This window comes from Halomonas sp. ND22Bw (genome assembly GCF_003011945.1).
Classification (GTDB): domain Bacteria; phylum Pseudomonadota; class Gammaproteobacteria; order Pseudomonadales; family Halomonadaceae; genus Halomonas; species Halomonas halophila.
On the sequence record NZ_PXWD01000019.1, the window covers coordinates 1 to 46,649 of the forward strand.

Genomic DNA, 46,649 nt, shown 5'->3' on the forward strand with positions numbered 1-46,649 from the left:
GACAGCTCGCCGCCCACCGCCACGGTGGTGTGGATGGCGCTGCCGTCGACGCGGTCGACGTCGAGCACCACCCGGCCATCGTCGAGCAGCAGGCGGTCGCCGGCGGTGACGTCGTCGGCCAGCTCGCGATAGTCGCAGCCGACGCGGGTGGCGTCGCCGGCCTGGCCGTCGAGGGCCACGTCGATGACGAAGGGCGCGCCTTCTTCCAGCACGACCCTGCCCTCGGTGAAGCGGGCGATGCGGATCTTGGGCCCCTGCAGGTCGCCCAGGGCGGCGACGCTTCTGCCCTGGCGGGCGGCGATCTCGCGCACCGCGCTCAACCGGCGGCGATGGTCGTCGGCGGCGCCGTGGGAGAAGTTGAGGCGCACCACGTCGACGCCGGCGGCGATCATCTGCTCCAGCACGCCCTCCCGGTCGCTGGCGGGGCCGAGGGTGGCGACGATCTTGGTGCGGCGGATCGGCTCGTGGATCGGGGCATGGGGCGGCAGTGTCGTCATGAGGTCCTCGGCAGTACCAGGATGGCACGAAAGTCGTTGACGTTGGTGCGCGTGGGCCCGGTCACGATCAGGTCGCCCAGCGCCTCGAAGAACGAGTAGGCATCGTTGCGTGACAGATAGGCGTCGGCGTCGAGGCCGCGCTCGCGCATGCGCGTCCAGCAGCCGGGTCCGACGATCGCCCCGGCGTTGTCCTCGGAGCCGTCGATGCCGTCGGTGTCGATGGCCAGGGCGTGAATGCCGGCGGCGCCCTCGAGGGCCGTGAACAGCCCCAGCAGGTACTCGACGTTGCGCCCGCCGCGGCCGTCGCCGGCCACCGTCACACTGGTCTCGCCGCCGGACAGGATCAGCAGCGGCCGCTCGAGCCCGGCCTGGGCCTCGAGGGCCATGCGGGCGTGCTCGCGGCCGAGCTCGCGGGCCTCGCCCTCGAGGTCGTCGCCGAGCAGGCGCACCTCGACCGCGTCGGCCTCGGCGGCGGCCCGGCCGGCCGCCAGGGCGTCCCGGGCGCGGGCCAGGATCTCGCTCTCATCGCGGGCGAAGCCCGGATCGTCCGGCCGCGGCGACTCGTGGTTGGCCTCCAGCTGTTGGCGCACCGCGGCGGAGACCTCGATGCCGCGCCGTTCCAGGATCGCCAGCGCCTCGTCGGGGGTGGAGGCGTCGGGCAGCGTCGGCCCGGAGGCGATCAGCGAGGCCTCGTCGCCGGGCACGTCGGAGATCAGCCAGGTCAGCACCCGGGCCGGATGGGCGGCGGCGGCCAGGCGCCCGCCCTTGATCGCCGACAGGTGGCGGCGCACGGTGTTGATCTCGCCGATGGGAGCGCCGCTTCTCAGCAGCGCCTTGTTGATGGCCTGCTTCTCGGCCAGGCTCACGCCGGGCGCCGGCAGGGTCATCAGCGCCGAGCCGCCGCCGGAGATCAGCGCGATGACCAGATCGTCCTCGCCGAGGCCGTCCACGGCCTCGAGCATGCGCTGGGCGGCCTTCTCGCTCAAGTCGTCGGGCATCGGGTGCGAGGCCTCGAGGATCTCGATGCGGCGCTCGGCGTCGCCCTCCCCCGACGGGTCTGAATCCGGCGCCTGGGGGCCATGACCGTAGCGGGTCACCACCAGGCCGGACAGCGGCGCCTCGGGCTGATGGGCGTCCCAGGCGCGCTCCAGGGCGACGGCCATGGCCGCCGCCGCCTTGCCGGCGCCGACCACCAGGGTGCGGCCGGCCGGCGGCTCGGGCAGCCGGTCGGGCAGCAGGGTGTCGGGATGCACGGCCGAGACGGCGATCTCGCCGAGACGCTCTAGCCAGGCGCGCGCCGCCTCGGGGCGCTCGCCGAAGGCTTGCGGGGAAACAGTCCGCGGGGAAGGGGCATTCATTCAGGGGTCTCCTTGGCAAAAGGGCCCGGTGACGAGCCAGGGGTCCATAGGGGAAGACTCGCCACCGGGCAAGAGGCCGTCAAGCGACGACCCCGGCAGACGACGACCCGACGCCTGCCTTCAGGGAGCAGTCACCTCCCCATCCTCCATCGCGGCTCGGCGCCGTGTGACGCCGGGTCGCGGTGGCATGGCATCACTGGCTGCCGATCTCGTGGTCGGCCAGTGCCTCCAGGGCACGGGCGATGCCGGCGTGGTCCCAGTCGGCGCCGCCGTGGGCGACGCAGGCCTGGAACAGCTGCTGGGCGTTGGCGGTGCCGGGCAGCGCGAGGTCGAGGCTGCGGGCGCCTTCCAGCGCCAGGTTGAGGTCCTTCTGGTGCAGCTTGATCTTGAAGCCCGGATCGAAGGTGCGATCGATCATGCGCTGGCCGTGCACGTCGAGGATCTTCGACTGGGCCAGGCCGCCGAGCAGCGATTCGCGGACCTTCGACACATCGGCGCCGGCCCTGGAGGCGAACAGCAAGCCCTCGGAGACCGCCTCGATGGTCAGCGCGACGACGATCTGGTTGGCCACCTTGCAGGTCTGGCCGGCGCCGTGGCCGCCGATATGGGTGATGGTCTTGCCCATCACCTCGAGCAGCGGCTCGGCGCGGGTGAAGCCTTCCTCGGTGGCGCCGACCATGATGGTCAGGGCGGCATTGATGGCGCCGCCCTCGCCGCCGGACACCGGGGCGTCGACGTATTCGCCGCCGGCCTCATGGATGCGCTTGGCGAATTCCTGGGTGGCCAGCGGGGCGATCGAGCTCATGTCGATCACCAGGGTGCCGGGCTTCAGCCCCTCGATGACGCCGCCCTCGCCGAACAGCACCTCCTCGACGTCCGGGGTGTCGGGGACGATGGTGATGATCACCTCGGAGGCCTCGGCGACCGCTTTGGGATTCTCGAGCTCCTGCATGCCCTTGCCGGCCAGAGTCTCGTCCAGGGGGCCGCGCTTGACGGTGGTCAGCTCATGGCCGGCGTCCAGCAGGTGGCCCGCCATGGGACGGCCCATGATGCCCAGTCCGATAAAACCGATCTTGCTCATGATGATTCTCCTGTCACATGACTTGCTGACGATGAGTCGTGCTTGTTGGTGCTGTGCGTAAACGTTGCAGAAGGCTCTCGAGATGAGCGCCGAGGGCAAGACAGAGCGAGGGTCCTACGCCATGGATGACGTCGGTAGCGCCCAGGGAGGGGTTCACAGCGCCCTCGAACGTCTTGCCGTCGGTTTAGCTCGTCCCGGCTGGGGCGTGACTCCCTCAGCCTCGCGCTGCATCCAGCCAGCCCAGCCCCTCCTGGGTGTTCCCGGCCGGCTTGTACTCGGCGCCGATCCAGCCCGCATAGCCCAGTCGATCGAGGTGGTCGAACAGGAAGGGGTAGTGGATCTCGCCGCTGCCCGGCTCGTGGCGGCCCGGGTTGTCGGCCAGCTGCACGTGGGCGATGCGACCGATGTGTTTCTCGAGGGTCGGCGCCAGGTCCCCTTCCATGATCTGCATGTGATAGATGTCGTACTGCAGTTTCAGATTGCCTGAGCCGACCTCGTCGAAGATCGCCAGGGCCTGCTCGGTGCGGTTGAGGAAGAAGCCCGGAATGTCGCGGGTGTTGATCGGCTCGGCGACCAGCAGGATGCCGGCGGCCTCGAGCTTGTCGGCGGCGAAGCGCAGGTTGTCGATCAGCGTCCGGCGAGCCTGCTCCATGCTGACGCCGGCGGGCTGAATGCCGGCCAGGCAGTTGACCTGGGTATTGCCGAGCACGCGGGCGTACTCGATGGCGCGATCGACGCCGGCGCGGAACTCCTCGACCCGATCCGGGTGGCAAGCGATGCCGCGCTCGCCGGCGCCCCAGTCGCCGGCCGGCAGGTTGAACAGCACCTGGGTCAGGCCGTTGTCGTCGAGGCGCTTCTTGATCTCGGCGGCCTCGAAGTCGTAGGGGAAGAGGTACTCGACGCCCTTGAAGCCCGCGTCCGCGGCGGCCTGGAAGCGGTCGAGGAAGTCCACCTCGGTGAACAGCATGCTGAGATTGGCGGCAAACTTGGCCATGTGAATCTCCCAGTGTCTTGTGGTGTGTGTCAGCGAACTTGTCCCGCCATCCGGCCACCGGTCCCCACCGATGGCCGGGCGACGACCGTGCTCAGCGAAGCGCGGCGATCGAGCTCGGGGCGTCGGCGACGTTCTCGGCCAGCGCCTCGAACTCGTTGATGCCGGTCAGGTCGGTGCCCATGGCGATGTTGGTCACCCGCTCGAGGATCACCTCGACCACCACCGGCACCCGGTACTGTTTCATCAGATCGCGGGCCTCGGCGAAGGCCTCGCCGATCCGGCCGGGCTCGGTGACGCGGATCGCCTTGCAGCCCAGCCCCTCGACCACGGAGACGTGGTCCACGCCATAGCCGTTGATCTCGGGGCAGTTGATGTTCTCGAACGACAGCTGCACCTGGTAATCCATCTCGAAGCCGCGCTGGGCCTGGCGGATCAGCCCCAGGTAAGAGTTGTTCACCAGCACGTGGATGTAGGGCAGGTTGAACTGCGCGCCCACGGCCAGCTCCTCGACCATGAACTGGAAATCATAGTCGCCCGACAGCGCGACGATCTCGGCCTCGGGGTCGGCCCGGCGCACGCCGAGGGCGGCCGGGATGGTCCAGCCCAGCGGACCCGCCTGGCCACAGTTGATCCAGTGGCGCGGCTTGTACACGTGCAGGAACTGGGCGCCGGCGATCTGCGACAGACCGATGGTGCTGACGTAGCGGGTGTTCTTGCCGAACGCCTTGTTCATCTCCTCGTAGACCCGCTGCGGCTTGACCGGCGCCTCGTCGAAGTGGGTCTTGCGCAGCAGGGTGCGCTTGCGCTCCTGGCAGGCCTCGGCCCAGGCGCTACGGTCCTTCAGCCGGCCCTCGGCCTGCCACTCGCGGGCCACCTCGACGAACTGCTCGAGCGCCGATCTGGCATCGGAGACGATGCCGTAGTCGGGGCCGAAGATACGCCCGATCTGGGTCGGCTCGATGTCCACGTGGACGAAGGTGCGGCCCTCGGTGTAGGTCTCGAGATTGCCGGTGTGGCGGTTGGCCCAGCGGTTGCCGATGCCCATCACGAAGTCGGACTCGAGCAGGGTCGCGTTGCCGTAGCGATGCGAGGTCTGCAGGCCGGCCATGCCCGCCATCAGCGGATGGTCGTCGGGAATGGTGCCCCAGCCCATCAGGGTCGGAATGACCGGCACCCCGGTCAGCTCGGCGAATTCGGTCAGCAGATCGCTGGCGTCGGCGTTGATGATCCCGCCCCCGGCCACCAGCAGCGGCCGCTCGGCCTCGTCGAGCATGGCCAGCGCCTTCTCGATCTGGGCGCGGCTGGCGGATGGTTTGTAGGCCGGCAGCGGCTCGTAGGTGTCCGGATCGAACTCGATCTCGGTCATCTGCACGTCGATCGGCAGGTCGAGCAGCACCGGGCCGGGACGCCCGCTGCGCATCAGCTGGAAGGCCTGCTGGAAGGCGCGCGGCACCTGGGCCGCCTCGCGCACGGTGGTGGCCCACTTGGTCACCGGACCGGCGATGGCCTGGATGTCGACGGCCTGGAAGTCTTCCTTGTGCAGCTTGGCCACCGGTGCCTGGCCGGTGATGCACAGGATCGGGATGGAATCGGCGGAGGCCGAGTAGAGGCCGGTGATCATGTCGGTGCCGGCCGGGCCGGAGGTGCCGATGCACACGCCGATGTTGCCGGGCTGGGCACGGGTGTAGCCCTCGGCCATGTGCGAGGCGCCCTCGACGTGGCGGGCCAGCACGTGGTCCACGCCGCCGACGGTGCGCATGGCGGCATAGAAGGGGTTGATGGCGGCGCCAGGCAGACCGAAGGCAACATCGATGCCTTCCTTCCTGAGCACGTGAACGGCGGCTTCCGCGGCGGTCATGCGAGCCATGACGTGATCCTCCAGTGGCGTTGTTATGTTTTCTGGAAAATATTTCTGTATACAGAGACTAGGCCCGCCGCCGGCGCCCCGTCAACGACTTATGGAAAAAATTTCCAATAATTTATTTTGGCAAAAAAATTTTTTTAATTTCAGTCAGATAACAACAAACAAGACAGAGGAGTTGTTGACAACAATCGCGCCGGGGCACCGATTCGGCGATAACGGCCGCAGGCCCGATGCCGACGATGGCATCGACTACCGCACCGCAAGCTGCACGGGGCCTAAGACGACGACACCCGCCAGAAGGCGGGTGTCGTCATACCGTGGCGTGCCGGGCCGATCGTGAGGCTCAGCGACGCTTGCTGTAGGGCAGCGCCATGTGCCGGTTGACGTCCTTGTACAGCAGGTAGCGGAAGGGCCCCGGGCCGCCCGCATAGCAGGCCTGCGGGCAGAAGGCGCGCAGCCACATGTAGTCGCCGGCCTCGACCTCGACCCACTGCTGGTTGAGGTGATAGACCGCCTTGCCCTCGAGCACGTAGAGGCCGTGCTCCATGACGTGGGTCTCGTCGAACGGGATCACGCCGCCGGGCTGGAAGCTGACGATGTTGACGTGCATGTCGTGGCGCAGGTCGTCCTGGTCGACGAAACGGGTGGTGGCCCACACCTCGTTGCAGTCCGGCATCACCGACGGCTCGATGTCGTTCTCGTTGGTGACGAAGGGCTCCGGCACCTCGATGCCGTCGACGAATTCATAGGCCTTGCGGATCCAGTGGAAGCGCACCGGGGCATCGGACTCGTTGCGCAGCTGCCAGTCGGCGCCCGGCGGGATGAAGGCATAGCCGCCCGGCTCCATGCGGTGCTGCTCGCCGGCCAGGGTCAGGGTCATCTCGCCCTCGACCACGAACAGCACGCCCTCGGCGCCCGGATCGGTCTCGGGACGCTCGCTGCCGCCGCCGGGCGAGACTTCCATGATGTACTGGGAGAAGGTCTCGGCGAAGCCGGACAGCGGACGCGACAGCACCCACAGGCGAGTGTTTTCCCAGTGCGGCAGCTTGCTGGCGACGATGTCGCGATAGACGCCCTTGGGAATCACCGCGAAGGCCTCGGTGAACATGGCGCGGTCGGTGGTCATCACCTTCTGGCCCGGATGGCCGCCCTGGGGCGCATAGTACTGGTGAGCGTGCTGGCGCTGACTCATGAGATGTCCTCTTCTGATCTAGTGTCTTGTTGTGGGATCGACGCGCCGGCCTTACGGCAGGGTCACGCGGATGTCGATGGGGTGCTCGTCGCAGTTGTTGCCCTCGCCGCCCCGGTCGACGACCAGGAACTCGCCCTCGCGCTCCAGCACCGACTGGATGGCGTGCCAGGTGCCCGCCGCGTAGTTGACGCCCTGGCGGCCGTCGGTGACGAAGGCGCGCACCTCGGCGGGATCGATGGCATCGCCGGGCGGGGCGACGACCACGATAAAGCGCTCCTCGTGCAGCGGCATGAAGGCCTGGCTGCCCTGGGGATGGCGCTCCAGGAAGGCGAGCTCCAGCGGCACCGTGACGGGCTGGCTGACGAAGATGCTGATCAGCGTGCGCGCCTGCTCGCCCAGCGTCTCGACCTTCGCGAGGTCGTGATAGCGGCGGGTGCGGCCGGCGTTGATGTGGAAGTAGTCGGACGTCCGGGTGTCGATCACCTCGCCAAACGGGGCGAAGGCCTCGGGCGTCAGGGGACGGGCTTCGAGTTCGAGCATGCTGCCTCCTGTCAGAGGAAAATGTGGCTTACCGGTCATGGCAAGACAATCGAGACGACCGACCCACCTCATCGAGGCACTGGCATGTCGCGGCACCGAACGGCGGGGAAGCGTTGACCTTCCCGGCTGGCAGCACCATCATCTTACCCCTTGAAACTATAATTTCAATAATGCATCAATACTGAAACAATAATTGTAAAAATGTTTTCCAGGCTGCCGAACGAGCCATCTAAACGACTGATATGAAAGGCTCTCAACGACACCTGAAACCCTGGGCAAACGCACGACAGCACCGTGCAGCCCTGTCATCCCAAGACCCCGTCGAGATAGCCAACCTCGATGCGGCTCGCCACAGACCAACAACAACACGAGGTCTCCATGTCCCGACACACCCCTTCCAGCAGCGCCGCGACGGCCCGAGCCAAAGGGCACAAGCGCGGTTTCCGGATCCCCCATATCTACGTGATCCTGTTCGTCTTCATCGCCCTGGCCGCGATCGCGACCTACTTCGTGCCGGCCGGCGTCTATGAGCGCATCCCCGGCCCCAGCGGACGCACCACCATCGATGCCGAATCCTTCCGGTTCGTCGAGTCGACGCCCGTCGGCCTCACCGACTTCATGCTGGCCATCCCGAACGGCCTGATGAGCGCCGGCCAGGTGGTCTTCTTCACCTTCATGATCGGCGGCATGTTCATGGTGCTGCACCGCACGGGGATCATCGAGATCGGCGTCGACAAGCTGAGCCGCCGGTTCGCCAACCGGAGTCTGCTGCTGATCCCGGTGCTGATGACCGTCTTCGCTGTCATCGCCACCATCATCGGCACCCAGGAGCTGGCCCTGGTCTATGTACCGGTCATCCTGCCGCTGATGATCGCCCTGCGCTTCGACTCGGTGACCGCCGCCGCCGTGGCGCTGTGCGCGACCACCGCGGGCTTCACCACCGGCATCCTCAACCCCATCAACACCGGGCTCGGCCAGCAGCTGTCCAACCTGCCGCTGTACTCGGGCTTCGGCCTTCGGGCGCTGGCCTTCGTCGCGGTACTGGGCGCCGGCATCTTCTTCGTCATGCGCTATGCACGAAAGGTGCGCCGCAATCCCGAGCTCAGCCTGATGGCCGACGATGCCACCGAAGCCGAGAAGCGCGTCCAGTTCCAGCACGCCACCGACGAGGGCGCGCTGACCGCCACGGCTCGCCAGAAGTGGGCGACGCTCGCTACCTTCGCCTTCCTCGCCCTGCTGGTGTACGGGGTGCTGGCGCAGGGCTGGTTCATGATGGAAATGGCGGGCCTGTTCATCATCATGGGCATCGTCGTCGGACTGATCGCCGGCCTGACCACCGAGGACATCTGCGAAGGCTTCAACAAGGGCTTCCGCGACGTGCTGGTCGGGGCCATGATCGCCGGCGTGGCGCGCGGCGTCGCCGTGGTGCTCGAGGACGGCCAGATCATGGATACCCTGGTCTACGGGCTGGGCAACCTGGTCGGCGAGCTGCCCACCCTGCTGTCCGCCATCGGCATGTACTTCGCCCAGCTCGGCTTCAACTTCGTGGTGCCCTCCGGCAGCGGCCAGGCCCTGGTCACCATGCCGATCATGAGCCCGCTGTCCGATCTGATCGGCGTCACCCGGCAGACCGCGGTGCTGGCCTATCAGCTCGGCGACGGCATCGGCAACATCCTCTATCCGACCTCCGGCTACTTCATGGCCACCCTGGCCATCGCCGGCGTGCCCTGGCAGAAATGGGTCAAGTTCTTCCTGCCGCTGTTCGGCACCTGGGTGCTGATCTCGCTGGGCTTCCTCGCCTTCGCCCAGGCCACCCAGTGGGTCGGCTGATCGCCTCCTAGCCCGCCCGGCCCTCTCCATGCGCCGTGCCGCTCGCCCGCTTGTCCGGGCGAGCGGCACGGCGCCTTCGTTGACGCGGACCTCAGCCCCTGGGCGCCGGATGATGCTCGGCCCAGTGGCGGGCGATATCCACCCGACGGGTGACCCAGACGCGATCGTGGGCCTCGATGTGGTCGAGGAAGCGCTGCAGGGCGCGGAAGCGACCGGGGCGGCCGAGCAGCCGGCAGTGCATGCCCACCGACAGCATCTTCGGCGTGTCCTCGCCTTCCGCATAGAGCACGTCGAAGGCGTCGCGCAGGTAGGTGAAGAAGTGGTCCGCGGTATTGAAGCCCTGCGGCGCGGCGAAGCGCATGTCGTTGCTGTCCAGGGTGTAGGGCACCACCAGATGGCTGTGCTCGCGGCCCTGGCTGTCGGCCTCGCGGGTCCAGAACGGCAGGTCGTCGCCGTAGTAGTCGCTGTCGTAGAGGAAGCTGCCCTCGTCGAGCACCAGGCGCCGGGTGTTGGGGCTGTCGCGGCCGGTGTACCAGCCCAGCGGCTTCTCGCCGTAGAGCGACTGGAAGATCTCGATGGCGCGGCGCATGTGCTCGCGCTCGACGCTCTCCGGCACGTTCTGGTAGTGGATCCAGCGATAGCCGTGGCAGGCGATCTCGTGCCCCAGTTCCTTGAACGCCTGCGCCACCTCGGGGTTGCGCTCCAGCGCCATAGCCACGCCGAAAACGGTCAGCGGCAGGCCGCGGCGCTCGAACTCGCGCAGGATGCGCCACACACCCGCCCGTGAGCCGTACTCGTAGATCGACTCCATGCTCAGGTGGCGGTCCGGGTAGGCATCGGCGCCGATGATCTCGGAGAGGAACTGCTCGGAGCCTTCGTCGCCGTGAAGCACGCAGTTCTCGCCGCCCTCCTCGTAGTTGAGGACGAACTGCACGGCGATGCGCGCCTTGCCGGGCCATTTGGCCTCGGGCGGAGTGCGGCCGTAGCCAATCAGGTCACGGGGATAGTCGCGTGTCGCGGTCATGGCGACGCCTCCTTGTTGTTGTCGGTGGTTGTTGTAAATCGCCTTTGTCGCCGTCGTTGCCGACGGCCCTCGCGCCTCGGAGGGCCATAATGAACAACAAGTGTATACAATTAAATTCTAGGGTGTGCTCACCTTGCTTGCAAGCAGCCTGCGCCGTCCTCGGTGCGCCCCGGCGTTCCCGGGATCCGAGGCAATACTTCCGGCCGCCATGGCGACGGCACGCGACCAGCCCTCACGGCGCGCCCTCCACTTTGTATACAAAAATATCCGGATTGCCAATCCCCTCCCGACGCCGCCCTTCCCACCCGATGACCGGGCCAGCTATCGCGCCCTGGTGGCACATGAAGCGATATCCGACGGTGATGACCTCGATGAACATCCGATCACCTCAAATTCTGAAGACCAACAGATGTATACAACAAATGACGACAAAAGGGTGTTCCTGGAATATTCCCAAGCTACTGTTTATCAAGGGGTAATAAAGCATTCCACCGGTTCCGGAGGCACCTTGATTTCCGACGGGGATTGGGCCTATTTTGTGTACAAAGAAAATCTCCCTTGTTCACAAAGATAATCAAAGCCGGAGATCCCATGCAGATTCGCGTCATCAACCCCAACACCACCCGCGGCATGACCGACACCATCGGCAATGCCGCCCAGGCCATCGCCTCCCCTGGCACCCTCATCAGCGCCACCCAGCCGGCCCATGGCCCGGTCTCCATCGAGAGCCACTTCGACGAGGCGATCAGCGCCACGGGCGTGCTCGAGGAAGTCGCGGCGGGCGAACGCGATGGCGTGGACGCCTACATCATCGCCTGCTTCGGCGACCCCGGCCTGCTGGCCGCCCGCGAGCTGACCCGGGCGCCGGTCATCGGCATCGCCGAGGCGGCCTTCCACATGGCCACCCTGATCAGCACCCGCTTCTCGGTGGTCACCACCCTGGGCCGCACCGGCATCATCGCCGAGCACCTGCTCGAGCAGTATGGCTTCCGCCACCACTGCCGTCGGGTCCGCGCCGCCGAGATCCCGGTGCTCGACCTGGAAGACGACGGCGATGCGGCACTGACACGGATCATCGAGGAAGGCCGCCGCGCCCGCGACGAGGACGGCATCGGCGCCCTGGTGCTGGGCTGCGGCGGCATGGCCGATCTCACCGACGAGATCGCCGAGGCCGTGGGCCTGCCGGTGGTCGAGGGCGTGACCGCGGCGGTCAAGCTGACCGAGGCGCTGGTCGGCCTCGGGCTTGGCACCAGCAAGGTCGGCGACCTGGCCTTCCCGCGGCCCAAGCCCTTCATCGGCCGCTACGCCCACTTCTCGGACCATGAAGCATCGGGCAACGACGAGACACGCTGAGCCCCGGCGCCGACTGCCGGCGCCCACCACCGCCCCGTGCGGACAATAACCACAATCACGGCACCCTTAGCGAGGATCCCACCATGAGCCTCTCGACTTCACGCTCCAACGCGGACGATTCCGCCCATCACACCAAGGCGGCCGGCCACGAGTCACTGGCCCCGCAGCAGACCCGCATCATGGGCCGCACCTCCTACCTGCTGGCCTGGTTCGGCGGCTGCGTCTCGATCGGCACCTTCACCATGGGCTCCAGCGTGGTCGGCACGCTGAACCTGCTCCAGGCCACCCTGGCGATCGCCATCGGCTGTTTCGTGATCGGCATCGCCCTGGCGCTGAACGGCGCCGCCGGCTACAAGTACGGCATTCCCTTCATGGTCCAGGCGCGCAGCGCCTTCGGCTTCTCCGGCACCCGACTGCCGGGGCTGGTGCGGGCCGTGCCGGCCATCGTCTGGTATGGCTTCCAGAGCTGGATCGGTGCCGGCGCCCTGAACATGGTCTCGGCGACCCTGTTCGGCTTCGACAACCTGATCTTCTTCTTCATCGCCTTCCAGTTCCTGCAGATCGGCCTCTCGGTGCTGGGCTTCCAGGGCATCAAGTGGCTGGAGAACATCGGCAGCGCCTTCATCCTGGCCTCGCTGGTCTACATGTTCTACAGCACCGTGCAGCGCTACGGCGACGAGCTCTCGGCCAGCATGCTGACCATGGAAGGCTCCTGGGGCATGCCCTTCTGGGGCGCCACCATGCTGTTCCTGGGCATCTACAGCACCATGATGCTCAACGTCAGCGACTATTCCCGCGAGCACAAGGAAGGCAGCGGCCCGGGGCTGCTGACCACCCTCTACGCCATGTCGATCCTGCCCTGCACCCTGTTCATGGGCCTGATCGGCTACATGGTCTCCGAGGCCACCGGCGTCGCCGACCCCATCAAGGTGTTCGCCAACGCCGTGGACAACACCCCGCTGCTGATGACCACGCTGCTGTTCATCGCCTTCGCCCAGGTCACCACCAACGTGCTCAACAACGTGGTGCCGCCGACCTACGTGCTGATGGACGCCTTCAAGCTGAAGTATCGCACCGCCACCGTGATCGTCGGCCTGCTGGCCTTCGCCACCTTCCCCTGGGAACTGGTCAAGGACGAATCCGCGACCGGCCTGCAGATCTTCGTGCAGACCTACTCCGCCTTCCTCGGCCCGATCTTCGCGGTGCTGGTGGTGGACTACTACCTGATCCGTCGCCGCACCCTGGACCTCGGCAAGCTCTACGACGCCGAGGGCCCCTATCGTGGCGTCAACCATGCGGCGCTGATCGCCACCGCGGTGGGTGTGATCGCGGCCTTCAGCGTCTCCACCGTGTCCTGGTACGCCAGCCTGATTCCCGCCGGACTGACCTACTTCCTGCTGATGAAGCACTGGGGCCCCTGCCAGCGCTTCCGCGACTGATCCTCGCACCCGGGCGGCACGCCCGGGCACGCGGCCCTCTCCTTCGGGGCGGGCCGTCTTTAATCGTCGTCATTCAAAACAAGAGACCAAGGCCATCCCATGACGGACCTGAACGACAAAGAGCTGGAAATCCGGCGCATCGATCCACGCCTCTACAACGACGACCTGGCCCCGATCAAGAAGCGCGATCGAAACTGGGGCTGGTTCGAGATCTTCAACGTCTGGTCGAACGACATCCAGAGCCTGTTCGGCTACACCCTGGCGGCCTCGCTGTTCATCTCCTACGGCCTCAATGGCTGGGCGGTGATGGCGGCGATCATCCTCGCCGGCGTGGTGGTGATGGGGCTGGTCAACCTGACCGGCAAGCCCAGCGTCAAGTACGGCGTGCCCTTCCCGGTGATGATCCGTGCCAGCATGGGCGTGCACGGCGCCAACCTGCCGGCCATGCTGCGCGCCGTGATCGGCATCTTCTGGTACGGCGTGCAGACCTACTTCGCTTCCACCGCCATGAAACTGCTGCTGACGTCGCTGTTCGGCGATCCGGGTGGCCAGTTCCTCGGCATGTCGGCGCTGGGCTGGCTGTCGTTCGTGATCGTGTGGGCCTTCCAGATGGCGATGTTCTGGGCCGGCATCGAGCGCATCAAGCACTTCCTGAACTGGGCCGGGCCGCTGGTCTACGTGGTGATGGTGGCCCTGATGATCATCGTCTGGGTCAAGGCCGGCGACGAGCTGCTGCCCGCGGTCGGCAGCATCTTCGAGGGCCAGAGCGACTATCACGGCAGCGCGATCGGTGCCTTCCTGGCCATCACCGGCACCATGATCGCCTACTTCGCCGCGGTGGTGATCAACTTCGGCGACTTCACCCGCTTCGTGAAGAGCGAGCGCGAGATGAAGCTCGGCAACCTGGTCGGTCTGCCGCTCAACGTGGCCTTCTTCTCGTTCATCGCCCTGATCATCACCGCCGGCACCCTGGTGCTGTTCGGCGAGACGCTGACCAACCCCTCGGACATCATCGAGCGGGTCGACTCGCTGCCGCTGACCATCATCGCCGCCCTGACCTTCTTCGCCGCCACCGTGGGCATCAACCTGGTCGCCAACTTCATTCCGCCGGCCTATGACCTGGCCAACCTCTTCCCGAGCAAGATCAGCTTCCGCCTCGGCGGCCTGATCACCGCTATCATCGCCTTCTTCGTCGGCGCGCTGTGGGTGTCGGTGATCAGCGATATCGGCGTCGCCGGCTTCGTCAACGCCCTGGGGGCCATCGTCGCACCCTTCTACGGCATCATCGTGGTCGACTACTACGTGGTGAAGCGCCAGCGCCTGGATCTGCAGGACATGTTCTCCAGCGCCCCGGACGGCGCCTATCACTACGTGAAGGGCTGGAACAAGCGTGCCATCGCCGCCTTCGCCCTGGCCGCGCTGTTCTCGATCGCCTCGGTGTGGGTACCGGCGCTGGAGGCCCTGGGCGGCTACGCCTGGCTGATCGGCGCCGGACTCGGCGGCGGCTTCTACTTCCTGCTGATGCGCGGTCAGCGCCTGCCGGCCGTTCAGGCCGCCTGATCCCACCACCCGCGCCGCCAACGTCCGCCTCGGCCGCTGAAATCAAAATTTCAGCGGCCGAGCTTCTATGTTAGCGTGCGAGAAAAGGTCGAGGTGCCTTCCGGGACCCGATCATCACGCCTCCAGGCCAGCCAGAGGATCCGGTGATGTCCGGCTCTCATTCCCAGCCCCCGACAAGACCTCGCTCGCTCGAGGCCCGCATCCAGGACCACCTGCCGGAGCTGCCGTCCAGCGAGCGCAAGCTCGCGGAGCTGATCCTCGACTTCCCCGGCGAGCTGGCAGCCTATAACGCCACCGAGCTGGCCAAGCTGGCCGGCGTTTCCAAGGCCGCCGCCTCGCGGCTGTTCAAGCGCCTGGGCTTTCGCAACTTCGAGCAGGCACGGCGCCTGGTGCGCGACATCAAGCAGTGGGGCTCGCCCATCTACCTGCATGAGCGAGAGCAGGACTCCCCTCCCGTTCCCTCGGAGAGACAGGCGTTTCTGGACGACCACGTCGGCGCCCTGACGCGCACCTTCGACCAGCTTGCCGACCACGACATCACGGACGTCCTGGAGCATATCGTCGGTGCCAGGCGCCTGTGGCTGGTGGGCTATCGCAACAGCCATTTCATGGCCGCCTACGCGCGCTGGCAGTTCATCCAGTTCCGCTCACAGGTTCACCTGCTGCCCTTCCCGGGCGAGACCCTGGGAGAGCACGTCAGCGAATTCGCCTCCGACGACCTGCTGATCGCCATCGGCATGCGGCGTCGCGTGCCGGAGCTCGAGCGGGTGATGCAGGCCGCCCGCGAACGCGACATGCCGGTGCTTTACCTGACGGACAGCCTGGCCGGGGACACGCCTCTGGCCACCTGGTCGCTGCCCTGCGATATCTCCAGCGACTTTCTCTTCCACAGCTACGTCGGCCCCGTGGGGGTGCTTCACTATCTCAGCGTCCAGGCGCTGCGGCTGGCGGGCAAGGCGGGGCGTCAACGCCTGGAAGACATCGAGATCGCCCACGAGCGGATGCACGACTTCGAGCCCTGAGTCTGGCCTGGCCCCCGAATGACGTTGCGCCCCGGCCCCCGGATGAAACACGGGGGCGGGGCGCCTTCATGTCAGGGGCCATCAATATCAGGGGCGTCGGTACAGCCCCGTTCAGCCGGAGAAGATCTCGTAGAGATCCGGGGCCTCGTCCTCGGGCTCGTGGATCGACAGCGAGGCCTCGATGGCCTTGAGGTGGCGGCTCATGAACGCCCGGGCGCGCTCACCGTCGCCCTGCTCCAGGTAGCGCAGCAGGGCGTCGTGGTCGTGGGACTCGCAGCCCAGGTGGCCGGCGTTGCCGTAGACGGCGAGGATCAGCGAGGAGCGCGAGCAAAGCTGCTCGACGAAGGCCGCCAGGGTGTCGTTGCCGGAGAGCCGCGCCAGCTCGCCGTGGAAGGCCGCGGAGAGCTTGATCGCGCTGCTCTGCTCGCCGGCCTTCAGGGCCTGGCGCTCCTCGCGCTCCATGTCGCGCAGCCGCTCCAGATCGGCGGCGGTGATGCGCCGGGCGACCTCGGGCATCAGCCCGCACTCGACCATTTGCCGCGCATCGAAGACGTCCTTGGCCTCCTCGGCGGTGGGCCGGGTCACGCTGGCCCCGCGCCGCGGGGTGAGGGTGACCAGCTGCTCCAGGGCCAGGCGCTGCAGGATCTTGCGGATGCCGGTACGGCTGATGCCGAAGACCTCCGACAGGGCGTCCTCGCGCAGCCGCGCCCCCGGCTTGAGACGGTGCTCGATGATCGCATCGCTGATCGAGCGATGGATCGCCTCGTGGCGCTCGGCCCCGTCGCCGTTCTTGCCGGGACGCCCGCTGCCCGAGGCCGGCTTGCGCTCGGCATCGACCTGGCGCTGACTCATGGATGGCTCACCTCCTGACGACTCATGACGCACATTGTATACGCTTTTTCCCCAACGAGACGACCGCCGCCCGTCGGTGACGGGCGGCGGTCGATCCCGCGCGACGTCTGGGCTCAGGGCGTCCAGGCGGCGATGCTGGCCCGTTCCTCGTCGGTCATCTGGGTCAGGTTGCCCAGCGGCATGTAGCCACTCGCCACCACCTGCTTGACCTGGTCGGCCTGGCGCAGCAGCTGCTCCCGGGTCTCCAGGGCCACGCCGGCGGGCGGTGCCGTGAAGGCCTCATGGGTAGGATGCTGGGCGTGGCAGGACGCACAGCGCCGCTCCATGATGCCGTGGATCTCGTCCACGGGGCCGCCGGAAGCAACGGTCGCTTCCTCGGCGGCAACGGCCCGGCCGTCGGTCTCGCCATTTGTCTCACCAGCGGCCATCGGCGCGGCATTGCCGGCACCGCTCGGCGCGCCGATCCACACCGCCACCAGGATCAGCGCCACCCCGGCCGCGGGATAGGCGGGCCTGGTCTGGCCGGCGTGCATCAGCACGAAGAACTGGCGGATCAGGGCGCCGGCGAAGATGAACAGCGACATGATCACCCAGGACAGCTCATGGGTGTAGGTGAAGGAGTAGTGGTTGCTGAGCATCAGCAGCACTACCGGCAGCGTGAAGTAGGTGTTGTGCACCGAGCGCTGCTTGCCGCGCTTGCCGTCGAGCGGGTTGGGCGTCTCGCCGGCCTTCATCGCCTTCACCATGCGACGCTGGCCGGGGATGATCCAGAAGAAGACGTTGGCCGACATGGCGGTGGCCATCACCGCGCCGGTGAGCAGGAAGGCCGCGCGGCCGGCGAAGATCTGGCTGCTCAGATAGGCGACCACGACCATCAGCACCGCCACGCCGAGGCTCAAGAGGCCGTCGCGCTCCATGTTGGGGCTGATGCGCTTGCACATCTCGTTGTACACCACCCAGCCGCCAAGCAGGAACGCCAGGGCCACGATGTTGGCCTGCCAGCCGGTGAGGTTGGCGGCCCATTCCCAGCTGCTGCCCGGGTTGACCAGATAGAAGCCGGGGTTGGCCATGTAGAGCAGCACGAACAGCCCGAAGCCCGACAGCCAGGTGGTGTAGGCCTTCCAGAACGACCAGTGCAGGTCCGCCGGCAGCTTGGCCGGCGCGCTGGCGTACTTCTGGTTGTGATAGAAGCCACCGCCGTGCACGGCCCACATCTCGCCGAACACGCCCTTCTGCTGGTCCTCCGCCGCCTTGGGCGGACGCAGGCTGTTGTCGAGCATCACGAAGTAGATCGACTCGCCGATCCAGGCCACGGCGGCGATCACGTGCAGCCACCTCAGCAGGAGGTTGGCGAAGTCCAGAAAGTAGGCTTCCATCGGTCAGGCCTCGTTGGAATGGTGCGATTGTTGTTCGATTCGAGCGATACAGAAAACGGCTGATTTATGTCACGAGCGAAGGAAGGCTGGTCTCCGCCGGACCACAGTCACCGGAATGCAGCCTGCTACATGAGCATGACGACGGTCCGACGCTTCGGGACCGCCGGCGGCCAGGATGCCGAGCGCAGTAATAAATCGGCGTTTTCTCAGCTGCCTCGATAGGTGGAATAGCTGTACGGCGACAGCAGCAGCGGCACGTGATAGTGCTGCGAGGCATCGGCGACGCCGAAGCGCAGCGGGATCGCGTCGAGGAAGCGCGGCCCGTCCGCGGCCACGCCGCGGCGGTCCAGGTACTCGCCGGCATGGAAGACCAGCTCGTACTCGCCGACGACGAAGGCCTCGCCCTCCAGCAGCGGCGCGTCGCAGCGGCCGTCGTCGTTGGTCACGACCTCGCCGAGCCGTTGGCGCTCGCCGCCCGCCAGGCGGTAGATCTCGATGCGGATGCCCTCGCCCGGCAGGCCCAGGGAGGTATCCAGCACGTGGGTGGTGAGATAGCCCATCGTCGTCTCCTCGCGTGTTGTTGTGTGCCGCCGTCGTCCTTCGGGGCCCGCAACGGGCGCCGATCCGGACGGCGTATATCCTGTGATGACGCCCCATGGCGCGGGCATCACGTCTATCAACAGTTCTAGCCTTGGATAGCGTACATTTCAAACACTTTATTGTATACAGTTTTATCGCTACCCTGACATGACGAACAACGACATCCATCACGGAGACCCGAGCATGAACCACAAGACGCTTTCCCCGCGCCCCAGCCAGCTGGACCGCGCCGCCTTCGTCGAGCAGTTCGGCGACATCTACGAGCATTCGCCCTGGGTGGCCGAGCTGGCCTGGCAGCGCGGCCTGGGCGCCGAGCAGGACAGCCCCGAGGGCCTCGCCGCGGCCATGGGCCGGGTGCTGAACGAGGCCGAGCCGGAGCGCCAGCTCGAGGTGATCCGCGCCCACCCGGACCTGGTCGGCAAGGCCGCCATCGCCGGCGATCTCACCGACGATTCCACCCGCGAGCAGGCCGGCGCCGGCCTCGACCAGTGCACGCCGGAGGAGATGGCCCGCTTCGAGCGCCTGAACGCCGCCTACAAGCAGCGCTTCGGCTTTCCCTTCGTGATGGCGGTCAAGGGCAGCGATCGCCACGCCATCCTGGCTGCCTTCGAGACGCGCCTCGAGCACGGCCTCGACGAGGAGCGCCGCACCGCCATCGAGCAGATCAACCGCATCGCCGCCTTCCGGCTGGAGGCACGGGTGGGCTGAGCGCCCCGCCGCTGCCAACTGCCCCATCAGAAAGGCGCCGCCGGAATCCCGACGGCGCCTTTTTCATGCCCGCTTGCGAGAACGTCAGTCGCCGGCGCCGGAGGCGACGGGCCCGTCGTCCATCCGGGGCTCGCCACGTGAAGCCCGTTCGGCGGCAGCATCCGCCTCGGCGATGGCCTCGCGCTCCCGGGCCTCGTCGGCCAGGGTGGTCCGCGGCAGCACCAGGTTGAGCACGAAGGCGGTGATCGCCGCGACCACGATCGGCGCCCCGCCGATCACGTTCTGCAGGGTCTGCGGGAACTCGGCGATGGCCGAGGGCACCGCGGCGATGCCCAGGCTCAGCGCCAGGGCCAGTCCGACGATGGTCATGTTGCGGGCCGACATCTCGTCCTTGGTCAGCAGCTGGATGCCGGTCATGGTGATCATCCCGAACACCGTGATGGTGGCGCCGCCCAGCACCGGGTAGGGAATGGTGGTCATCAGCGCACCGAACTTGGGACTGAAGCCGGCCAGCAGCATGAAGGCGCCGGCGATGGCCAGCACGACGCGGCTGATCACCTTGGTCATGGCCACGATGCCCACGTTCTGGCTGAAGGTGGAGGTCGGCAGGGCGCCGAAGAAGGCGCTGGCGGCGGTGGTCAGGCCGTTGCCGAGCAGGCCGCCGGTCAGCTCCCGGGTCTTCAGCTCGCGGTTCATGCCCGCCACGCTGGTCGCCGACAGGTCGCCGATGGTCTGCACCGAGTTGATCACGCAGATCACCACCAGCGAAACGATGGCGGCGGAGTGAAACTCCATCTCGAACGGCATCAGCGTCGGCACGGCGATCCAGGCGGCACTGGCCACCGGACCGAAGTCGACCATGCCCAGCGGCAGCGCGACCAGGTAACCGACCAGGATGCCGACGATGATCGCCGACAGCTTGACCACGCCGCGGCCAAACTGGGAGGCCAGCAGCACCGTCACCAGGGTCAGCGCGCCCACGCCCCAGTTCTTCAGCTCGCCGAACTGAGGCGCGTCGACGTTGCCACTGCCGGCGATGTAGCGGATGGCGATGTCGTACAGCGACAGCCCGATCACCAGCACCACGGTGCCCGCCACCACCGGCGGGAAGAGGTGGCGGATGTACTGGATGAAGTAGCCCACCACCATCATGGTGATGCCGCCGATCAGCTGGGCGCCGAGGATGCCCTCGATGCCGAACTGGCCGCCCACGGCGATCAGCGTCGGCACGTAGGCGAAGCCCACGCCGAAGATCGCCGGTAGCCGGGCGCCGAACTTCCATACCCCGTAGAGGTGGAACAGGGTACAGACCCCGGAGGCCAGCACCGCGATCTGGATCAGCTGCAGCTTCTCCGCCGGGGTGGCGACGACCACGCCGGCGATGATGATCGGTGGGGTGATGACGCCGGCGATCATCGCCAGCACGTGCTGCAGGGAGATCGGCAGCGCCTTGAGCAGGCGCGGCCTGCCGTGGAAGTCGAATAGCGAGGTGTTGTTGGCATTGCTCTGCATGGTCTCGGCCTTCGGTGTGGTGTTGTTGTGCGTTCAGCCGTCAGCGTCGCGCCGGCAGGTTGAGGCCGGCACATGGATACACAATTATCGGTATCAAGAGATACCATAGCGACTAAAACTGTATACAACCAACCAGACCTTGGCCGCGAATGCCCGTCGACTGAACTAGACTCGAAGCCATGCAGGCGATAGCGGAGGCCGCCATGTTTCGTGATCGTCGGGATGCCGCCGAACAGCTGGCCCATCGACTGGCTCCCCTGAAGGAGCAACGCCCCCTGATCCTCGCCATTCCCCGCGGCGGCGTGCCCATGGGGCGGCTGATCGCCGATGCCCTGGAGGGCGAGCTGGACGTGGTGCTGGTGCGCAAGCTCGGCGCGCCGGGCAATCCGGAGTACGCCATCGGCGCGGTGAGCGAGGAGGAACGCGTACAGCTCGAGCCGACGGCCGCCCACTATGACGAGCGGCAGATCGCCGGCGAGATCGAGACCCAGCAGGCGCTGCTGGCCGAACGCCGACGCCGCTACACGCCGGTTCGTGCGCCCATCGATCCGGCGGGGCGCGTGGTGGTGGTGGTGGACGACGGCAGCGCCACCGGCGCCACCATGGCCATGGCGCTGGAGACCCTGAAGCATCGCCGGCCGGCGCGGCTGATCGCCGCCCTGGGCGCCGCCCCGCCCGAGACCGTGGTCCGCCTGGAGGCCCTCGCCGACGAGGTGGTCTGCCTGGAGGCCCCGGCCAGCTTCGGCGCCGTCGGCCAGTTCTTCGCCGATTTCGGCCAGGTCAGCGACGACGAGGTCGTGCGTCTGCTCGGCACCGAGCACGGCTGAGCCTTTCCACTGTCCGCTCACCTGTTCAGGCACACAGCGTTCGGGCACAAAAAAGGGCCATCGCATGGCGATGGCCCCAAAGGCCCGGCAGGGCCCCCTTGCTCGGTCGGCGTCCAGCAGGCATCGAGGCCCGCCGGACGCCGAGGATGGTCGGTTACTTCGCGCCGAGTGCCTTGAACTGCTGCTCGGCCAGGGTCTGGCATTTCTGGGCGTAGTCCTGGCCGAGGCTCAGCAGGGTCTCGGCGTCGGACTTGAGCCGGTCGCCGAGCGACTGCATGGCCTGCTGCTGCCCGTCCAGGGCCTTCTGGACGTCCTCGGCGCACTTCACCGCCAGCCAGCCCCGGGCCTGAGCCAGCGTCGCCTCGGACACCGATTCGGCGGCGCCGAACTGGGTCGCCATCAGTTTCTCGGCGGTCTCGAGATTGAGGGCGCCATAGGCGCGCATCGGGGTCACGAAGAGGGATTCGAACTGCTCACCGGTCTTGGCGTTCGCTGCCTGGGTCATGCTCCACCTCCGATTAGGGACGCACAGCGGGCGACGGCCCGTGTTGCATTGCAACATAGCAGGCGATTTTGTGCGCCGCAACATGGCTTTTTTCATCCCGCTGATGCTCTCCCTCCCTCGGCGTGTCACCGCGTGTAGCCAGGCCTGCCCTAGCGATAGGCGCCCTCGATATCGGTCACCCGCGTCGCCTCGCGACCCAGCCCGTCGTGCAGGTCGAGCATGCGCTCGCGCCAGGCGTAGACCGGATCGGCATTGGAGATCAGGTCGGCGCTGGACACGCAGTGCGCCCACATGAAGAAGCCGAACACCAGGTAGTCGGCGCCGCCCGGGGCGTCGCCGTCGAGGAAATCCGCCTCCTCGAGACGGCCGCGCAGCGGCGCCAGAGCGGCGTCGAGCTGCGACAGCCCCTTCGCCGGCGAGTGGAATTCCTCGAGGCTGCGCCCTAGGCGCGCCTCCCGGCTTTCGCGGAAGTAGTCACGATCGTCGGGATGGATGGCGTTGAACAGGTCCATGACGATGGTGCGAAGGATGGCCGGCGCCAGGGCGCGCTCGGCGTAGTGCTTGAAGAAGCGCGCACGGGCCTCGGCCGGCCCCTCGCCGAGCAGCGGCGAATCGGGATAGGCGCGATCCAGATACTGCAGGATGGCGTAGCTGTCGGTCACCGTCTCGTCGCCGTCGACCAGCACCGGCACCTTGTCGGTGTCGGCGAAGGCGAGCACGTCCTTGTCGGTGAAGCGCCAGGGCCGGGCCTCGACGTCCAGCCCCTTGTGGGCCAGGGCGTAGCGAACGCGCCAGCAGTAGGGCGAGAACCGCAGCCGTTCATCGATGCCGCACAGGTCGTAGAGCACGCGTGTCATACCGACTCCTCATCGCTTGGGTAAACCCCGATGGTGACAGGCCGGCGCCTTTCCCGCACGCCGCGGGCGGCGCGCCCGATCTTGTCTATTGGTCGAAGCACCGTGCCGGCCAAAAGGTCGCTCGTTTTCATTACAGTGGCGTTAACTCTTTGATCCAGCATGGCTTTCACAAATGTAAGACAAACTTTTCGAGCCAGAAATAGTGGTCATACCAATTTACCCTGGATGGTCAATCCACGCGGCCGGCCGTAAGGTTCCCGCGGATCGTCGCCCGCACGCGACCCACAACAACACCATCATCGATGAGGGACCTCATCCATGCACGACTCTCTACTGGCGCTACTGGCGTTCACTCCTCTGCTGCTGGCGGGGATCCTGCTGATCGGCCTGCGCATGGCGGCGCGGGTCGCCATGCCGATCGTCTTCGCCGTGACCGCCGTCATCGCCCTGTTCGCCTGGGACATGACCACCACCCGGGTGCTGGCCTCGACCCTGCAGGGCCTGATGCTGACGGTGGCGATCCTGTGGATCATCTTCGGCGCCATCCTGCTGCTCAACACGCTCAAGCATTCCGGCGGCATCACCGCCATCCGCAACGGCTTTTCCGGCATCAGTCCGGACCGCCGCGTCCAGGCCATCATCGTCGCCTGGCTGTTCGGCTGCTTCATCGAGGGCGCCTCGGGCTTCGGCACCCCGGCCGCGGTGGCCGCCCCGCTGATGGTCGCGCTCGGTTTCCCGGCACTGGCCGCCGTGGTCGTCGGCATGATGATCCAGTCCACCCCGGTATCCTTCGGCGCCGTGGGCACCCCGATCGTGGTCGGCGTCTCGGGCGGTCTCGACAGGAACGGGATCACCGCCGCCCTGGAGGCCGGTGGCAGCAGCTGGCTCGACTACTTCCACCTGGTGGCCGGTGAGGTCGCGGTCGTCCACGCCCTGGTCGGCGTGTTCATGCCGCTGCTGATGGTTACCGTGATGGTGCGCTTCTTCGGCGCCAACCGCTCCTGGAAGGAAGGCCTGGCCATCGCGCCGTTCGCGCTGTTCGCCGGCGTGTGCTTCGTGGTGCCCTATGCGCTGGCCGGCGTGCTGCTGGGGCCGGAGTTCCCGTCGATGATCGGCGCCATGGTCGGCCTGGCCATCGTCGTGCCGGCCGCCCGCCGCGGCTTCCTGATCCCCAAGGAAAGCTGGGACTTCCCGGCATCGACCTCCTGGCCGGACCACTGGATCGGCAAGCTGGTCATCAAGACCGACGAGGTGGTCGGCAAGACGCCCATCTCCACCGCCATGGGCTGGCTGCCCTACGTGCTGCTGGCCGTGCTGCTGGTCGCCTCGCGCACCATCGACCCGCTGAAGCAGGCGCTGACCTCGGTGAGCCTCGGCTGGAGCAACATCCTCGGCGAGGCCGGCATCTCCGGCAGCATCCAGCCGCTCTACCTGCCCGGCGGCATCCTGGTGGCGGTGGTGCTGCTCACCGCGCTGCTGCATCGCATGCGCCTCGGCGAGCTGCGTGCCGCCTTCGGCGAATCCACCCGCACCCTGGCCGGTGCCGGCTTCGTGCTGGTCTTCACCATCCCCATGGTGCGTATCCTGATCAACTCCGGCGTCAATACCGCCGACCTGGTGTCGATGCCGGTGGCCATGGCGAGCCTGGTGGCCGACGGCGTCGGTGACATCTACCCGCTGTTCGCGCCCGCCGTGGGTGCCCTCGGCGCCTTCATCGCCGGCTCCAACACCGTGTCCAACCTGATGCTGTCGGACTTCCAGTTCAACGTGGCCCAGCAGCTCGGCGTCTCCACGGCCCTGATGGTGGCCCTGCAGGCCGTCGGCGCCGCCGCGGGCAACATGATCGCCATCCACAACGTGGTCGCGGCCTCGGCCACCGTGGGCCTGCTCGGCCGCGAGGGGATCACCATCCGCAAGACGATCCTGCCGACACTCTACTACGTGCTGGCGGCGGGGCTGATCGGCCTGGTGGCCATTCAGGTCTTCGGCATCGGCGACCCGCTGCTGGCCCTCGGCTGAGCCGGCGCCCGCCCACGGTCAAGGCCGCGGGCGGGCTCGGGCCGACTCGTTCATTAGTCTAACGAGCGCCGGGCGATGGCTCGGTCATCCTCGGCGCTCCGATGCCTAACCCCTTGATTGTCCATGAAGATCATCGCCCGTCGACGCAAGAAGCGCGGCATACAATTGGTCTTACCATTGACCCAGCGTAGCCATCGGCGCCCTGCGGGTCGTATCGTTTCCTTATCGGACCTTCCCTGGCAACGCGGCGACGATTCGCTCTCGCGGCACACGATCTTGGACAGGGAGGCAACTGGAAAATATTTCTGCAAACGCAAGAGGCGTGTTCTGATCGCGGTCATGCCATCGCCGCCTCACCAGCCGGAGCCGTCATGAACATTCACTACGACGCACGACTCGACGGCGAGCTGCCCCGCCGTGACAAGGCGGAGGTGCTCGCCAGCCTGCAGCAGGCCGCCCCCGGCCTGACGCTGCTCCATCGCGAGGAGGACCTGCATCCCTTCGAATGCGACGGCCTGGCCGCCTATCGCGTCATGCCCATGCTGGTGGCTCTGCCGGAGACCCTCGACCAGGTCGAGGCGCTGCTCAAGGGCTGCCGGGCACTGGGCGTGCCGGTGGTCACCCGCGGCGCCGGCACCGGCCTCTCCGGCGGCGCCCTGCCGCTGGAGCAGGGCGTGCTGCTGGTGATGTCGCGCTTCAGCAGGATCCTCGAGGTCGACCCCGATGCCCGCATCGCCCGCGTCCAGCCCGGCGTGCGCAACCTCGCCATCTCCGAGGCCGCCGCGCCCTTTGGTCTCTACTACGCGCCGGACCCCTCCTCCCAGATCGCCTGCTCCATCGGCGGCAACGTGGCGGAAAACGCCGGCGGCGTGCACTGCCTCAAGTACGGCCTGACCGTGCACAACGTGATGAAGGTCGAGATCCTCACCATCGAGGGCGAGCGCATGACCCTCGGCAGCGAGGCGCTGGACGCCCCGGGCTTCGACCTGCTGGCGCTGTTCAACGGCTCGGAGGGCATGCTCGGCGTGGTCACCGAGATCACCGTCAAGCTGCTGCCCAAGCCCGAGACCACCAAGGTGCTGATGGCCAGCTTCGACGACGTGGGCAAGGCCGGTCGCGCCGTGGGCGACATCATCGCCGCCGGCATCATTCCCGGCGGGCTCGAGATGATGGACAACCTGGCGATCCGCGCCGCCGAGGACTTCATCCACGCCGGCTATCCGGTCGAGGCCGAGGCCATCCTGCTGTGCGAGCTGGACGGCGTGGAAGCCGACGTCGACGACGACGCCGACCGGGTCCGCGAGGTGCTCGAGAGGGCCGGCGCCATCGACATCCAGCAGGCCCGCGACGAGGCCGAGCGCGCCCGCTTCTGGGCCGGACGCAAGAACGCCTTCCCCGCGGTGGGCCGCATGTCGCCTGACTACTACTGCATGGACGGCACCATCCCCCGCCGCGAGCTGCCCCGCGTGCTGCAGGGCATCGCCGACCTGTCCGAGGCCTACGGGCTGAAGGTAGCCAACGTCTTCCACGCCGGCGACGGCAACATGCACCCGCTGATCCTGTTCGATGCCAACCGCGAGGGCGAGCTCGAGCAGGCCGAGGCACTGGGCGGCAAGATCCTTGAGCTATGCGTGGAGGCCGGTGGCTCGATCACCGGCGAGCACGGCGTGGGCCGCGAGAAGATCAACCAGATGTGCGCCCAGTTCGGCAGCGACGAGCTGACCACCTTCCACGCGGTGAAGGCGGCCTTCGACCCCGAGGGCCTGCTCAACCCGGGCAAGAACATCCCGACCCTGGCGCGCTGCGCCGAGTTCGGCGCCATGCACGTGCACGGCGGCGAGCTGCCGCACCCCGAGCTGCCCCGTTTTTGAGGAATGATCATGGCCACATCCACATCCCCGCAGGACCGGGACATCAGCGCCGAGCTGGGCGAGCGCGTCCGCCAGGCCAACGCCGCGGGCACGGCACTGCGCATCGTCGGCGGTGACACCAAGGCCTTCTATGGTCGCCCCGTGGAGGGCGAGACGCTCGCCACCCGCGAGCATCGCGGCATCACCGGCTACGACCCGGTGGAGCTGATCGTCTCGGTGCGCGCCGGCACGCCGCTGGCCGAGCTGGAAGCGGCGCTGGCCGAGAACGACCAGATGCTGCCCTTCGAGCCGCCGCACTTCGGCGACGCCGCCACCGTCGGCGGCACGGTCGCCGCCGGACTCTCCGGCCCGCGTCGCCCCTGGGCCGGCGCCGTGCGCGACTTCGTGCTCGGCGCCCGGGTGATCACCCACACCGGCGACGAGCAGCGCTTCGGCGGCGAGGTGATGAAGAACGTCGCCGGCTACGACCTGTCGCGGCTGATGGTCGGCGCCCAGGGCGGCCTGGGGCTGCTCACCGAGGTCACCCTCAAGGTGCTGCCGCGCCCCTCGGCCTGCCACGGCCTGCGCCTCGAGATGCCGCTGGACGAGGCCCGCGAGCGCCTCGCCGAATGGGGCCGTCATCCACTGCCGCTGACCGCCGCCGCCTGGCAGGACGGCGCCCTGCACCTGCGCCTCGAGGGCGGCCCCGGCTCGGTGGCCACCACCCGCGAGCGCCTCGGCGGCGAGGACCTCGATCCCGGATTCTGGGACGACCTGCGCGAGCAGCGCCTGCCGTTCTTCGGCGGCGATGACGACCGCCCGCTGTGGCGCATCTCGCTGCCCCAGCGCGCCCGCCTCGAGGCCGACGGCCTTGACGAGCAGGCCATGCTCCACGACTGGGCCGGCGCCCAGCGCTGGCTGAGAAGCAACCTGCCCGCCGAGACCCTGCGCGAGGCCTGCGCCGCCGCCGGCGGACACGCCACCTGCCTCACGCCCGGCGCCGCCGAGCCCTTCACCCCGCTGCCCGAGGTGATGTTCAAGTACCACCGCCGGCTCAAGGCCGAGCTGGATCCGAAGGGCATCTTCAATCCGGGCCGACTCTACGCGGAGCTCTGACATGCAGACGCACTTCACCGAACAGGATCTCGAACAGCCGCACATCCGCGAGGCGGAGCGGGTGCTGCGCACCTGCGTGCACTGTGGCTTCTGCAACGCCACCTGCCCCACCTACCAGCTGCTGGGCGACGAGCGCGACGGCCCCCGCGGGCGCATCTACCTGATGAAGCAGATGCTGGAGAACCCCGAGGACGACGTCGTCACCGAGGAGACCCGGCTGCACCTAGACCGCTGCCTGACCTGCCGCAACTGCGAGACCACCTGCCCGTCCGGGGTGGAATACCACAAGCTGCTCGACATCGGCCGCGCCGAGATCGAGCGCCGAGCGCCGCGGCCCGCCGCCGAGCGCGCGCTGCGCTTCGGCCTGCGCAAGGCGCTGGTCGAGCCGGCCCGCTTCCAGGCGCTGCTCAAGCTCGGCCAGACCTTCCGCCCGCTGGTCCCCGGCACGCTGCGCGACAAGATGCCGCCGGCACCGGTGGACGCCGGCAGCCGCCCCGAGGGTGCCCGCCATGAGCGCCAGATGCTGATTCTCGAGGGCTGCGTGCAGCCGGGGCTCTCGCCCAACACCAACGCCGCCACCGCCCGGGTGCTCGACCGCCTCGGCATCGGCCTGACCCCGGCGCCGGAGGCCGGCTGCTGCGGCGCCATCGACTATCACCTCAACGCCCAGGACGCCGGCCGCGCGCGGATGCGCGCCAACATCGACGCCTGGTGGCCCCACGTCGAAGCCGGCTGCGAGGCCATCGTGCAGACCGCCAGCGGCTGCGGCGCCATGGTCAAGGAATACGGCGAGGTGCTGGCCGACGACCCGGACTACGCCGACAAGGCCGCGCGCATCAGCGCCCTGGCCAAGGACCTGGTGGAGATCCTGCGCGCCGAGGACCTGGAGCCGCTGACGCTGCGCGAGCACAAGCGCCTGGCCTTCCACTGCCCCTGCACCCTGCAGCACGCCCAGAAGCTCGGCGGCAGCGTCGATGCCGTGCTGGCCAAGCTCGGTTTCTCGCTGACCCCGGTGCAGGACGCGCACCTGTGCTGCGGCTCGGCCGGCACCTACTCGGTGACCCAGCCCGAACTCGCCGCCGAACTGCGCGACAACAAGCTCGACGCCCTGGAGGCCGGCGATCCGGAAGTGATCGTGACCGCCAACATCGGTTGCCAGACCCACCTGAACGGCGCCGGCCGCACTCCGGTTAGGCACTGGATCGAGATCGTGGACGAGGCACTGGCGTGATCGTGACGCGCGCTCATTCCTTCAGCTGCCAGACGCACCCGAACGGCGCCGGCCGCACTCCGGTCAGGCACTGGATCGAGATCGTGGACGAGGCGCTGGCATGATCGTCCACGGCGTTTTTCAATGACAGACTGATACCCCCAGACATCCCAAGAAGGAGCTAACCAGATGCAGACCAAAGCTGTACTGACCCTGGACGACGTCAACGTCCTGCTCGACGCGGCACAGAAGGAAGCCGAGGCCAACGGCTGGTCCGTGACCATCGCCGTGGCCGACGATGGCGGTCACCTGCTCGGCCTGCGCCGGCTGGACGGCGCCGCGCCCTTCAGCGCCGGTATCGCCACCGAAAAGGCGCGCAACGCCGCCATCGGCCGCAAGGAGACCCAGGTGTTCGAGGAGATGATCAACAACGGCCGCACCGCCTTCGCCACCGCACCGCTGCAGGCCCTGCTGTCCGGCGGCGTACCGGTGATCGTCGACGGCCAGGTGGCCGGCAGCATCGGCATCTCCGGCGTCAAGCCCGACCAGGACGTGCAGATCGCCAAGGCCGCCGTGGCCAGCCTGACCTGACGCTTGCAGCACCTCTCTCGTCCCGACGACAGGAGCCCGGCCATGGCCGGGCTCCTGTCGTTTCGGGCATCCCCCTTGCGTATCCGGGAATTTTTGCATAGGTTCTGTATAGCATTCGACGAAATGCACGGATGCCTATCACACCCAAACGGATGAGAGGTGCACCATGAAACGTATTGCGACCGCTGCCGTCACCCTCAGCGCTCTGATGATGCTGTCCGGCGCCGCTCTGGCGTCACATCACGAGGAAGACGAACTGGCCCCCAACCAGGGCGTCGACAGTGCCAACGAGGTCGAGCAGGGCACCATGGAAGGTCATGACGGTGCGATGGGCGACGATCCGATCGTCGAGGAAGGCGGTACGGACAGCGCCAACGATCCCGCCGAAGATGCCGCTACCCACGCCGAGGGCAGCGTCGACGACGAGGTGGCCCCCGCAAGCGGTGTGGATTCCGCCAACGACCCCGAGGACTGAGGGACAGGCCCTCAGGCAGTCAACGGCAACGCAAGCCCCGGCCCAGACCGGGGCTTTTTCGTGCCGGGAACGCTCAGCCGGCCAGTATCCAGGCCATGAAGGCCCGCTTGGCGTCGCGCCGATCCTCGGGGTGGACGTCGATCATCCCGTAGCCGTTGGAGGTGCTCAGCGAGAGGCCGTCCAGCCCCGTCAGCATGCCGCGCTCGATCAGGTCATCGACCAGCCCCCGCCAGCCCAGCGCCACCCCCTGCCCGGCGATCGCCGCCTGCACCAGCAGCGGGTAGTTGTTGAAGATCAGTTCCGACGGCGCCGGCTGCACCCGTCCGCCCATGCGCGCGAAATAGCCGGGCCAGTCCAGCCACTGCTGCCCCTGGTCGGCGCTCAGCGTCAGCAGCGGCACCTCGCCGAGGCGCGCCAGTCCGTCGATCGGGCCGTGCTGGTCCAGGAAACCGGGGCTGCAGACCGGAAACACCTCCTCGTCCAGCAGCCGCGTCGCGCCTTCCAGGCCGCGGCGGTCGCCGAACACGATGGCGATATCGACCTCCTGACCCTGCCAGTCGAACACGCCCTGGTTGGTCTGGATGCGCACGTCGATGTCCGGATGGCGCGCGCGGAAGTCCGGCAGCCGCGGCAGCAGCCAGTAGGAGGCCAGCGAGAAGTCGGTGAGGATGTTCAGGCGGGGGTTGCGATGGCGCCGCTGTAGCCGGTCGATGGTGTTCTCGATGGTCGCGAAGCCTTCCTGCACGGCCTCGAACAGCGCCTGGCCCGGCTCGGTGAGGCGTACGCCGCGGTGCACGCGATCGAACAGCGTCAGGCCGAGCTGCTCCTCCAGGGCACGGACCTGCTGGCTGACCGCCGACTGGGTGGAGCGCAGCTCCCGGGCGGCGGCGGTGAAGCTCAGGTGGCGAGCCGCCGCCTCGAACACCCGCAGGCCGTTGGGCGATACCCGTTTATCCATCAAAGACATTAGTTAATCTAATTCCAGACATAAAAAATCAGCGAGTTTACAGGGTTTGAGATTAGCAGGGAGACTGTCGCCTCGACACACACCGACGCGGCGACCACGACGATGCGCGTGGCCACAATGAACAAGAGGAGCTCCCATGGCGCGCAAGCAACCCCATATCCTGTTTCTGATGGCGGACCAGATGGCGGCGCCGTCGCTGCCGTTCTACGGCCACAGAGTGGTCAAGGCGCCGAACCTGTCGCGCCTGGCGGAGGAAGGCGTGGTGTTCGACTCGGCCTACTGCAACAGCCCGCTGTGCGCGCCGTCGCGCTTCACCCTGATGGCCGGCCAGCTGCCCTCGCGTATCGGCGGCTTCGACAACGCCGCCGAGCTGGCCGCCGACACTCCGACCTACGCCCACTACCTGCGCGACGCCGGCTACCTGACGGCGCTGACCGGCAAGATGCACTTCTGCGGCCCGGACCAGCTGCACGGCTTCGAGGAGCGCCTGACTTCCGACATCTATCCGGCCGACTTCGGCTGGTACGTCGACTGGGAGGACGTCGAGTCGCGCCCCAGCTACTACCACAACATGTCCTCGGTCACCCAGGCCGGGCCCTGCGTGCGCTCCAACCAGCTCGACTTCGACGAAGAGGTGACCTTCCGCGCCCAGCGCTTCCTCTATGACTACGCACGCAGCGACCAGGACCGTCCCTTCTGCCTGACGGTCTCGCTGACCCACCCGCACGATCCCTACACCATTCCGCAGGAATACTGGGACCGCTACGCGCACGACGAGATCGACATGCCGCGGGTGCCCTACTGCCGCGAGCTGATGGACCCGCACTCCCAGCGCCTGCGCCACGTCTACCAGTGCGACGAGGACACCATCACCGACGAGCAGATCCGCAACGCGCGCCGGGCCTACTACGGCGCCATCAGCTACGTCGACGACCAGCTCGGCAAGGTGCTGACGGCCCTCGAGGAGAGCGGACTCGCCGAGGACACCATCATAGTGTTCTCCGGCGACCACGGCGACATGCTCGGCGAGCGCGGCCTGTGGTACAAGATGAGCTGGTTCGAGGGCTCCGCCCGGGTGCCGATGATCGTCCACGCGCCGGGCCGCTACGCCGCCGGCCGGGTCAAGCAGTCCGTCTCCACCATGGACCTGCTGCCGACCTTCGCCGAATGGGGCAATGACGGCCAGGCGCCGGAATACGCCGTGCCCGTCGACGGCCGCAGCCTGATTCCCCATCTCACCGGCCAGGGCGGCCACGACGAGGTGATCGGCGAGTACTGCGGCGAGGGCGCCATCGCGCCGCTGCTGATGATCCGCCGCGGCCGCTACAAGTTCGTCCACTCCACCCCGGACCCGGACCAGCTGTTCGACCTCGAGGCCGACCCGCTGGAGCTGACCAATCTGGCCGAGGATCCCGCCCACCGGGAAGTGTGCCGGCAGTTCCGCGACGAGGTGGCCGGCCGCTGGGACATCGAGCGGCTGCACCAGCAGGTGCTCGACAGCCAGCGCCGTCGCAAGCTGGTGGCCCGGGCTAACATGAAGGGCAGGGTCACGCCCTGGGATCATCAGCCGCACTTCGACGCCAGCGTCCAGTACATGCGCAACACCATCGACCTGGACGATCTCGAGGCACGCTCGCGCTTTCCGAGAGTCGACGCCGAGCAGGCCTGACCCTGCGCCGCCGCCGGGCTTCCGGCGGCAGCGCCCGATCCGGCCAGGCGCCGGGTCCGCCTCACTTCCCCGCAGGAGGCCGTGCCGAAGTCGGCTTTGATACGCGGCCGGGCCGCTACCGAACATACGGTCCGGCCGACGTATGAGAGACTCCGTCGGCCATTTCGCCTCCCCCATGCAGGAGCAGTCTTTCATGAATCATCCAAGCGAGCCGACACCCGCCGCAGTGTCGAGCGACATGCAGACGGACTACACCGTCGGCCAGGACAACATCGAGGGCAGCCTGGGCCCCATCGGTTTCGATATCCATAACCGGGTCTTCGCCATCTCGGCGCTGGCCTCGATCGCCTTCATCGTCCTCACCCTGCTGTTCCCCGAACGGGCCGGCAGCCTCTTCCAGTCCATCGTCAGCTTCTCCACCGGCACCCTCGACAGCTACTTCATGATCGTGGTGGATGGCTTCATCCTGTTCTGCCTGGCACTGGTCGTGCTGCCCTACGGCAAGGTCCGCCTGGGCGGGCCCGACGCCACGCCGGAGTACGGCTATCTCTCCTGGTTCGCGATGCTGTTCGCCGCCGGCATCGGCATCGGCCTGCTGTTCTTCGGCGTGCTGGAACCGGTCTACCACGCCAACGTCTCCTCGCCACTGGGCACGCCCTCGCCCTTCGGCGCCGACGGGGGGCTGAACCCGGAGGCCGTCGCCGACGCCACCGCCATGGGCCTGGCCGGCACCTATCTGCACTGGGGCATCCACGGCTGGGCCGTCTACGTGGTCATGGCACTGGCGCTGTCCATCTTCACCTACAACAAGGGCCTGCCCTTCTCCATCCGCTCGGCCTTCTTCCCGCTGCTGGGCGACCGTGTCTGGGGCTGGTGGGGCCATGCCATCGACATCCTGGCGGTGTTCTCGACCCTGTTCGGCCTGGCCACCTCGCTGGGCCTCGGCGCCCAGCAGGCCAACGCCGGCATGAACTTCGTCTTCGGCCTGGACGTCAGCATCACCACCCAGGTGATCGTGATCGTGGCCGTCACCGCGGTGGCGCTGGTCTCGGTGTGGCGCGGCCTGGACGGCGGCGTGAAGCGGCTCTCCGAGATCAACATGGGCATGGCCGTGCTGTTCTTCTTCTTCGTGCTGTTCGCCGGCCCGACCCTGGCCGCGCTCACCGGCTTCTGGAGCGGCCTCGAGACCTACGTGACGGAGTTCATCCCGCTGTCGGCGCCCTTCGGCCGCGAGGACGACGCCTATCGCCAGTCCTGGACCATCTTCTACTGGGCCTGGTGGGTCAGCTGGGCGCCCTTCGTCGGCATGTTCATCGCCCGCGTCTCCCGGGGCCGCACGGTGCGCGAATTCGTGATCTGCGTGCTGCTGATCCCGAGCCTGTTCATCTTCATCTGGATGGGTGTGTTCGGCGCCACCGCCCTCGACCAGCTCTATGCCAATCCGGCCGGTAGCCTGGTCAAGGAATACGTGATCGACAACTACAGCCCCGAGCTGTCGCTGTTCGGCATGCTCAACGAACTGCCGCTGTCGGGTCTGATGTCGACCCTGGGCATCATCCTGGCGCTGATCTTCTTCGTCACCTCGTCGGACTCCGGTTCGCTGGTGATCGACACCATCACGGCCGGCGGCAAGATCGACGCGCCGCGCCCCCAGCGCATGTTCTGGGCCACGGTGGAAGGCCTGATCGCCATCGTGCTGCTGATCGGCGGCGGGCTCTCGGCGCTCCAGGCCGGCGTCACGGCCACCGCGATCCCCTTCTCGGTGGTGATGATTCTGATGTGCTACACCATCATCAAGGCGCTGAACGGCGAGCTGCGCGCCCTGCGCTGAGGCCGCGCCCTCACTGACGCCGCCCCCTGGGCCCATGCCGCATCGCGGTGGCCGACCCAGGGGGCGGCTCGCGTCTGGTCCCCTGCCGTCGACGGCCTTATTATCGAAGGCTCATCTTCAGGCCGCTCACGACCGCCCTTTCATCGACGCGAGGATGCCATGTCACCGTTCGTCTTCCTGCTGCCGCTCGGCGCCGTGCTGATCTGGTCGGGCAACATGACCATCAACCAGCTGACCGTCGGCGCCATCGCCCCCAGCAGCATCGCCTTCCTGCGCTGGCTGCTGGCGCTGGCGGTGATGACGCCCTTCGTCGCCCCCGCCGCCTGGCGCCATCGCGCCATCATCCGCCGCGAATGGCCGAAACTGGCGACGCTGGGCCTGCTGGGCATGGGGCTGTGGCAGGGCCTGGCCTACGTGGCCGCCGAGACCACCTCGGCCACCAACATGGGCATCCTGGCCGCCATGGTGCCGCTGATCACGGTGCTGCTCAGTGCACTGATCCTGCGCGAGCCGCCCAGCCTCGGCGGCGTGGCCGGCGGGGTGCTGGCGCTCGTCGGCGTCAGCGTGCTGCTGGGCCAGGGCGACCCGCTGTCGCTGCTCGACCTCGAGGTCGCCACGGGCGACGCCCTGATGGTGGTGGCCGCGACCTGCTATGCGCTCTACGGCGTGATGCTCAAACGCTGGACGATCGACCTGCCGCCCTGGGTGCTGCTCTACGCCCAGGTGGTCTTCGCCGTGCTCCTGCTGCTGCCGCCCTACCTGGCGGGACCGATGACGCCGGTCAGCGCCGACAACCTCGGCCTGATCGTCTACGCCGGGATCCCCGCCTCCATCGTCACCACCTACCTGTGGATGCACGCCATCCGCCGCATCGGCGCCAACCGTTCGAGCATCTTCATCAACCTGATGCCGCTGTTCAGCGCCATCATCGCCATGCTCGCACTGGGCGAGACCGTCTCCCGCTTCCACTTCCTGGGCGGCGCCCTGATACTGGCCGGCGTGGTGATGGCCCAGACCCTGACCCGGCCGCTGGTGCGCCGCGAGCTGCCCACGGCGAGCCGCGAGACGCACTAGGCGGCCGCACGACAACACGCACTGCGAACGAGGAACACGAGATGGCCGGAGGCTGGTCGAAGGACGGCGACGTCCAGCAGCAGATCGACGACAGCGTGCAGGACGAGCTGGAGCGCGCCCGGCGCGCGATCCCCCGCGGCGAGAGCGCCCATGAATGCGACGAATGCGGCGACCCGATTCCCGAGGCACGGCGCCAGGCCGTGCCCGGCGTGCGGCTGTGCCTCGCCTGCCAGGCCGAGCGCGACAGGCGTCAGGGCCCGGGCGGCGGCTTCAATCGCCGGGGCAGCAAGGACAGCCAGCTGCGCTAGACGGTGCACGAAAGTGTCTGCGCGCCACGACGTCTCGGTCCATGCCGGGAGCGCTGGAGCGCGGTATCGCCCACTCTTACCGGCGGCGCCTGATCCCCACTACGCCTGTCGGCCCGAGGGCAAGAGGCTGCTAAACTGCGGCTTTCGTTCCCCGACCGGAGAGTCCGCGGCATGTCCCTCGATGATCTGCATCTCAATCTGCGCAACCTGACGCAGGACGACTACCCGCAGCTCAAGACGCTGATGGACGCCGTCTATCACGACATCGGCGGCGCCTGGCCCGAGCACACCATCGACAAGCTGATCGAGGAATTTCCGGACGGCCAGATCGCCATCGAGGACGACGGCCGGCTGGTCGGCGTGGCCCTGACCGTGCAGGTCGACTACGACGAGTTCTCCAACCCCCACCAGTACGACGACCTGATCGGCCAGCGCGAGATCATCCTCAACGACGCCGAGGGCGACGCCATGTACGGCCTCGACGTGCTGATCCATCCGGACTATCGCGGCTATCGCCTGGGCCGGCGGCTCTACGAGGCGCGCAAGGACCTGTGTCGCTCGATGAACATGCGGGCGATCCTCGCCGGCGGCCGCATCCCCCAGTACCACCAGTACGCCGACGAGCTCTCGCCGGCGGAGTACATCGACAAGGTGGCGCGCAAGGAGATCCACGACCCCATCCTGTCGTTCCAGCTGGCCAACGACTTCCAGGTCAAGCGCCTGCTGCGCAAGTACCTGCCCGAGGACGAGAAGTCCCAGGGCTACGCGACTCTGCTCGAGTGGAACAACATCCTGTTCGAACCCGCCGAGCGGGTGCTCGAGAGCCGCCGCACCCAGGTGCGGGTCGGCGCCGTGCAGTGGCAGATGCGCGAGTTCGACTCGGTGGAGGCGGTGCTGCAGCAGGTCGAGTACTTCGTCGACGCCCTGGCCGACTACCAGAGCGACTTCGCGGTCTTCCCGGAGCTGTTCAACGCCCCGCTGATGGGCCTGCAGGACCGCGCCGCCCAGCAGGACCAGATCGCCGCCATCCGCTTCCTGGCCGGCTTCACCGAGCGCTTCAAGACCGAGCTGTCGCGCATGGCCGTGGCCTACAACATCAACATCGTGGCCGGCTCGATGATCGAGTTCGGCGAGCAGGACCGACTCTACAACGTCGCCTACCTCTGCCACCGCGACGGCTCCGTGGAGCGCCAGGCCAAGCTGCACATCACCCCACAGGAGCGCCGCGACTGGGTGATCGAGGGCGGCGACGAACTGCAGGTGTTCGAGACCGACGCCGGTCGGGTCGGCATCCAGATCTGCTACGACGTCGAATTCCCCGAGCTCTCGCGGCTGCTGGCCGAACAGGACATGGACATCCTGTTCGTGCCCTTCTGGACCGACACCAAGAACGGTTACCTGCGGGTGCGCCACTGTGCCCAGGCCCGGGCCATCGAGAACGAATGCTACGTGGTGCTGTGCGGCAGCGTCGGCAACGTGCCGTCGATCGAGAACCTCGACATCCAGTACGCCCAGTCCTCGGTGTTCTCGCCCTCGGACTTCTCCTTCCCCCACGACGCCGTGCTGGCCGAGACCACGCCCAACACCGAGATGATCATGTTCTCGGACCTGGACCTGACCCGGCTCACCGTGGTGCGCAACGAGGGCTCGGTGACCAACCTCAAGGATCGCCGCCAGGACCTGTTCGACCTGCGCCTGCGCGACTGGTCGTGGAAGTCCGGGGGCCGGCCATCCGCGGGCCGCGACGTGGACGAGAGCTGAGGCCGTGCTGGAGCGCCTGAGGCGCTGGCGGGCGGCCCGCTTCGAGGCCCGCCACCCCTTCCCCGAGGCCGAGTGGCAAGAGGCCCGGGCACGGCTGCCGCTGCTCGCCGCCCTGCCCGACGCCGCCGCCGAGCGCCTGGGCCATCGCGCCTGGCGCTTCGCCCATGCCAAGCGGCTGAGCCGCCATCCCGAGCTCGACCCGGCGATCGACTTCGACGTGCCGGCGCGGCTGGCCATCGCCGCCCAGGGCTGCCTGCTGACCCTGGGCTGGGACGACGCCACCCACCGCGAGGCCTTCGCCGGCCTGCACGAGATCCTGATCGTGCCCGACGCCTTTCATCGCCGGGTGGAGGAGATGGACGAATTCGGGGTGATGCACGAATACGACGACGAGCGCGCCGGCGAGACCTCCCACCAGGGGCCGGTGGTGGTCGCCTACCCGGACCTGATGGAAAGCGGCCGGCTCGACGGCTTCAACGTGGTGATCCACGAGCTGGCCCACAAGCTCGACATGGCCAACTCGCTGGACGCCGACGGCTTCCCGCCGCTGCCGGCCGACATGACCGCGCAGGACTGGCATCGCGTGTTCACCACCGTGTGGGACGACCTCCAGGCGCATCTCGCCCGCGGCGAGGCCACGCCCATCGACGACTACGCCGCCAGCCACCCGGGCGAGTGCTTCGCGGTGAGCTGCGAGTACTTCTTCGCCGCCCCCGCGGCGCTGGACGCCGCCTATCCCGAGCTCTACGGCCTGCTCGGCCGCTACTTCCGCCTCGATCCGCTGTCCTGGCACTCGCCGTCCTCCGACTGACCTCTACGCTTTGCCGCGCCCGTTCCCGCCGCCGAGCGCCGGCACCCGGGTCGGCCAGCGCAGCGCGGCCTCGAGGCCGTGCGGGTGGCAGTTGCGCAGCGTCAGTCCGGCCTGCTGGCGCTCGGCCAGCTGCTGCACGATCGCGAGCCCCAGGCCGCTGCCGGTGGTGCGCTGGTCCGCGGCGCGGCGGAAGCGTTCGGTGATGGTGGCCAGCACCTCCTCGGGAATGCCCGGGCCGCTGTCGCGCACCGCCAGCACGGCGCTGTCGGCGGTCTCGGAGAGCGTGATCGCCACCTCGCCGTGCTCCGGCGTGTAGCGCAGGGCATTGTCCAGCAGGTTGCGGATCAGGATGCCCGCCTCCACCGGATCGGCACGCACCCACAGCGCCTGAACGCCGTGCAGGGTCATCTCCTGATGCCGGGCCTGGGCCCAGGGCCACAGCTCGGCGACCAGCTCGAGCACCAGCGGATAGAGATCGATGTCGCGGGTCTCGCGGGCCTCGCGGCGGTCCAGCCGCGCCAGCACCAGCAGCTGCTCGACCACCCGCTGCAGCCGTTCCACGCCGCGACAGGCCTTGTCCAGCGAGTCCCGCTCGCCGGCCCGGGCGTTGTCGAGGTGGATCTTCAGCCCGGCCAGCGGCGTGCGCAGCTCATGGGCGGCATCGGCGGTGAAGCGCCGTTCGCGCTCGAGGGTCTCGCGCAGGCGGGCGATGAAGTCGTTGAGGGCCTCGCGCAGCCCCGACAGCTCGCGGGGCACGCCGACGTCGATGAAGGCCAGGTCGCGGTCGTCGCGGCCGGCCACTTCCCGCGACAGGGTGCCGATCGGGATCAGCCCCCGGCGCACAATCCAGCCCATGGCGACCAGCAGCAGCGGCAGTGCCAGCAGCATCGGCACCAGGTTGCCGAGCGCCACCTTGCGCTCGAGCTCGTGCATGAACTCGATGCTGACCCCGGAGCGAATCCACAGCCCGCTGTCCTCGTCGAACATCGAGAACACCCGCCAGCGGCCGCCGTCGTACTCGGCCCAGGCGTAACCCTGCTCCTCGGGCGGCGGGAAGGGCCCGGCCCCGCTCCAGGGCGCGCCCGTCAGGTACGGGCGGCCGTCGCGGTGCCAGAAGCCCAGCGACAGCTCGCGTTCCTCGTGATGATAGAGCGCCGCCCCCCGGCCGGCGGCCTCGAGCGGCGCCTCGCCATCCGGATGGAAGCTCGCGAGGCGCTTCGGATGGCTCATGCGCTCGGCGATCCGGCGATAGGTGGCCTCGGAGTCATTCGGACCGATCAGGCTGGCCACCACCCGGTTCTGCAGGCTGAGCTGGGCGTCGAGGATCTCCTCGGTCTCGTGGGCGGTGATCAGGTAGGCGGCGGTCACGGTGAGCAGCGTCACCCCGGCGAGGACCAGCGCCAGGGTGCGGCTCAGATAGCGGCGAATCGACCTCATGCGTCACCGGCGTTCAGCCGATAGCCGACGCCCCGGATGGTGGTGATCAGGCCCTTGTGGAACTTCTTGCGCAGGTGATGGATATGCACCTCCACGGCGTTGGAAGCCACTTCCTCCTCCCAGCCGTAGAGCAGGTTCTCCAGCCGCGGCCGGGTCATCACCCGGTCGGCGTGGCGCGCCAGCTCCAGCAGCAGCGCGTACTCGCGGCGCGTCAGGGGCATCTCCTCGCCCTGCCAGATCACCCGATGGCGGGCCTCGTCGATGCGCAGCTCACCCACGTCGAGGAACTGCGAGGCCCGTCCCTCGGCGCGGCGCATCACCACCCGCAGGCGGGCCAGCAGCTCGGCGAGGTCGAAGGGCTTGAGCACGTAGTCGTCGGCGCCGCCGTCGAGCCCGGCCAGGCGTGAGTCGATGTCATCACGGGCGGTGAGGATCAACACCGGCAGCGAGCCGCGGCCACGCACCGCCTCGAGCACCTTCATGCCGTCGACGTCGGGCAGGCCCAGGTCGAGCACCATCACCGAGAAGTCGTCGTAGCGGGCCGCGGCCATGGCCTCGCGGCCGTTGTCCATCCAGTCGACGGCATAGCCCTCGCGCTGCAGCGCGGTCTTGATGCCGTCGCCCAGCAGCGGGTCGTCCTCCACCAGCAGCACGCGCATGCGCCTCTCCTTTGCCTGTCCCGGTCGCGACTCGTGCCGCCATTGTCCGGGCGATGTCTTAAGCCTTGCTTAAGCTCCCCGTTCAAGACTAGCGCACCTCTCGGCCTGCCGAGTCAGTCGGCGATACGGTGCTTAATCGCCCAGCCCCTGCGCCAGCCAGCCCCACAGTCGCTCGGCCTCCGGGCGCGGCTGGCGCCGGGCCGGGCGCACCAGCCAGAAGCCCTCGTCGCTCTCCACCGGCAGCTCGAGGGCCACCACCAGATCGTCGCGCTCCTCGACCAGCCGCCGATGGGTCAGGGCGATGCCCGCGCCACGGGCCGCCAGCGCCAGGGTCATCATCTGGTTGTCGCAGGACAGCGCGGCACAGCGCGATTCCAGCCCCGCGGCGCCCACCGCCTCCAGCCAGGCCGGCCAGCCCACCGCGAAACCCACCGCATGCAGCAGGGTATGGCCGGCCAGGTCCGACGGCGTGGCGAAACGCTCGGCCAGCGCCGGCGCGCATACCGGCACCATCACCGCCTGACCCAGCGACAGCGCCTCCACGCCCGGCCAGTCGCCGCGGCCGTAGCGGATCTCCAGATCGGCGCCCTCGGGGCCGAAGTCATCCGGCCAGATGGCGCTGACCAGGCGCAGTGCGATCTCAGAATGCGCCTCGCGGAAGGCCGCCACCCGCGGGGCCAGCCAGTTCTGCTGCACCACCGGCGTGGTGCGCAGGGTCACCGGCGACTCACCGGGCTCGCCGAACACCTCCCGGGTGCCCTCGGCCAGCCGCGTGAAGGCGTCCTGCAGGCTCGGCAGCCAGGCCTGGCCCGCCGGCGTCAGACTCAGGCTGCGCGGGTGGCGCACGAACAGTCGCTGGCCCAGGCGATCCTCGAGCAGGCGAATGCGCTGGCTGATCGCGGCCTGGGTAACGCCGAGCTCGTGGCCGGCGGCGGTGAAGCTCAGGGTGCGGGCGGCGGCCTCGAAGGCCTGCAGCCACAGCAGGGGAGGAAGGGGCTTCATGGAAAAGTCTGACATAAATTTTTTGGGGTCATAGGCGCCAGATTAATCGTTTGTCGCGCCTCCGCCCAGCCGTCACCATTAGCGCATTAACGACGGAGGAGCCGATCATGACCGATACGCCGACCGCCGAGGCGCGCCCCAGCGTGCCCATGGCCGAACTCGACGACCACGCCGGCGGCCCCGGTCTGGTCGAGGCCAGTGCCGCCGGCGCCCGCCTGACCCTGACCTGGGAAGACGGCGAACGCGCCGCCTTCCCGCTGACCTGGCTGCGCGACCACTGCGCCTGCGCCGAGTGCCGCCATCCGATGACCCGCGAGCGCCTCTACATGGGCCTCGAGGTGCCGGACACGCCCGAGGCGCGCCTCGAGGACGGCAACCTGACGCTGACCTGGGCCGACGGCCACGTCAGCCGCTTCGACGCCGGCTGGCTGCAACAGCGCCGCCCCGGTCAGGCACGCCCGGATGCCGTGCCGACCCGCCGGCCCTGGCGCGAGGACTTCCGCCCCGTGCGCGTCGCCCACGCCGACTTCGTGGCCGGCGCCGAGGGCGAGCGCGCCTGGCTGACCGCCCTGCTGCGCGACGGCCTGGTGCTGCTCGATGACGGCCCGCTGGCCGACGAGGAGGTCAGCCGCCTGGCCGGTCGCATCGGCCCGCTGCGCGCCACCAACTTCGGCGCCCGCTTCGACGTGCGCTCCAAGCCCAACCCCAACAACGCCGCCTACACCGCCATCGGCCTGGCGCTGCACACCGACCTGCCGAACTGGCGCCATCCGCCGGACATCCAGCTGCTCTACTGCCTGGAGAACGACGCCGAGGGCGGCGAGTCGACCTTCGTCGACGGCTTCGCCGCGGCCGAGGCCCTGCGTCGCCAGGAGCCGCAGGCGTTCCGCCGCCTCGCCGAGACGCCGATCGACTTCCGCTTCCAGGACGAGGAGCACGACATCGTGCTGACCGCCCCGCTGCTGTCGCTCGATGCGGCCGGGAACGTCACCGAGGTGCGCCTCAACAACTGGATCCGCGACACCCTTCGCCTGCCGCTGGAAGTGATCGACGCCTGGTACGACGCCTACCGCGCCTTCTGGCAGCTGACCCAAGCCCCGGAAAACCGGCTCGAATTCGCCCTGGCCCCGGGCCAGATGGTGGCCTTCGACAACCGCCGGGTGCTGCACGGACGCCTCGCCTTCAACCCGGAGAGCGGCCGGCGCCATCTCCAGGGCACCTACCTGGACCTCGACATGTGCGAGTCGCGCCTGCGGGTGCTGGCGCGCGACACCTGATCCGACTGCCAGGCGTCGCGATACGACACCGATAAAGAGCCCGCAGAGCGGCACAGGATAGTGCTGCTCTGCGGGCTCTTGAGGTCTGCGTCTCAGATTCAGGGGGTGTAAGCTGACAGGGACATGCCAGCCAATAAACCTACCTGGCCTCGACATTGCCGGCCTCGGCGGCCTGTTCGAGATAGGGCAAGGCCGTCGTTGAGTGTTGGATATTCTAGAGACGCATGCCCTCATCTTTGGCGGCCTGAACCTCGGGCTCGAGGGCCGAGGCCAGCAGAGGACACGCCAGCCATGCCAAGGTCAGCAGGGCTGTGAACCATGATCCCCGCATCCTAGAAGCCAAAACGGGGTGGGAAGTTCGAAAGAGGGGGCTCTTTATCGACCCACTCTCTTGCTAGCACCTTGGCTTGCTCAATTTCCTCAGGGGTTAATTCGTCTTTGTTACGCCTCATTGTACTTTTTGCAGAATGATATCCCGTCTCTTCCACCATAGCTAAAAGAATGGCCCAACCAAGAACGACATCTTGTTCGTTCTGACACCTTTCGGCATCAGGTTCGGAATTTAGTTCTTCTGGATTCAAATAACACCACCCGACCCCAAAGCGCTCTTCTGTATGACCATTGTCAGAAGCTTTTACCGTCCATTCCCAAGCCTTCTCAAATTCTTCTTGTTTTTCCAGCACTCCTGCTAAGTCACTCATTGCGGGCACGTATCCTTGATCAGCCGCACGCCTAAACCACTCTTCGGCCGCCTCTAAACGCCTGGACTCCAGAAAGTACCAGCCTTGGCCGCCGCGAATATTCATTCCCAGTCGCGTCTGGGCTTCGGGATTCCCTGCGTCCGCTGCTTTTTCCAGCCATTCGACACCCTCTCCGCTGTCGTCCATCAGGCGATAGATATGGTAGAGCGCCAGCATTGCGTCGGTATCGCCCGCTTCGGCCTTGGGCAGCGTCTCGGCGAGCGCCTGCTCGCGCCAGCCATCGGCGTCCTCGGGGCAGTAGTCCCCCGCCACGCAGGCACCGCCCTGAAACAGGCGCAGCATGGCATAAGGGTCACGATGTTCAGCAGCCTTCAGATACCAGTCCAAGGCATCGCGGGTCATCCCCATATGGGTTATGCGGTGGGATTCACCCAGGTAATACATCGCTTCCACATCACCTGCTTCGGCGGCTGGCTCTAGCTTAGGAATAGCATCGACGACATAACCTAGGCTGTAGTCGATCATGCCTTCATCCTTGGCGGCCTGAACCTCGGGCTCGAGGGCCCATACCGGCAACGAGAGAAACATAAGGCCGCCAAGCAATCTGCCTAAGACTTTTTTCCTCACGATCTAGAACCCATATCTGGGGGGAAATTTGGAAAGAGAAGGCCCATGGTTCAGCCACTCTTCTTCGGATAGAGCTTCGGCTTCCTGACGCTGTTCATATGTTAATAGATCGCCACTCATTTCCATAAGACTCTCGGCCTGTTGATTATCTATCTCCTCTACCATTGCATAAAGAATCGCCCAACCCTTTACCTTGTCCTGTCCGGCAAAACATACGCCCCCGCCAAGCTCTTTATATTCTGCGGGGTTAAGATAACAATAGGCGACACCAAGCATTGGACCTACCATTCCAGACTCAGAAGCACTGACCTTCCATTCCCAAGATTCTTCCGCCTCACCTTTGTCACTCAAAACGCCGGATAGCGTTAGCATCGCCGGCACATATCCTTGGTTCGCCGCATCTCGAGCCAGTGTTTCGGCGGCTTCGAGTCGCCTCCCATCCGACCAATAGAAGCCATACCCATCCTGGATCATCTTGACCAGACGATCTTGGGCCTCAGGATTACCAGCTTCTGCGGCTTTCTCCAGCCATTCATTGCCTTCATCGCTATCGTCCAGGGCACCATAAATGTAATACAGCGCCAGCATGGCCTCGGCATCTCCCTCCTCGGCGAGAGGCAACTGTTCATCACGCGCCTTTTCGCGCCAGCCCTCGGCATCCTCGGGGCAGTAATCACCAGCAACACAGGCACCACCACCCCAAAGTCGCAGCATGGCGTAGGGTTCGCCCTGTTCAGCGGCTTTCAGATACCACTCCAAGGCATCGCGGGTCATTCCCATATGGGTTATGCGGTGGGATTCACCCAGGTAATACATCGCTTCCACATCACCTGCTTCGGCGGCTGGTTGCAGCTTGGGGATGGCATCGACGACGTAACCTAGGTTGTAGTCGATCATGCCATCATCCTTGGCGGCCTGTGCCTCGGACTCGAGGGCCCATACCGGCAACGATAGAAACATCAGAACACCAAGCAATCTGCCTAAGACCTGCTCCCTCACGACTTAGAACCCATATCTGGGGGGGAATTTAGAAAGAGGAGGCCCATGGTTCAGCCATTGTTCTTCTGCAATTTCTTCTGCCTGCTGGCGCTGATCATAGCTGAGAAGATCTCTATTACGGGCCATAATCGACTCAGCGGTATTGTCGTTAACCTCTTCATCTACTGCATAAAGAATAGACCAACCTTTCATAACATCTTGATCGACAAAGCACCCTCCTCCTTCACTGCCATATTCTTCTGGATTAAGGTAACACCACCCAATTTTCAAGCGCGCACCGCGCGATCCACCCTCGGATGCCTTGACCAACCACTCCCAAGACTCTTTTTCTTGACCTTTATCACTTAAAAGACCAGACAAGGTATGCATGGCAGGCACATACCCTTGTTCAGCTGCTCCTCGAGCCAATTTTTCAGCCGCTTCGAGGCGACCTTCATCCGACCAATAGAAGCCATATCCATCTTGAATCATCTTGGCCAGACGATCCTGAGCCTCAGGGTTACCGGCTTCTGCGGCTTTCTCCAGCCATTCATTCCCTTCATTGTTATCGTCCAGGGCGCCATAAATGTAATATAGCGCGAGCATGGCCTTGAGATTGCCAGCCTCGGCGCGGGGCAATTGCTCGGCTAGTGCCTTTTCGCGCCAGCCCTCGGCATCCTCGGGGCAGTAATCACCAGCAACACAGGCACCACCATCCCAAAGTCGCAGCATGGCGTAGGGTTCGCCCTGTTCAGCGGCTTTCAGATACCAGTCCAGGGCTGCTCGCGTCATATTCATCATGCGCTGACGACGCTCCGCCTCTCCCATGTAGTACATCGCCTCAACATCACCGGCCTCGGCGGCCTGTTCGAGATAAGGCAAGGCCGCCGCCGAATGCTGGATATTGTAGAGACGCATGCCCTCACCTTTGGCGGCCTGAACCTCGGGCTCAAGGGCGAAGGCCGACAGAGGGGATACCAGCCATGCCAAGAGAAGTAGAGCCGTGCACAATGATCGCCGCATCCTAGAAACCAAAACGCGGGGTAAAGTTAGAGAGAGGAGGTTGCTTATTTAGTCATTCATCGGCTATAGATTTAGCTTCTTCACGCTGTTCATTCGTTACTTGATCGCGACGGAGTCGCATACTTCTCTCTGGTGAAGGGCCACCTACCTCTTCATTAATGGCATATAGAATTGCCCAACCTATAACAGGCTTTTTCTCGGTTTTGCAGCGCGGTGAGGCATCCGGATTCAGGTAGCAGTTCGCTAGCCATTTACGGCCGTTAAGATCTCCA

At 67.0% G+C, this 46,649-nt stretch carries 42 protein-coding genes and 1 pseudogene; 20 read left to right on the top strand and 23 right to left on the bottom strand.

Annotation, left to right across the window (positions count from 1 at the left end; translation table 11 throughout):
* The 7 genes from CVH10_RS16240 to CVH10_RS16270 all read right to left on the bottom strand — a co-directional run.
* A partial coding sequence (locus tag CVH10_RS16240; RefSeq protein WP_369335833.1) for a pyruvate kinase occupies positions 1–497 on the bottom strand: 497 nt, incomplete at its 3' end.
* Positions 494–1,855 (bottom strand): glycerate kinase, encoded by a 1,362-nt coding sequence (locus tag CVH10_RS16245; protein ID WP_106489256.1) that lies wholly within the window; start codon positions 1,853–1,855, stop codon positions 494–496. The genes CVH10_RS16240 and CVH10_RS16245, both read right to left, overlap by 4 nt.
* Before the next feature lie 193 nt (positions 1,856–2,048).
* A complete protein-coding gene (locus CVH10_RS16250) occupies positions 2,049–2,936 on the bottom strand; it encodes a 2-hydroxy-3-oxopropionate reductase (RefSeq protein ID WP_106489257.1) in 888 nt (295 codons plus the stop codon).
* Between the two features lie 214 nt (positions 2,937–3,150).
* A complete protein-coding gene (gene hyi, locus CVH10_RS16255) occupies positions 3,151–3,930 on the bottom strand; it encodes a hydroxypyruvate isomerase (RefSeq protein WP_106489258.1) in 780 nt (259 codons plus the stop codon).
* Between the two features lie 91 nt (positions 3,931–4,021).
* Positions 4,022–5,797, bottom strand: coding sequence for a glyoxylate carboligase (gene gcl, locus CVH10_RS16260; protein ID WP_106489259.1), 1,776 nt, complete (start codon positions 5,795–5,797; stop codon positions 4,022–4,024).
* Between the two features lie 340 nt (positions 5,798–6,137).
* Positions 6,138–6,986 carry a bifunctional allantoicase/(S)-ureidoglycine aminohydrolase gene (locus CVH10_RS16265; protein ID WP_035593605.1) on the bottom strand — a complete coding sequence of 283 codons (849 nt, stop codon included), beginning with the start codon at positions 6,984–6,986 and terminating at the stop codon, positions 6,138–6,140.
* Between the two features lie 51 nt (positions 6,987–7,037).
* Positions 7,038–7,526 carry an ureidoglycolate lyase gene (locus CVH10_RS16270; RefSeq protein WP_035593607.1) on the bottom strand — a complete coding sequence of 163 codons (489 nt, stop codon included), beginning with the start codon at positions 7,524–7,526 and terminating at the stop codon, positions 7,038–7,040.
* 378 nt (positions 7,527–7,904) lie between these two features.
* Between CVH10_RS16270 and CVH10_RS16275 the strand changes: the two genes are divergently transcribed.
* Positions 7,905–9,356: a YfcC family protein gene (locus CVH10_RS16275; protein WP_035593609.1), complete on the top strand. Its 1,452-nt coding sequence runs from the start codon at positions 7,905–7,907 to the stop codon at positions 9,354–9,356.
* 91 nt (positions 9,357–9,447) lie between these two features.
* Here CVH10_RS16275 and puuE read toward each other — a convergent pair whose 3' ends face one another.
* Both puuE and CVH10_RS25650 read right to left on the bottom strand, forming a co-directional pair.
* Complete coding sequence (gene puuE, locus CVH10_RS16280) at positions 9,448–10,380, bottom strand: allantoinase PuuE (protein WP_035593612.1); 933 nt, start codon at positions 10,378–10,380, stop codon at positions 9,448–9,450.
* A 232-nt stretch (positions 10,381–10,612) separates the two neighbouring features.
* On the bottom strand, positions 10,613–10,759 hold the full coding sequence (locus tag CVH10_RS25650; RefSeq protein ID WP_160174899.1) for a hypothetical protein: 147 nt from the start codon (positions 10,757–10,759) through the stop codon (positions 10,613–10,615).
* A gap of 212 nt (positions 10,760–10,971) precedes the next feature.
* Here CVH10_RS25650 and CVH10_RS16285 point away from each other — a divergent pair, with 212 nt between their 5' ends.
* The 4 genes from CVH10_RS16285 to CVH10_RS16300 all read left to right on the top strand — a co-directional run bounded on the left by CVH10_RS16285 (position 10,972) and on the right by CVH10_RS16300 (position 15,754).
* Entirely contained in the window at positions 10,972–11,733 is a 762-nt protein-coding gene (locus tag CVH10_RS16285; protein WP_035593620.1) for an aspartate/glutamate racemase family protein, read from the top strand.
* Positions 11,734–11,816: 83 nt separating this feature from the next.
* Positions 11,817–13,172, top strand: a complete 1,356-nt coding sequence (locus CVH10_RS16290; RefSeq protein WP_106489260.1) for an NCS1 family transporter — start codon at positions 11,817–11,819, stop codon at positions 13,170–13,172.
* Between the two features lie 99 nt (positions 13,173–13,271).
* Complete coding sequence (locus tag CVH10_RS16295) at positions 13,272–14,732, top strand: NCS1 family nucleobase:cation symporter-1 (RefSeq protein WP_106489261.1); 1,461 nt, start codon at positions 13,272–13,274, stop codon at positions 14,730–14,732.
* 146 nt (positions 14,733–14,878) lie between these two features.
* A complete protein-coding gene (locus CVH10_RS16300) occupies positions 14,879–15,754 on the top strand; it encodes a MurR/RpiR family transcriptional regulator (protein ID WP_035593628.1) in 876 nt (291 codons plus the stop codon).
* A 111-nt stretch (positions 15,755–15,865) separates the two neighbouring features.
* Here the strand turns inward: CVH10_RS16300 and CVH10_RS16305 are convergent, their stop codons facing one another.
* The 3 genes from CVH10_RS16305 to uraH form a co-directional block, all read right to left on the bottom strand.
* Positions 15,866–16,606, bottom strand: coding sequence for a GntR family transcriptional regulator (locus tag CVH10_RS16305; RefSeq protein ID WP_035593630.1), 741 nt, complete (start codon positions 16,604–16,606; stop codon positions 15,866–15,868).
* Between the two features lie 113 nt (positions 16,607–16,719).
* Positions 16,720–17,982: a urate hydroxylase PuuD gene (locus CVH10_RS16310; RefSeq protein WP_035593632.1), complete on the bottom strand. Its 1,263-nt coding sequence runs from the start codon at positions 17,980–17,982 to the stop codon at positions 16,720–16,722.
* Between the two features lie 206 nt (positions 17,983–18,188).
* Complete coding sequence (gene uraH / locus CVH10_RS16315) at positions 18,189–18,542, bottom strand: hydroxyisourate hydrolase (protein ID WP_106489262.1); 354 nt, start codon at positions 18,540–18,542, stop codon at positions 18,189–18,191.
* Between the two features lie 223 nt (positions 18,543–18,765).
* Here uraH and uraD point away from each other — a divergent pair, with 223 nt between their 5' ends.
* Positions 18,766–19,290 carry a 2-oxo-4-hydroxy-4-carboxy-5-ureidoimidazoline decarboxylase gene (gene uraD / locus CVH10_RS16320; RefSeq protein WP_106489263.1) on the top strand — a complete coding sequence of 175 codons (525 nt, stop codon included), beginning with the start codon at positions 18,766–18,768 and terminating at the stop codon, positions 19,288–19,290.
* Between the two features lie 84 nt (positions 19,291–19,374).
* On the opposite strand, the gene CVH10_RS16325 is transcribed toward uraD, so the two are convergent.
* Positions 19,375–20,802, bottom strand: coding sequence for a uracil-xanthine permease family protein (locus tag CVH10_RS16325; RefSeq protein WP_106489264.1), 1,428 nt, complete (start codon positions 20,800–20,802; stop codon positions 19,375–19,377).
* Between the two features lie 203 nt (positions 20,803–21,005).
* On the opposite strand from CVH10_RS16325, the gene CVH10_RS16330 reads away from it, so the two are divergent.
* On the top strand, positions 21,006–21,629 hold the full coding sequence (locus CVH10_RS16330) for a phosphoribosyltransferase (protein ID WP_106489265.1): 624 nt from the start codon (positions 21,006–21,008) through the stop codon (positions 21,627–21,629).
* A 154-nt stretch (positions 21,630–21,783) separates the two neighbouring features.
* On the opposite strand, the gene CVH10_RS16335 is transcribed toward CVH10_RS16330, so the two are convergent.
* Together CVH10_RS16335 and CVH10_RS16340 are read right to left on the bottom strand one after the other, a co-directional pair.
* Positions 21,784–22,134: a phasin family protein gene (locus CVH10_RS16335; RefSeq protein WP_181244430.1), complete on the bottom strand. Its 351-nt coding sequence runs from the start codon at positions 22,132–22,134 to the stop codon at positions 21,784–21,786.
* Between the two features lie 149 nt (positions 22,135–22,283).
* Positions 22,284–22,991, bottom strand: coding sequence for a glutathione S-transferase N-terminal domain-containing protein (locus CVH10_RS16340; protein ID WP_035593656.1), 708 nt, complete (start codon positions 22,989–22,991; stop codon positions 22,284–22,286).
* A gap of 318 nt (positions 22,992–23,309) precedes the next feature.
* Here CVH10_RS16340 and CVH10_RS16345 point away from each other — a divergent pair, with 318 nt between their 5' ends.
* The 6 genes from CVH10_RS16345 to CVH10_RS16370 all read left to right on the top strand — a co-directional run bounded on the left by CVH10_RS16345 (position 23,310) and on the right by CVH10_RS16370 (position 30,252).
* Entirely contained in the window at positions 23,310–25,010 is a 1,701-nt protein-coding gene (locus tag CVH10_RS16345; protein WP_106489267.1) for an L-lactate permease, read from the top strand.
* A 371-nt stretch (positions 25,011–25,381) separates the two neighbouring features.
* Positions 25,382–26,881 carry a glycolate oxidase subunit GlcD gene (gene glcD, locus CVH10_RS16350; RefSeq protein WP_035593660.1) on the top strand — a complete coding sequence of 500 codons (1,500 nt, stop codon included), beginning with the start codon at positions 25,382–25,384 and terminating at the stop codon, positions 26,879–26,881.
* Between the two features lie 9 nt (positions 26,882–26,890).
* Positions 26,891–27,976, top strand: coding sequence for a glycolate oxidase subunit GlcE (gene glcE, locus CVH10_RS16355; protein WP_106489268.1), 1,086 nt, complete (start codon positions 26,891–26,893; stop codon positions 27,974–27,976).
* 1 nt (position 27,977) lies between these two features.
* Positions 27,978–29,207 carry a glycolate oxidase subunit GlcF gene (glcF, locus tag CVH10_RS16360; RefSeq protein WP_106489269.1) on the top strand — a complete coding sequence of 410 codons (1,230 nt, stop codon included), beginning with the start codon at positions 27,978–27,980 and terminating at the stop codon, positions 29,205–29,207.
* Positions 29,208–29,375: 168 nt separating this feature from the next.
* Entirely contained in the window at positions 29,376–29,777 is a 402-nt protein-coding gene (locus CVH10_RS16365) for a heme-binding protein (RefSeq protein WP_035593668.1), read from the top strand.
* Positions 29,778–29,943: 166 nt separating this feature from the next.
* Positions 29,944–30,252, top strand: a complete 309-nt coding sequence (locus CVH10_RS16370; protein WP_046079405.1) for a hypothetical protein — start codon at positions 29,944–29,946, stop codon at positions 30,250–30,252.
* A 73-nt stretch (positions 30,253–30,325) separates the two neighbouring features.
* Here the strand turns inward: CVH10_RS16370 and CVH10_RS16375 are convergent, their stop codons facing one another.
* Positions 30,326–31,210 carry a LysR substrate-binding domain-containing protein gene (locus CVH10_RS16375; protein ID WP_369335834.1) on the bottom strand — a complete coding sequence of 295 codons (885 nt, stop codon included), beginning with the start codon at positions 31,208–31,210 and terminating at the stop codon, positions 30,326–30,328.
* A 145-nt stretch (positions 31,211–31,355) separates the two neighbouring features.
* Between CVH10_RS16375 and betC the strand changes: the two genes are divergently transcribed.
* From betC to CVH10_RS16405, 6 genes are all read left to right on the top strand, one after another.
* Positions 31,356–32,888, top strand: coding sequence for a choline-sulfatase (betC, locus tag CVH10_RS16380; protein WP_106489271.1), 1,533 nt, complete (start codon positions 31,356–31,358; stop codon positions 32,886–32,888).
* Between the two features lie 193 nt (positions 32,889–33,081).
* The gene (locus tag CVH10_RS16385) at positions 33,082–34,719 is read left to right on the top strand and encodes a BCCT family transporter (RefSeq protein WP_106489272.1); all 1,638 of its coding nucleotides are present in this window, start codon (positions 33,082–33,084) and stop codon (positions 34,717–34,719) included.
* A gap of 159 nt (positions 34,720–34,878) precedes the next feature.
* A complete protein-coding gene (locus CVH10_RS16390; protein WP_035593676.1) occupies positions 34,879–35,793 on the top strand; it encodes a DMT family transporter in 915 nt (304 codons plus the stop codon).
* A gap of 41 nt (positions 35,794–35,834) precedes the next feature.
* Complete coding sequence (locus tag CVH10_RS16395; RefSeq protein ID WP_035593679.1) at positions 35,835–36,101, top strand: DksA/TraR family C4-type zinc finger protein; 267 nt, start codon at positions 35,835–35,837, stop codon at positions 36,099–36,101.
* Positions 36,102–36,272: 171 nt separating this feature from the next.
* Positions 36,273–37,862 carry a bifunctional GNAT family N-acetyltransferase/carbon-nitrogen hydrolase family protein gene (locus tag CVH10_RS16400; RefSeq protein ID WP_106489273.1) on the top strand — a complete coding sequence of 530 codons (1,590 nt, stop codon included), beginning with the start codon at positions 36,273–36,275 and terminating at the stop codon, positions 37,860–37,862.
* A 4-nt stretch (positions 37,863–37,866) separates the two neighbouring features.
* Positions 37,867–38,673, top strand: a complete 807-nt coding sequence (locus CVH10_RS16405) for a zinc-dependent peptidase (RefSeq protein WP_106489274.1) — start codon at positions 37,867–37,869, stop codon at positions 38,671–38,673.
* 3 nt (positions 38,674–38,676) lie between these two features.
* Here CVH10_RS16405 and CVH10_RS16410 read toward each other — a convergent pair whose 3' ends face one another.
* The 3 genes from CVH10_RS16410 to CVH10_RS16420 form a co-directional block, all read right to left on the bottom strand.
* Positions 38,677–40,110, bottom strand: coding sequence for an ATP-binding protein (locus CVH10_RS16410; protein ID WP_106489275.1), 1,434 nt, complete (start codon positions 40,108–40,110; stop codon positions 38,677–38,679).
* Positions 40,107–40,769, bottom strand: coding sequence for a response regulator (locus CVH10_RS16415; protein ID WP_106489276.1), 663 nt, complete (start codon positions 40,767–40,769; stop codon positions 40,107–40,109). The genes CVH10_RS16410 and CVH10_RS16415 overlap by 4 nt, the downstream gene beginning before the upstream one ends.
* Before the next feature lie 132 nt (positions 40,770–40,901).
* Positions 40,902–41,771: a LysR substrate-binding domain-containing protein gene (locus CVH10_RS16420; RefSeq protein ID WP_106489281.1), complete on the bottom strand. Its 870-nt coding sequence runs from the start codon at positions 41,769–41,771 to the stop codon at positions 40,902–40,904.
* Between the two features lie 107 nt (positions 41,772–41,878).
* Between CVH10_RS16420 and CVH10_RS16425 the strand changes: the two genes are divergently transcribed.
* The gene (locus CVH10_RS16425; protein WP_106489277.1) at positions 41,879–43,048 is read left to right on the top strand and encodes a TauD/TfdA family dioxygenase; all 1,170 of its coding nucleotides are present in this window, start codon (positions 41,879–41,881) and stop codon (positions 43,046–43,048) included.
* A gap of 332 nt (positions 43,049–43,380) precedes the next feature.
* On the opposite strand, the gene CVH10_RS16435 is transcribed toward CVH10_RS16425, so the two are convergent.
* The 4 genes and pseudogenes from CVH10_RS16435 to CVH10_RS26550 all read right to left on the bottom strand — a co-directional run.
* Complete coding sequence (locus tag CVH10_RS16435; RefSeq protein WP_369335835.1) at positions 43,381–44,274, bottom strand: tetratricopeptide repeat protein; 894 nt, start codon at positions 44,272–44,274, stop codon at positions 43,381–43,383.
* A gap of 105 nt (positions 44,275–44,379) precedes the next feature.
* Entirely contained in the window at positions 44,380–45,273 is an 894-nt protein-coding gene (locus CVH10_RS16440) for a tetratricopeptide repeat protein (protein WP_369335836.1), read from the bottom strand.
* Positions 45,274–45,378: 105 nt separating this feature from the next.
* The gene (locus tag CVH10_RS16445) at positions 45,379–46,272 is read right to left on the bottom strand and encodes a tetratricopeptide repeat protein (RefSeq protein WP_369335837.1); all 894 of its coding nucleotides are present in this window, start codon (positions 46,270–46,272) and stop codon (positions 45,379–45,381) included.
* Positions 46,273–46,429: 157 nt separating this feature from the next.
* Positions 46,430–46,649: pseudogene (locus CVH10_RS26550) on the bottom strand (sel1 repeat family protein); the annotation flags it as partial.

Coding starts and splice junctions, on each gene's coding strand:
- CVH10_RS16345 (WP_106489267.1), top strand. CDS start 23,310: ATGCACGACTCTCTACTGGCGCTACTGGCGTTCACTCCTCTGCTGCTG.
- CVH10_RS16265 (WP_035593605.1), bottom strand. CDS start 6,986: ATGAGTCAGCGCCAGCACGCTCACCAGTACTATGCGCCCCAGGGCGGC.
- CVH10_RS25650 (WP_160174899.1), bottom strand. CDS start 10,759: ATGTTCATCGAGGTCATCACCGTCGGATATCGCTTCATGTGCCACCAG.
- CVH10_RS16335 (WP_181244430.1), bottom strand. CDS start 22,134: ATGACCCAGGCAGCGAACGCCAAGACCGGTGAGCAGTTCGAATCCCTC.
- glcD (WP_035593660.1), top strand. CDS start 25,382: ATGAACATTCACTACGACGCACGACTCGACGGCGAGCTGCCCCGCCGT.
- CVH10_RS16275 (WP_035593609.1), top strand. CDS start 7,905: ATGTCCCGACACACCCCTTCCAGCAGCGCCGCGACGGCCCGAGCCAAA.
- CVH10_RS16425 (WP_106489277.1), top strand. CDS start 41,879: ATGACCGATACGCCGACCGCCGAGGCGCGCCCCAGCGTGCCCATGGCC.
- glcE (WP_106489268.1), top strand. CDS start 26,891: ATGGCCACATCCACATCCCCGCAGGACCGGGACATCAGCGCCGAGCTG.
- uraH (WP_106489262.1), bottom strand. CDS start 18,542: ATGGGCTATCTCACCACCCACGTGCTGGATACCTCCCTGGGCCTGCCG.
- CVH10_RS16365 (WP_035593668.1), top strand. CDS start 29,376: ATGCAGACCAAAGCTGTACTGACCCTGGACGACGTCAACGTCCTGCTC.
- CVH10_RS16415 (WP_106489276.1), bottom strand. CDS start 40,769: ATGCGCGTGCTGCTGGTGGAGGACGACCCGCTGCTGGGCGACGGCATC.
- CVH10_RS16330 (WP_106489265.1), top strand. CDS start 21,006: ATGTTTCGTGATCGTCGGGATGCCGCCGAACAGCTGGCCCATCGACTG.
- CVH10_RS16375 (WP_369335834.1), bottom strand. CDS start 31,210: ATGGATAAACGGGTATCGCCCAACGGCCTGCGGGTGTTCGAGGCGGCG.
- CVH10_RS16300 (WP_035593628.1), top strand. CDS start 14,879: ATGTCCGGCTCTCATTCCCAGCCCCCGACAAGACCTCGCTCGCTCGAG.
- CVH10_RS16435 (WP_369335835.1), bottom strand. CDS start 44,274: ATGATCGACTACAGCCTAGGTTATGTCGTCGATGCTATTCCTAAGCTA.
- puuE (WP_035593612.1), bottom strand. CDS start 10,380: ATGACCGCGACACGCGACTATCCCCGTGACCTGATTGGCTACGGCCGC.
- CVH10_RS16290 (WP_106489260.1), top strand. CDS start 11,817: ATGAGCCTCTCGACTTCACGCTCCAACGCGGACGATTCCGCCCATCAC.
- CVH10_RS16295 (WP_106489261.1), top strand. CDS start 13,272: ATGACGGACCTGAACGACAAAGAGCTGGAAATCCGGCGCATCGATCCA.
- CVH10_RS16370 (WP_046079405.1), top strand. CDS start 29,944: ATGAAACGTATTGCGACCGCTGCCGTCACCCTCAGCGCTCTGATGATG.
- CVH10_RS16440 (WP_369335836.1), bottom strand. CDS start 45,273: ATGATCGACTACAACCTAGGTTACGTCGTCGATGCCATCCCCAAGCTG.
- CVH10_RS16250 (WP_106489257.1), bottom strand. CDS start 2,936: ATGAGCAAGATCGGTTTTATCGGACTGGGCATCATGGGCCGTCCCATG.
- CVH10_RS16385 (WP_106489272.1), top strand. CDS start 33,082: ATGAATCATCCAAGCGAGCCGACACCCGCCGCAGTGTCGAGCGACATG.
- CVH10_RS16270 (WP_035593607.1), bottom strand. CDS start 7,526: ATGCTCGAACTCGAAGCCCGTCCCCTGACGCCCGAGGCCTTCGCCCCG.
- CVH10_RS16310 (WP_035593632.1), bottom strand. CDS start 17,982: ATGGAAGCCTACTTTCTGGACTTCGCCAACCTCCTGCTGAGGTGGCTG.
- CVH10_RS16325 (WP_106489264.1), bottom strand. CDS start 20,802: ATGCAGAGCAATGCCAACAACACCTCGCTATTCGACTTCCACGGCAGG.
- hyi (WP_106489258.1), bottom strand. CDS start 3,930: ATGGCCAAGTTTGCCGCCAATCTCAGCATGCTGTTCACCGAGGTGGAC.
- CVH10_RS16400 (WP_106489273.1), top strand. CDS start 36,273: ATGTCCCTCGATGATCTGCATCTCAATCTGCGCAACCTGACGCAGGAC.
- gcl (WP_106489259.1), bottom strand. CDS start 5,797: ATGGCTCGCATGACCGCCGCGGAAGCCGCCGTTCACGTGCTCAGGAAG.
- glcF (WP_106489269.1), top strand. CDS start 27,978: ATGCAGACGCACTTCACCGAACAGGATCTCGAACAGCCGCACATCCGC.
- CVH10_RS16305 (WP_035593630.1), bottom strand. CDS start 16,606: ATGAGTCAGCGCCAGGTCGATGCCGAGCGCAAGCCGGCCTCGGGCAGC.
- CVH10_RS16395 (WP_035593679.1), top strand. CDS start 35,835: ATGGCCGGAGGCTGGTCGAAGGACGGCGACGTCCAGCAGCAGATCGAC.
- CVH10_RS16445 (WP_369335837.1), bottom strand. CDS start 46,272: ATGCGTCTCTACAATATCCAGCATTCGGCGGCGGCCTTGCCTTATCTC.
- CVH10_RS16285 (WP_035593620.1), top strand. CDS start 10,972: ATGCAGATTCGCGTCATCAACCCCAACACCACCCGCGGCATGACCGAC.
- CVH10_RS16420 (WP_106489281.1), bottom strand. CDS start 41,771: ATGAAGCCCCTTCCTCCCCTGCTGTGGCTGCAGGCCTTCGAGGCCGCC.
- CVH10_RS16245 (WP_106489256.1), bottom strand. CDS start 1,855: ATGAATGCCCCTTCCCCGCGGACTGTTTCCCCGCAAGCCTTCGGCGAG.
- CVH10_RS16340 (WP_035593656.1), bottom strand. CDS start 22,991: ATGACACGCGTGCTCTACGACCTGTGCGGCATCGATGAACGGCTGCGG.
- betC (WP_106489271.1), top strand. CDS start 31,356: ATGGCGCGCAAGCAACCCCATATCCTGTTTCTGATGGCGGACCAGATG.
- CVH10_RS16410 (WP_106489275.1), bottom strand. CDS start 40,110: ATGAGGTCGATTCGCCGCTATCTGAGCCGCACCCTGGCGCTGGTCCTC.
- CVH10_RS16390 (WP_035593676.1), top strand. CDS start 34,879: ATGTCACCGTTCGTCTTCCTGCTGCCGCTCGGCGCCGTGCTGATCTGG.
- uraD (WP_106489263.1), top strand. CDS start 18,766: ATGAACCACAAGACGCTTTCCCCGCGCCCCAGCCAGCTGGACCGCGCC.